The sequence below is a fragment of the Streptomyces gobitricini genome, assembly GCF_039532985.1.
In the GTDB taxonomy this organism is placed as follows: Bacteria; Actinomycetota; Actinomycetes; order Streptomycetales; family Streptomycetaceae; genus Streptomyces; species Streptomyces gobitricini.
Genome location: NZ_BAAASR010000008.1, coordinates 75221 through 121067 on the forward strand (window position 1 = coordinate 75221; position 45847 = coordinate 121067).

Annotated in this window: 40 protein-coding genes; 20 read left to right on the forward strand and 20 right to left on the reverse strand. The window is 70.5% G+C overall.

From position 1 onward, the window contains the following. The 4 genes from ABD347_RS08490 to ABD347_RS08505 form a co-directional block, all read left to right on the forward strand. A partial coding sequence (locus ABD347_RS08490) for a M24 family metallopeptidase (RefSeq protein WP_344358460.1) occupies nt 1-664 on the forward strand: 664 nt, incomplete at its 5' end. Then, complete coding sequence (locus ABD347_RS08495) at nt 664-2439, forward strand: SDR family oxidoreductase (protein WP_344358463.1); 1776 nt, start codon at nt 664-666, stop codon at nt 2437-2439. The genes ABD347_RS08490 and ABD347_RS08495, both read left to right, overlap by 1 nt. A gap of 77 nt (nt 2440-2516) precedes the next feature. Then, nucleotides 2517-3470: a MerR family transcriptional regulator gene (locus tag ABD347_RS08500; protein ID WP_344358465.1), complete on the forward strand. Its 954-nt coding sequence runs from the start codon at nt 2517-2519 to the stop codon at nt 3468-3470. Nucleotides 3471-3686: 216 nt separating this feature from the next. Continuing rightward, the gene (locus ABD347_RS08505) at nt 3687-4235 is read left to right on the forward strand and encodes an RNA 2'-phosphotransferase (protein ID WP_344358564.1); all 549 of its coding nucleotides are present in this window, start codon (nt 3687-3689) and stop codon (nt 4233-4235) included. Between the two features lie 134 nt (nt 4236-4369). Here the strand turns inward: ABD347_RS08505 and ABD347_RS08510 are convergent, their stop codons facing one another. Next, nucleotides 4370-5263 (reverse strand): LLM class flavin-dependent oxidoreductase, encoded by an 894-nt coding sequence (locus ABD347_RS08510; RefSeq protein ID WP_344358468.1) that lies wholly within the window; start codon nt 5261-5263, stop codon nt 4370-4372. Between the two features lie 95 nt (nt 5264-5358). On the opposite strand from ABD347_RS08510, the gene ABD347_RS08515 reads away from it, so the two are divergent. Then, complete coding sequence (locus tag ABD347_RS08515) at nt 5359-6216, forward strand: Cof-type HAD-IIB family hydrolase (RefSeq protein ID WP_344358470.1); 858 nt, start codon at nt 5359-5361, stop codon at nt 6214-6216. Between the two features lie 6 nt (nt 6217-6222). On the opposite strand, the gene ABD347_RS08520 is transcribed toward ABD347_RS08515, so the two are convergent. The 5 genes from ABD347_RS08520 to ABD347_RS08540 form a co-directional block, all read right to left on the reverse strand. Next, nucleotides 6223-7557, reverse strand: coding sequence for a peptidoglycan DD-metalloendopeptidase family protein (locus tag ABD347_RS08520; protein WP_344358473.1), 1335 nt, complete (start codon nt 7555-7557; stop codon nt 6223-6225). 89 nt (nt 7558-7646) lie between these two features. After that, nucleotides 7647-9401, reverse strand: coding sequence for a sensor histidine kinase (locus ABD347_RS08525; protein ID WP_425575606.1), 1755 nt, complete (start codon nt 9399-9401; stop codon nt 7647-7649). Nucleotides 9402-9415: 14 nt separating this feature from the next. Continuing rightward, nucleotides 9416-12970: a thiol reductant ABC exporter subunit CydD gene (gene cydD / locus ABD347_RS08530; RefSeq protein WP_344358475.1), complete on the reverse strand. Its 3555-nt coding sequence runs from the start codon at nt 12968-12970 to the stop codon at nt 9416-9418. Between the two features lie 22 nt (nt 12971-12992). Beyond that, a complete protein-coding gene (gene cydB, locus ABD347_RS08535; protein ID WP_344358477.1) occupies nt 12993-13994 on the reverse strand; it encodes a cytochrome d ubiquinol oxidase subunit II in 1002 nt (333 codons plus the stop codon). A gap of 16 nt (nt 13995-14010) precedes the next feature. Continuing rightward, the gene (locus tag ABD347_RS08540; RefSeq protein ID WP_344358479.1) at nt 14011-15537 is read right to left on the reverse strand and encodes a cytochrome ubiquinol oxidase subunit I; all 1527 of its coding nucleotides are present in this window, start codon (nt 15535-15537) and stop codon (nt 14011-14013) included. A gap of 198 nt (nt 15538-15735) precedes the next feature. Here ABD347_RS08540 and ABD347_RS08545 point away from each other — a divergent pair, with 198 nt between their 5' ends. Next, nucleotides 15736-16107 carry a cyclophilin-like fold protein gene (locus ABD347_RS08545; RefSeq protein WP_344358481.1) on the forward strand — a complete coding sequence of 124 codons (372 nt, stop codon included), beginning with the start codon at nt 15736-15738 and terminating at the stop codon, nt 16105-16107. Between the two features lie 508 nt (nt 16108-16615). On the opposite strand, the gene hisC is transcribed toward ABD347_RS08545, so the two are convergent. Further along, the gene (gene hisC, locus ABD347_RS08550) at nt 16616-17698 is read right to left on the reverse strand and encodes a histidinol-phosphate transaminase (protein ID WP_344358484.1); all 1083 of its coding nucleotides are present in this window, start codon (nt 17696-17698) and stop codon (nt 16616-16618) included. A gap of 453 nt (nt 17699-18151) precedes the next feature. On the opposite strand from hisC, the gene ABD347_RS08555 reads away from it, so the two are divergent. The 3 genes from ABD347_RS08555 (at nt 18152) to ABD347_RS08565 (ending at nt 21561) form a co-directional block, all read left to right on the forward strand. Beyond that, a complete protein-coding gene (locus ABD347_RS08555) occupies nt 18152-19258 on the forward strand; it encodes a LacI family DNA-binding transcriptional regulator (RefSeq protein ID WP_344358486.1) in 1107 nt (368 codons plus the stop codon). 232 nt (nt 19259-19490) lie between these two features. Further along, complete coding sequence (locus ABD347_RS08560) at nt 19491-20576, forward strand: metallophosphoesterase (RefSeq protein ID WP_344358488.1); 1086 nt, start codon at nt 19491-19493, stop codon at nt 20574-20576. Between the two features lie 160 nt (nt 20577-20736). Beyond that, a complete protein-coding gene (locus ABD347_RS08565; RefSeq protein WP_344358491.1) occupies nt 20737-21561 on the forward strand; it encodes a hypothetical protein in 825 nt (274 codons plus the stop codon). Between the two features lie 128 nt (nt 21562-21689). Here ABD347_RS08565 and thiC read toward each other — a convergent pair whose 3' ends face one another. After that, on the reverse strand, nt 21690-23471 hold the full coding sequence (gene thiC, locus ABD347_RS08570; protein WP_344358493.1) for a phosphomethylpyrimidine synthase ThiC: 1782 nt from the start codon (nt 23469-23471) through the stop codon (nt 21690-21692). A 199-nt stretch (nt 23472-23670) separates the two neighbouring features. Here thiC and ABD347_RS08575 point away from each other — a divergent pair, with 199 nt between their 5' ends. Beyond that, nucleotides 23671-25005 (forward strand): YibE/F family protein, encoded by a 1335-nt coding sequence (locus ABD347_RS08575; protein ID WP_344358495.1) that lies wholly within the window; start codon nt 23671-23673, stop codon nt 25003-25005. 132 nt (nt 25006-25137) lie between these two features. Here the strand turns inward: ABD347_RS08575 and ABD347_RS08580 are convergent, their stop codons facing one another. The 4 genes from ABD347_RS08580 to ABD347_RS08595 form a co-directional block, all read right to left on the reverse strand. Further along, nucleotides 25138-25572 (reverse strand): SsgA family sporulation/cell division regulator, encoded by a 435-nt coding sequence (locus ABD347_RS08580; protein ID WP_344358498.1) that lies wholly within the window; start codon nt 25570-25572, stop codon nt 25138-25140. Nucleotides 25573-25721: 149 nt separating this feature from the next. Continuing rightward, nucleotides 25722-26447, reverse strand: coding sequence for an IclR family transcriptional regulator (locus ABD347_RS08585; RefSeq protein ID WP_344358500.1), 726 nt, complete (start codon nt 26445-26447; stop codon nt 25722-25724). Nucleotides 26448-26745: 298 nt separating this feature from the next. After that, nucleotides 26746-26967: a DUF5326 family protein gene (locus tag ABD347_RS08590; RefSeq protein ID WP_344358502.1), complete on the reverse strand. Its 222-nt coding sequence runs from the start codon at nt 26965-26967 to the stop codon at nt 26746-26748. Between the two features lie 144 nt (nt 26968-27111). Then, nucleotides 27112-27429, reverse strand: coding sequence for a cupin domain-containing protein (locus ABD347_RS08595; RefSeq protein ID WP_344358503.1), 318 nt, complete (start codon nt 27427-27429; stop codon nt 27112-27114). 51 nt (nt 27430-27480) lie between these two features. Here ABD347_RS08595 and ABD347_RS08600 point away from each other — a divergent pair, with 51 nt between their 5' ends. The 4 genes from ABD347_RS08600 to ABD347_RS08615 all read left to right on the forward strand — a co-directional run bounded on the left by ABD347_RS08600 (nt 27481) and on the right by ABD347_RS08615 (nt 30855). Further along, the gene (locus tag ABD347_RS08600) at nt 27481-27861 is read left to right on the forward strand and encodes a phage holin family protein (protein WP_344358506.1); all 381 of its coding nucleotides are present in this window, start codon (nt 27481-27483) and stop codon (nt 27859-27861) included. Nucleotides 27862-28075: 214 nt separating this feature from the next. Continuing rightward, a complete protein-coding gene (locus tag ABD347_RS08605) occupies nt 28076-29197 on the forward strand; it encodes a cystathionine gamma-lyase (protein ID WP_344358508.1) in 1122 nt (373 codons plus the stop codon). A gap of 220 nt (nt 29198-29417) precedes the next feature. After that, nucleotides 29418-30314 carry a LysR family transcriptional regulator gene (locus ABD347_RS08610; protein WP_344358510.1) on the forward strand — a complete coding sequence of 299 codons (897 nt, stop codon included), beginning with the start codon at nt 29418-29420 and terminating at the stop codon, nt 30312-30314. A gap of 61 nt (nt 30315-30375) precedes the next feature. Further along, complete coding sequence (locus tag ABD347_RS08615) at nt 30376-30855, forward strand: NUDIX domain-containing protein (RefSeq protein ID WP_344358513.1); 480 nt, start codon at nt 30376-30378, stop codon at nt 30853-30855. Here the strand turns inward: ABD347_RS08615 and ABD347_RS30635 are convergent. Further along, the gene (locus tag ABD347_RS30635) at nt 30852-31976 is read right to left on the reverse strand and encodes a globin domain-containing protein (protein ID WP_425575607.1); all 1125 of its coding nucleotides are present in this window, start codon (nt 31974-31976) and stop codon (nt 30852-30854) included. The two genes, ABD347_RS08615 and ABD347_RS30635, sit on opposite strands and share 4 nt — an antisense overlap. Nucleotides 31977-33460: 1484 nt before the next feature. Here ABD347_RS30635 and ABD347_RS08625 point away from each other — a divergent pair. Continuing rightward, on the forward strand, nt 33461-33913 hold the full coding sequence (locus tag ABD347_RS08625; protein ID WP_344358519.1) for a GNAT family N-acetyltransferase: 453 nt from the start codon (nt 33461-33463) through the stop codon (nt 33911-33913). A gap of 61 nt (nt 33914-33974) precedes the next feature. Here the strand turns inward: ABD347_RS08625 and ABD347_RS08630 are convergent, their stop codons facing one another. Beyond that, nucleotides 33975-35351: a serine hydrolase domain-containing protein gene (locus tag ABD347_RS08630; protein WP_344358521.1), complete on the reverse strand. Its 1377-nt coding sequence runs from the start codon at nt 35349-35351 to the stop codon at nt 33975-33977. A gap of 149 nt (nt 35352-35500) precedes the next feature. Between ABD347_RS08630 and ABD347_RS08635 the strand changes: the two genes are divergently transcribed. After that, nucleotides 35501-35701, forward strand: a complete 201-nt coding sequence (locus ABD347_RS08635) for a hypothetical protein (RefSeq protein ID WP_344358524.1) — start codon at nt 35501-35503, stop codon at nt 35699-35701. A 343-nt stretch (nt 35702-36044) separates the two neighbouring features. On the opposite strand, the gene dnaB is transcribed toward ABD347_RS08635, so the two are convergent. After that, nucleotides 36045-37535: a replicative DNA helicase gene (gene dnaB / locus ABD347_RS08640; protein WP_344358527.1), complete on the reverse strand. Its 1491-nt coding sequence runs from the start codon at nt 37533-37535 to the stop codon at nt 36045-36047. 423 nt (nt 37536-37958) lie between these two features. Between dnaB and ABD347_RS08645 the strand changes: the two genes are divergently transcribed. Continuing rightward, nucleotides 37959-39296 carry an MATE family efflux transporter gene (locus ABD347_RS08645; protein ID WP_344358530.1) on the forward strand — a complete coding sequence of 446 codons (1338 nt, stop codon included), beginning with the start codon at nt 37959-37961 and terminating at the stop codon, nt 39294-39296. A gap of 155 nt (nt 39297-39451) precedes the next feature. Here ABD347_RS08645 and rplI read toward each other — a convergent pair whose 3' ends face one another. The 4 genes from rplI to rpsF form a co-directional block, all read right to left on the reverse strand. Next, on the reverse strand, nt 39452-39898 hold the full coding sequence (gene rplI, locus ABD347_RS08650; RefSeq protein ID WP_344358533.1) for a 50S ribosomal protein L9: 447 nt from the start codon (nt 39896-39898) through the stop codon (nt 39452-39454). Nucleotides 39899-39915: 17 nt separating this feature from the next. Beyond that, nucleotides 39916-40152: a 30S ribosomal protein S18 gene (gene rpsR / locus ABD347_RS08655; protein ID WP_005315025.1), complete on the reverse strand. Its 237-nt coding sequence runs from the start codon at nt 40150-40152 to the stop codon at nt 39916-39918. Between the two features lie 63 nt (nt 40153-40215). After that, on the reverse strand, nt 40216-40803 hold the full coding sequence (locus ABD347_RS08660; protein ID WP_344358536.1) for a single-stranded DNA-binding protein: 588 nt from the start codon (nt 40801-40803) through the stop codon (nt 40216-40218). 75 nt (nt 40804-40878) lie between these two features. Beyond that, entirely contained in the window at nt 40879-41169 is a 291-nt protein-coding gene (rpsF, locus tag ABD347_RS08665; protein WP_004950685.1) for a 30S ribosomal protein S6, read from the reverse strand. Nucleotides 41170-41440: 271 nt separating this feature from the next. Here rpsF and ABD347_RS08670 point away from each other — a divergent pair, with 271 nt between their 5' ends. From ABD347_RS08670 to ABD347_RS08680, 3 genes are all read left to right on the forward strand, one after another. Further along, the gene (locus ABD347_RS08670; RefSeq protein ID WP_344358538.1) at nt 41441-41755 is read left to right on the forward strand and encodes a hypothetical protein; all 315 of its coding nucleotides are present in this window, start codon (nt 41441-41443) and stop codon (nt 41753-41755) included. A 108-nt stretch (nt 41756-41863) separates the two neighbouring features. Continuing rightward, on the forward strand, nt 41864-42982 hold the full coding sequence (locus ABD347_RS08675; protein ID WP_344358540.1) for a lipid II:glycine glycyltransferase FemX: 1119 nt from the start codon (nt 41864-41866) through the stop codon (nt 42980-42982). A 62-nt stretch (nt 42983-43044) separates the two neighbouring features. After that, nucleotides 43045-44076 carry an alanine racemase gene (locus ABD347_RS08680; protein ID WP_344358541.1) on the forward strand — a complete coding sequence of 344 codons (1032 nt, stop codon included), beginning with the start codon at nt 43045-43047 and terminating at the stop codon, nt 44074-44076. A gap of 96 nt (nt 44077-44172) precedes the next feature. Here the strand turns inward: ABD347_RS08680 and ABD347_RS08685 are convergent, their stop codons facing one another. Further along, complete coding sequence (locus tag ABD347_RS08685; protein WP_344358543.1) at nt 44173-45660, reverse strand: glycosyltransferase family 87 protein; 1488 nt, start codon at nt 45658-45660, stop codon at nt 44173-44175. Between the last annotated feature and the right edge of the window lie 187 nt (nt 45661-45847).

Below are 45847 nucleotides of genomic sequence, written 5' to 3' on the forward strand. Positions count from 1 at the left end.
GTTCCATCTGCCCTTCGCCTGGTTCGGCGACCGCACGGCGTTCGTGAACTTCCGGATGCCGCTCCAGTTCTTCCCGACGAACCGGCGGCTGGAGGCGGGGATGCCGTTCATCCTCGACATGGCTCCGGTGTACAAGGGCTTCACGGCCGACATCGGGTATTCGGGCTGCCTCGGTCTCCACCCCGTGCACGACCAGCTCCTCACCGACCTGCGCGATCACCGTGACCTGATCCTGCGCGAGGTCCGCGAGCGGCGCCCGCTCCGGGAGATCTACGAGGACGTGGACCGGCTGATGGTCCGGCAGGGGTACGCCAACCGGCACCGCGCGTACCCCTTCGGCGTCATCGCCCACAAGGTCGGCCGGGTCAGGGAGCGGCGCTGGTCCCCGACGCTCTTCGGGTTCGGGACGCAGGCGTTGAAGGGGCTCGCGAGCGACGCCCTCCACGGTCACCGGGACGGCTGGTCGCCGCTGTGGTCCCCGTACCGGTTCTCCGATCATCCGCCCCGGCCCGGGCTGTGGGCGGTCGAGCCGCACATCGGGTTCAGGGGCACGGGCGCGAAGTTCGAGGAGCTGCTGGTGGTCACCGACTCCAGGGACCCCGAACAGAGCGCGTTCTGGCTGGACGACGATCTGCCGCACGTGCGGCGCTGGGAGGCGGTCTGATGGTGACGGACGTGTGGGGGGGCGCCCGGGAGCGCCGGGTCCGTACGGGCGGGGTGGAGTTGTGCGTCGCCGAACTGGGCGACGCGGACCGGCCGACGGTCGTGCTGGTGCACGGGTACCCGGACTCCAAGGAGGTGTGGTCCGAGGTCGCGGCGCGGCTCGCCGAGCACTTCCACGTGGTGCTGTACGACGTACGCGGCCACGGCCGGTCGACGGCCCCGAAGCCGCTGCGCGGCGGGTTCACGCTGGAGAAGCTGACCGACGACTTCCTGGCGGTGGTGGACACGGTCAGTCCCGGCAGGCCGGTGCACCTGGTCGGGCACGACTGGGGGTCGGTGCAGGCGTGGGAGTTCGTCACGGTCGAGCGGACCGAGGGGAGGATCGCCTCCTTCACCTCGATGTCCGGCCCGTCGCTGGACCACCTCGGGCACTGGATCAAGCAGCGCGTGAGCAGGCCCACCCCGCGCAGGGTCGGCCAGTTGCTCGGCCAGGGCGCCAGGTCCTGGTACATCTACGCGCTGCACACCCCGCTGCTGCCGGAGCTGGCCTGGCGGGGGCCGCTCGCCAAGCGGTGGCCCGGGCTGATGCGGCGGATGGAGAAGGTGCCGGACGACGGCTATCCGACCGCCTCGCTCCCGGCCGACGCGGCACACGGCGCCTGGCTCTACCGGGACAACATCCGGGCGCGGCTGCGACGCCCGCGCGCGGACGCGTACGCCCACGCGCCCGTGCAGCTGATCACGCCGACCGGTGACGCCTTCCTGTCGGAGCGGCTCTACGACGACCTGGCCACATGGGCACCGGGGCTGGTGCGCCGTACGCTGCCGGCCAAGCACTGGGTGCCACGCACGCGGCCGGACCAGCTGACCGCGTGGATCAGCGAGTTCGTCCGGGCGCACGAGGACCGGGGCGGCGAGGTGCCGGCGCCGGTCGCGACGGGCCGCCGGTACGCGGACCGGTTCGGCGGGCAGCTGGTCCTGGTCACGGGCGCCGCCAGCGGTATCGGGCGGGCCACCGCCTTCGCGTTCGCCGAGGCCGGCGCGCGGGTGGTGGCGGTGGACCGGGACGCGGAGGGCGCCGCCCGGACGGCCGCGATGGCCCGGCTGATCGGCGCGCCGGACGCCTGGGGCGAGGTGGTGGACGTCAGCGACGAGCAGGCCATGGAGAAACTCGCCGCGAAGGTCGCCACCGAGTACGGCACGGTGGACGTGCTGGTGAACAACGCCGGGACGGGTCTGTCCGGATCGTTCCTCGACACCACGAGCGACGACTGGAAGAAGGTCCTCGACGTCAACCTGTGGGGTGTCATCCACGGCTGCCGCATCTTCGGTCGGCGGATGGCCGAGCGCGGGCAGGGCGGCCACATCGTCAACATGGCTTCCGCGGCCGCGTTCCAGCCGTCCAGGATGCTGCCCGCGTACAGCACGTCCAAGGCGGCGGTACTGATGCTCAGCGAGTGCCTGCGCGCGGAGCTGGCCGGCCGGGGCATCGGGGTCACCGCCGTCTGTCCGGGCATCGTGAACACCAACATCACCACCACCGCCCGCTTCGCCGGGGTGCCGGAGGACGAGGAGAAGCGCCGGCAGAAGAAGGCCGCCCGGCTGTACGGGATGCGCAACTACCCGCCGGAGAAGGTCGCCGAAGCGATCCTGCGGGCCGTGGTGAGGAACGAGGCGGTGGTGCCGGTGACGCCGGAGGCCCGTGGCGCGCGGCTGCTGTCCCGGCTGGCGCCGGGGGCCCTGCGGGCGCTGGCCCGGCTGGACGTGAAGCTGTGACCCGGCAGCGGTCGTACCATCCCTCACGGAGCGGGCCGGGGTAGCAGGGGAGCGAGAGCGGGGAGCGAGGAGCGGGTGTGGACGAGCAGGCGGCGCGGATACCGGTGGCCGAATACCGGATCGAGGACCTGGCGCGGCACAGCGGCGCCACGGTCCGGACCATCCGCGCCTACCAGGCCCGGGGGCTGCTGCCGAAGCCGGAGCGGCGCGGCAGGTCGAACGTGTACGGCGACGCCCATCTGACCCGGCTGCGGCAGATCGCCGACCTGTTGGAGCGCGGCTACACCCTGGCGTCCATCAAGGAGCTCCTGGAGGCCTGGGACGCGGGCCGCGGTCTCGGCGGCGTCCTGGGGCTGGTCGCCGAGGTGCACGGGCCGTGGACGGACGAGGAGGCCGACCGGATCACGCGCGCGGAGCTCGCCGCCACCTTCGGCGGCACCCCGGACGAGGAGGCGGTGGAGGAGGCCCTGGAGCTCGGCGTACTGGAACGTGTGCCGGGGCGTGACGACGAGTTCCTCGTGCCGAGCCCCCAGGAACTGGCTGTCGCCGCCGAGTTGTACGCCGCGGGGGTGCCGTTGTCGGCGATCTCCGGTCACCTCAGGGAACTTCGCGGCCAGGTGGAGCACATCGCCCACCGTTTCCTGGAGTTCACCACGGAGCACGTCTTCGCCCGCTATCTCGAACACCGGCCGCCCACGGACGCGGACGCCTCGGAGGCGGCGGCCCTGGTACGGCGGCTGCGACCGCTCGCCCAGCAGACGGTGGACGCCGAACTGGCGCGCGCCATGCGGACGTCCGCCGCTCGCCACCTCCAGCACCATCTTTCGTCCGAAGGGCCGGGGGTGACCGACGACGGGTCACGTCAGGTGGCACTGCCCGCCGCGACGATCCGGTCCGTGCACAGGCTGGTTGGCCAACAGAACGCGGCCGCGTTCATCACGGCGGCGGTGGAACGGGAGCTTCAGGCACGGACATTGGATACATTGGCCTCAACGCGCCCTAATTGCGGCGAAGTAGATCAAACCCCCTGACATGGTGCGCCAGTTGTCCACAGAATCGTCAAATTGCCTGTGGATAACCCGAGTTGTTTGTGGACCAAACCTCCAAGCCGGAATTCCCGTGGCCTCGGGAGCGTGATGCCTGACACGCTGAGCGATGTGAACAGTGGCAGAGGCATGCATGACGCGGACGGGGCGGACGGCGCGGGGGAGATTGACGGCCCGGACGAGAAGAACGGGGCGGAGGTCATGGACAGCGGGCGGACCGTGAGGGTGTCGAAGTACCTCGCGAGACACCTGCGCCACCAGCCCGAGCGCATCGGACTCGTCCTGGACGCCCACGGCTGGGTGCCGATCGACGACCTGCTGCGGGCGGCCGCCGGGCACGGCGTGCGGATCACCCGCGCCGAACTGGAGCACGTGGTCGCGGTCAACGACAAACGGCGCTTCGCGATCGACGGCGACCGCATCCGCGCCAGCCAGGGCCACACCGTCGCCGTCGACCTGGACCTGCCGACCGCCGAACCGCCCACGTACCTCTACCACGGCACCGTCGCCCGCAGCCTGCCCGCGATCCGTGCCGAGGGGCTGCGCCCCATGGCCCGCCACCACGTCCATCTGTCGGCCGACCGCGAGACGGCCACCCGGGTCGGCGCCCGGCGCGGCCGGCCCGTCGTGCTGCCCGTGGACGCCGGTGCCATGCGGCGGGACGGCCATGTCTTCCACGTCAGCGCCAACGGGGTCTGGCTCACCGCCGCCGTACCGCCCGCCTACCTCCGGTTCGCCGAGCAGGGCTGAGCCGCCACCGCCACCGGACCCGGCCGGCCCGAACCGGGCCCGGGCTCCAGCCGGCTCGGATCGGCTCCGGGTCCGGCCGCTCGGGCCCTGGCCCCCGGCCCGCTCCGGCCGGCACGCGGGCCCGTCCTCGCGCCTCAGCGCAGCTGGGCGAGAGCCTCCGTCGCGATCCGCTCGAAGACCCGCTCGTCGGTGGCGAACATCGAGCCCGCGATCGGCGCGTGGACCACGATCTCCGTGAAACCCAGCTCGAAATGACGGCCCGCGAAGTCCACGAAGGCGTCGACCGACTCCAGCGGGCGGTCCGGGGTGAACCCGGTCAACAGCACCTTGTCCAGCTCGTCGCCGTCCCGCCCGGCTTCCGCGCACACCTTGCCGAGCTTCCCGAGCTGCCCCCGCAGGGCCTCGTACGAATCCGCCGGCGTACCCGTCTCGAACAGCTTCGGATCCCCGGTCGTCACCCACGCCTGCCCGTGCCGCGCGGCCAGCCTCATGCCCCGCGGTCCGGTGGCGGCGACGGCGAAGGGCATCCTCGGCCGCTGCACACACCCGGGGGTGTTGCGCGCCTCGCCCGCCGAGTAGAACGCCCCCTCGTACGTCACCGACGCCTCCGTCAGCAGCCGGTCCAGCAGCGGTACGAACTCCGCGAGGCGGTCCGCCCGCTCACGCGGGGCCCACGCCTCCTGTCCCAGCGCCGTCGCGTCGTAGCCGTTGCCGCCCGCGCCGATGCCCAGCGTGATCCGGCCACCGGAGATGTCGTCCAGCGAGACCAGCTCCTTGGCGAGCGTGACCGGATGCCGGAAGTTCGGTGAGGTCACCAGCGTGCCGAGCCGCATCCTCTCCGTGGCGGCGGCCGCCGCCGTCAGCGTCGGAATCGCGCCGAACCACGGCCCGTCCCGGAACGGCACCCGCCATGACAGGTGGTCGTAGGTGTACGCGGCGTGGAAGCCGAGCCGCTCGGCCCGCAGCCACGTGTCGCGACCGCCGTCGTGCCAGCGGCGGGTGGGGAGGATCACCGTGCTCAAACGCATGGATCGAGCCTACGTCGCCCCACCGGGAGAGCCGGCAAGGCTCAGATGTGCAGCTATCCGCACGCCCGTGCACTCCCGTACGGGAGAATGGGCGGGTGACCTCAGCGACCTCTCCCCTCCCCCGGCCCACGGCACACCGACGTCCCCGGTTGATCGCCACAGACCTCGACGGAACGCTTCTGCGCGACGACAAATCGGTCTCCCACCGGACGATCACAGCGCTCGCCGCGGCCGAGGAGGCCGGCATCGAGGTCTTCTTCGTCACCGGCCGGCCCGCCCGGTGGATGGGCGTCGTCAGCGACCATGTCCACGGTCACGGCCTGGCCATCTGCGCCAACGGCGCGGCCGTCGTCGACCTGCACTCCGGCGGCAAGCTCCTGGAGGTCCGGCCGCTGGAGCGGAGCACCGCCCTGGAGGTCGTGGCGACGCTCCGCCGCGAGGCACCCGGCACCGCCTTCGCGGCCGAACTCACCACCGGCTTCAACTACGAACCCGACTACCCGCCCTTCTGGCTCGACCCGCACGCCACCATCGCCTCCGCCGAGGAGTTCCTGCACGAGGAGGAGCCCGGCCTCGGCGCGCCCATGCTCAAGCTGCTCGCCCACCACCCGGACCTGACGCCGGACGGCTTCCTCGCCCTGGCGCGTACGGCCGCCGGAGCACACGCGAGCATCACCCGCTCCAGCCCCAGCGCGCTGCTGGAGATCAGCGGCCTGGGCGTCTCCAAGGCCAGCACCCTCGCGCTGTGCTGCGCGGAGCGCGGTATCTCCGCCGACGAGGTGGTGGCGTTCGGGGACATGCCGAACGACATCGAGATGCTGTCCTGGGCGGGTCGCTCGTACGCGATGGGCAACGCGCACCCGGACGTGGTCGCCGCCGCCTCCGGCCGGACCGTGGCCAACAACGACGACGGCGTCGCGCGCGTCATCGAGGACATCCTCGGCACGCGCTGACGCCGGTCACCGGCCCAGCCGGACCCCGTGCTCGCCCAGCCAGCGCACCGGGTCCACGGCCGATCCCATGTACGGGGTGAGCCGCACCTCGAAGTGGAGGTGCGGCCCCGTCGAGTTGCCGGTGTTGCCCGACCGCCCGATCACCTGCCCCGCGACGACCGGCTGCCCCGGGGCCACGGCGGGCGCGGCGAGGTGCGCGTACTGCGAGTGCCAGCCGCCCGCGTGCCGCACCACCACCTCGATGCCGAACGCCCCGCCGCAGGACACCGACCGCACCCGGCCCGCCCCGATCGACCGCACCGGGGTGCCGACGGCCACCGCGAAGTCCTGCCCCGTGTGCCGGTGGGCCCAGTGCGCGCCCGCCCGGTGGAATCCGGCGGACAGGACGTACTCCTCCACCGGTGCGACCCAGTCGCGGCCACCGCCGGGCCGGCCGGTGCGCCGGGCCGGCGTCCCCGCGGCACCAGCGCCCGCCGTGACACCGGCACCCACCGCCGCGCCCACCCTCCCGGACGCGCCCACACCGGCGCTCACACCCGCCCCCGCCACAACGCCCGCCCCCGAGCTCGCGCCCACACCCACGCTCACGCCCACACCCGCCGTCCCTCGGGCCCCCGCCCTCGCACCCACACCCGCCCCCGCCGTCACACGCGCCCCACCTCCACCGTCGCTCCCACCCACACCAACACCGGCACCAACACCCGCACCAGCCCCGGCACCAACACCTCCGCCCCCACCACCGCCACCGCCACCGCCAGCCGCAGCCACACCCCCGCACCGGCCCGCCGCCACCTTCCGGTCCGCCTCCGCCTGGAGCCGCCCCTGAGCCCGCTCCAGCCGCGTCTCGATGCCCCGCCGGATCGTGGCCAGCCGCTTCCGGCGGATGTCCAGCCCCTGCCACGCGGCGCGGGCCTCCGCCTCGGCCCGTGCCAGGCGCCGTTCCGCCTCCTGGGTGCGCTCCATGAGGCGGTTCACCACCCGGTCCGCCTGCCGGGCGAGCCGCTCCGCCCGCATCACCTCGTCGACGTCGTCGCCCAGGAGCAACCGCGCGGTCAGGCCCGCGGAGCCGCCGGCCCGGTACTGGGCCCGGGCGACCTCGCCCATCCGGTCGTTCAGCACGGCCAGTTCGCGCCGTTTCAGGGCCAGCTGCCGCTGGAGCCGGCCGGCGAGGGCGCGCTGCCCGGCCGCCGCCCGCCTGCCCTGCTCATACGTCTCCGTGGCCCGTGCGGCCTCGTCGTAGAGCCGCGCCACCTCCGCGGCCGCGCCACCCGGCCCGTCGGCGGCGGCAGCCGCGGGCTGGGGAAGCAGAGCGAGCAGGACGGTCAGCGCCACGAGCAACATCCTGGGATGGTGGCGCCGGGCGCCCCCGATGTCCGGCACCCCAGGGGTGTCGTACCGCCGACCGGCCCACAGTCGTTGCCCCGGGTGGCCTAGGGACGCACCCGGAAGGGTCCCTGCAGGGGCGCCTCCCACACCACCGTCGTACCGCCGCCGTCCTCGCCGATCCCCGGGCCGCACCAGCTGGATCCGCCCAGTGACTCCGCGCGCCGGGCGAGGTTGCGCAAGCCGCTGCGCCGTCCGCCCTCGGGCAGGCCCACTCCGTCGTCGGCGACGGTCAGCCGGACGCCTCGCGCACCGTCGGGGAGCGTCGCCGTGGCGTCGACGACGACATCGATCCGTCGCGCGTGGGCGTGCCGGAAGGCATTGGACAGCGCCTCGCGCACCGCCGCGATCAGATTCTTTCCCGTGAGTTCGCCGACCGCCGAGTCGACGGGGCCGGTGAAGCGGTGCGTGGGTGTGAAGCCCAGCGGCACGGCCGCCATGTTGATCTCCCGCAGGACGCGGGTGCGCAGTCCCGACGGCCCCTCGTCCGGGTCCGGTTGCAGCGCGAAGATGGCGGTGCGGATCTCCTGGATGGTGACGTCGAGTTCGTCGACGGCCCTCGCCACCCCCTCCTGGACGACAGGGGAGAGGTCCTTGCGCTGGGCGCTCTCCAGCATCATCCCGATGGCGAAGAGCCGCTGGACGACCAGGTCGTGCAGGTCGCGGGCGATCCGGTCCCGGTCCTCGTACACCGCGAGGCGCTCACGGTCGCGCTGCGCCTCCGCCATCATCAGCGCCAGTGCGGCCTGCGAGGCGAACTGGGTGGCCAGGGTGCGTTCCGTCCCGCTGAACTGACGGGCGCCGGGGGCGCGGAGCGTGGCGAGGGCTCCCAGGACGCGACCGCCGCTTCGCAGGGGCAGCATCATGCCGGGCCCGTAGCGCCGCGCCAGCGGGGTGATCAGGCGCGGGTCGGTCGCCGCGTCCGCCACGAAGACCGCCTCGCCCGCCAGCAGCCGTTCGACGGCCGGGCTCCCGGGCGGGACGACCACGCCCAGGGCGGTGGACGGGTCGTCGGCGGAGACGGCGACGATCTCCAGGCCTCCGCTGCCGTCGGCGGCCGGCAGCAGCACGATGCCGGCGCACGCGTCGGCCGGCCCCCTGGCCTGTTCCGCCACCACCGAGAGGGCCTCGTCGGCGTCGCCGCCGGACAGCAGCGCCGTGGTGACGGCCACCGAGCCGTCGATCCACCGTTCACGCCGGCGCGCCGCCTCGTAGAGGCGGGCGTTGCCGACGGCGATCCCCGCCTCGGTGGCCAGCACCCGCACCATGTGCAGGTCGTCGTCGTCGAACTCGGCCCCGCCCCGCTTCTCCGTCAGATAGAGGTTCCCGAAGACCTCGCCCTGGACGCGGATCGGTACGCCGAGGAAGCCGCGCATCGGAGGGTGGCCGGGCGGGAACCCGGCGGCCCGCGGATCCGCCGTCAGATCGGCGAGCCGCATGGCCTCGGGGTGGTGGATGAGCGTGCCGAGAAGACCGGCGTGCCCATCGGGGCGGCGGCCGGTCTCGCGCGCGGTCTCGTCGGAGATCCCGTACGTCACGAAGTCCGACAGGCCCTCGCCCTCCTCGTCGACCACGCCGATGGCGGCGTAGCGGGCGTCGGCGAGCGCGGCGGCGGTCTCGCAGATCCGGTCGAGGGTGGAGCGGAGCTCGAGTCCGGTGCCGACGGCGCGCATGGCTTCCAGCAGTTGCGGCACACGGGCGGTCAGCTCGGCCGACAGTCCGTGGAGGCCGTCGGGCGCCCGCTCGGCCGCCGCTGCCATGTCGTGCTCCTGGTGGTGCTCCGGTCGCTCGGGCGCGGTCATGCCCCCGAGCGTAATTAGTCCCATTTGTTGAGGAAAGTCGGCTCTGCGGCGCGGGAGTGCAGCAGGAGGTCCGCCGCCCGCTCGCGCTCCAGCATCCGGCGCAGCGCCCCGTCGGTGTCGGCCAGCCCGGCGTAAGTGCCCCGCTGTACGGCGCGTCCTTCCTCCAGGACGACGACTTCGTCCACCTCGTCGAGGCCGTGCAGCCGGTGGGTGATCAGCACGGTCGTACGACCCTCGGTGGCACGCAGCAGGTCGTCGGTGAGCGCGTCCGCCGTGGCGAGGTCCAGGTGCTCGGCGGGCTCGTCCAGCACGAGGACGGGGAAGTCGGCGAGGAGCGCCCGGGCGAGGGCCAGGCGCTGCCGCTGTCCGCCGGAGAGCCGTGCGCCGTGTTCGCCGACGAGGGTGTCCAGCCCCTCGGGCAGGCTGTCCACCCAGTCCAGCAGCCGGGCCCGGTCGAGCGCCGCGCGCAGGTCGTCGTCGCCGGCGCCGGTCCTGGCCAGTCGCAGGTTCTCCCGGATGGAACTGTCGAAGGTGTGCGCGTCCTGGGCGCAGAGCCCCACCAGCCGGCGCACGTCGTCGCCGTCGAGCGCGGTCGCGTCCGTCCCGCCGATCCGGTACGTCCCGTCCCGGGCGTCCAGGAACCGCAGCAACACCTGGGCGAGCGTCGTCTTGCCGGATCCCGACGCCCCCACGACGGCGACCCTCCGGCCCGGCTCCAGGCGAAGGTCGAACTCCGCGAGGGCGTCCCGGTCCTGGCCCTCGTACCGGGCGGTGAGACCGCGCAGCTCCAGCGGGAACGGGCTGTCCGGGGCGGGCAGGGGCTGGCTCGGTTCGTGTACGGGCACGGGGGCGTCGAGCACCTCGTACACCCGCTCCGCGCTCCGCCTGACGCGCTGGCGGTACTGCACGGCCAGGGGGAGACCGGTGACCGCCTCGAACGCGGCGAGCGGGGTCAGGACGACCACGGCCAGCGCCACGCCGTCGAGCCGCCCGTCCCCTACCGCCTGTACGCCCACGAGGGCGGCCGCAACCACGGTGGCCCCGGTGACCACCGCGGAGAGTCCGCCGCCCAGGGCGGTGGCGCCGGCCTGGCGGGTGGCGATCCGGGTGAGGGCGCCGTCCGCCTCGCGCACCCGGGCGACACGTCCGGCGAGGGCGCCCGCCACCGTCAGCTCGGCGCAGCCGCGCAGCAGGTCCACGATCCGGGCGGCGAGTACACCGCGCGCGGGGGAGAGCCGCTGCTCGGCGCGGCGGGCCACGGCGCCGCTCACCAGCGGTACGGCCACCCCGGCGACGAGGAGCCCGGCCGCGAGGACCGCCCCGGCCTCGGGCAGCAGCCACGCGGTGAACCCGACGGCACCCGCGCCGACCACAGCGGCGGTGCCGGCCGGCAGCAGCCACCGCAGCCAGTAGTCCTGGAGGGCGTCCACGTCGGAGACGAGCCGCGACAGCAGGTCGCCTCGGCGCACCGCGCGCAACCCGGCCGGCGCGATCCGCTCCAGCCTGCGGTAGACGGCGACCCGCAGGTCGGCCAGCATCCGCAGCACGGCGTCGTGCGACACGAGCCGCTCGGCGTACCGGAACACCGCCCGCCCGATACCGAACGCCCGGGTCGCCGTCACGGCCACCATCAGGTAGAGCACCGGCGGCTGCTCGGAGGCCCGCGAGATCAGCCACCCGGACACGGCCATGAGCCCCACGGCCGACCCTAGCGCCAGGCTGCCCAGCAACAGCGCCAGCCCGAACCGCCCGCGCAGCTCCCCGGCCGCCCCGCGTACCCGCGCCAGCACTCCACCGCCGGGCCGGGAATCCCCGGCAGCGGCAGCGGCCTCCACAGCGTCCTGACGCCCGCCCACCAGCCCGAACGCCGCGTCCAGCGCGTCCAGACCGCGTGGCGCGCCCCTCTCGCCGGTGTCCGCCCCTCCGGCAGCGCGCTCCCCCAGCGTGACGACCCGGTCGGCCACCGTCAGCAGCGCCGGACGGTGGACGACCAGGAGCACCGTCCGCCCCTCGGCGAGGCGGCGCACCGCGTCCACCACGGCGCCCTCGGTCGCGCCGTCCAGCGCCGCCGTCGGCTCGTCCAGCAGGAGCAGTGGCCGGTCGGCCAGGAACGCCCGCGCCAGGGCGAGCCGCTGGCGCTGCCCCGCCGACAGTCCCGCGCCGTCCTCACCCAGCACCGTCGCGGCGCCCGCCGGCAACGCGTCCACGAATGCGGCCGCTCCGGCGTCCCGCAACGCCCGCGCCAGGTCGGCGTCGTCGGCGTCCGGCCGGGCGAGGCGCACGTTCTCCGCGATGGTCCCCGCGAACAGGTACGGCCGCTGGGGCACCCACGCGATCCGCTCCCGCCACCGCTCCGGGTCCAGGGACCGCAGGTCGACGCCCCCGACGCGGACCGTGCCCTCACCCTCCGAGGGCTCCGCGAACCCCAGCACCACATCGAGCAGCGTCGACTTGCCGACGCCGCTCGGTCCGACCAGGGCGACCGTCTCGCCCGGCTCCACGACCAATGACGCACGGTCAAGCGACGGCTCGCCGCGCCCCGCGTGCCGCACGGTCACGTTGTCCAGCTCCAACCGTACGGAGGCCGGCACCGCCGCGCCCCCGCCCGCCCGGGCCGGCGCCTCCAGCACGGCGAAGATCTCCTCCGCCGCCGACAGCCCCTCCGCCGCCGCGTGGTACTGGGCACCGACCTGCCGCAACGGCAGGTACGCCTCGGGCGCCAGGATCAGGATCACCAGCCCCGTGTACAGATCCAGGTCCCCGTGCACCAGGCGCATGCCCACGCCGACCGCGACGAGGGCCACCGACAGCGTGGAGAGCAGTTCCAGCGCGAACGACGACAGGAAGGCGATCCGCAGCGTCCGCAGCGTCGCCTGCCGGTACTCGGACGTGATCGCCCGGATCGACTGAGCCTGCGCCTTGGCCCGGCCGAACACCTTCAGCGTCGGCAGCCCGGCGACCACGTCGAGGAAGTGGCCCGACAGCCGGGACAGCAGCTTCCACTGCCGGTCCGTCCGGGCCTGGGTGGCCCAGCCGATGAGGACCATGAAGAGGGGGATCAGCGGCAGGGTCCCGACGATGATCGCCGCCGACACCCAGTCCTCGGTGACGATCCGGGCCAGGACCGCCACCGGTACCACCACCGCCAGCCCGAGTTGCGGCAGATAGCGGGAGAAGTAGTCGTCGAGCGCGTCCACCCCTCGTGTGGCCAGCGCCACCAGCGAACCGACTCGCTGCCCGCTCAGCCACCCCGGCCCGAGCGCGGCGGCCCGTTCCAGCAGCCGGCCGCGCAGCTCCGACTTGACCGCGGCGCTCGCCCGGTGGGCGGCCAGCTCGGTCAGCCACGTGACGACGCCCCGGCCGACCGCGACCACGGCCAGCAGCACCAGCGGCTTCGCCAGGTCACCGGTGTCCAGCTCCCGCTGGAACGCGCCCACCACCACTTCGGCGATGAGCATGGCCTGGGCGACGACCAGCGCCGCCCCGATGACACCCAGGACGACCACCGCCGCCAGGAACAGACGAGTGGCCCGGGCGTAGCGGAGCAGACGCGGGTCGATCGGTTTCACGTGAAACATTCCCTACCGTGCGCTAGTGGGCTTCGGCGATGTGCTGCGTGCCGATGCGCTTGCGGAAGACCCAGTACGTCCATCCCTGGTACAGCATCACCAGCGGCGTGGCGACCGCCGCACACCAGGTCATGATCTTCAGGGTGTACGGGCTGGACGCCGAGTTCGCGACGGTCAGGCTCCAAGCCGGGTCCAGCGAGGACGGCATGACGTTCGGGAAGAGCGTCAGGAAGAGCATCGCCACAGCGGCCGCGATCGTGACGCCCGAGAGCGCGAACGACCACCCCTCACGCCCCGCCTTGATCGCGCCGACCGCCGCGACCAGCGCCACGGCGGCGACCGCCATGGCGACGAGGCTCGTACCGTCACCCCGGGACACCTGGAGCCACCCCAGGAAGCCGAGCGAGAGCACCACGGTGACCGATCCCAGCGACAGCGCCAGCTTCCGTGCCCGTGCCCGGATGTCCCCGACCGTCTTGAGCGCGGTGAAGACGGTGCCGTGGAAGGTGAACAGTGTCAGGGTCACCACTCCGCCGAGCAGCGCGAAGGGGTTGAGCAGATCGACCATCGTGCCCACGTACTCCTTGGTCGCGTCGATCCGCACGCCCCGCACGATGTTGGCGAAGGCGACACCCCAGAGGAAGGCGGGGACCAGCGACGTCCAGAAGATGGCCTGCTCCCAGTTGTGCTGCCACTTCTCCTCCGGGCGCTTGGCCCGGTACTCGAAGGCGACGCCCCGCACGATCAGGCAGACCAGGATGACCAGCAGCGGCAGGTAGAAGCCGGAGAATAGGGTGGCGTACCAGTCGGGGAAGGCGGCGAAGGTGGCTCCGGCGGCCGTGAGCAGCCACACCTCGTTGCCGTCCCAGACCGGCCCGATGGTGTTGATCAGCACCCGCTTCTCCACCCGGTTACGGGCGAGCAGCTTGGTCAGGACGCCGACGCCGAAGTCGAAGCCCTCCAGGAAGAAGTACCCGGTCCACAGGACCGCGATGACGACGAACCATATGTCGTGCAGTTCCATGCCTCAGCTCCAGTCCTCAGTACGAGAAGGCCATCGGACGGTCGACTTCACGCTCGGGGTTCTCCGGGTCCCGGTCGTGGCCGCCGATCCTGGTGGGCGGGTTGAGGTCGGACTCGGTCAGCTCGGGCGGGCCGGCCTTCACGTACTTCACGAGCAGCCGGACCTCGATCACTGCGAGCACCGCGTAGATGGCCGTGAAGACGACCATCGAGGTGATCACCTCGGCCTGGGAGACACCGGGTGAGACGGCGTCACGGGTACGCAGCACCCCGTACACCACCCAGGGCTGCCGGCCCATCTCGGTGAAGATCCAGCCCCAGGAGTTGGCGATGAGCGGGAAGGCCAGAGTCCACAGCGCGACGAGCCAGTAGAGCTTCGTCAGCTTCGGGCTGAGGGGCTTCCTGAACAGCACCACGTGGGGCACCTCGTCCTCCGCCACCCGCAGCCGTGCGGGCAGCAGGAACCGCTTCCGGGTCAGCCACAGGCCGAGCAGGCCGAGCGAGAAGGACGCCATGCCGAAGCCGATCATCCACCGGAATCCCCAGTAGGCGACGGGGATGTTGGGCCGGTAGTCGCCCGGGCCGTACTTCTCCTGGAGCGCCTTGTTGGTGTCGTTGATGCCGGGCACGTACGACTCGAAATCGCTGTGGGCGAGGAAGGAGAGCAGCCCGGGGATCTCCACCGCGACCTTGTTGTGGCCCTTGTCCACGTCGCCGACGGCGAAGACCGAGAACGGAGCCGGCTTCTCGCCCTCCCACAGCGCCTCGGCCGCGGCCATCTTCATCGGCTGCTGTTCGTACATAACCTTGCCGAGGAAGTCGCCGCTGATCGCGGTGAACATGCCACCGACCACCACGGTGACCAATCCCAGCCGGAGGGAGGTCTTCATCACCGGGATGTGCTTCTTGCGCGCCAGGTGGAAGGCGGCGATGCCGACCATGAAAGCGCCACCCGTCAGGAAGGCCGCCGACATGGTGTGGAAGACCTGCGTCAGCGCCGTGTTCTGGGTGAGTACGAGCCAGAAGTCGGTGAGCTCGGCCCGGCCGGTCTTTTCGTTGATCTTGTAACCGACCGGGTGCTGCATCCAGGAGTTGGCCGCCAGGATGAAGTACGCCGACAGAATGGTGCCGATCGACACCATCCATATGCAGGCCAGATGGATCCTCTTCGGCAGCTTGTCCCAGCCGAAGATCCACAGGCCGATGAAGGTCGACTCGAAGAAGAACGCGATCAGCGCCTCGAAGGCGAGCGGCGCTCCGAAGACGTCGCCGACGAAGCGCGAGTAGTCGGACCAGTTCATGCCGAACTGGAACTCCTGCACGATGCCGGTGACCACGCCCATCGCGATGTTGATGAGGAACAGCTTCCCCCAGAACTTCGTCGCCCTGAGGTACTTCTCCTTCTCGGTCCGCACCCATGCCGTCTGGAGACCGGCGGTGAGTGCGGCGAGGGAGATCGTCAGGGGAACGAAGAGGAAGTGGTAGACGGTGGTGATACCGAACTGCCACCTCGCCAGCGTCTCTGGCGCCAGAGCCAGGTCCACGTCAGCTTCTCCTTACGGGCTACGTCCTACGGTCCGGACGTCCTTGCGTCGCCTCGCCGATTCCGGTGGATCTTGGGAGGAACCAGGCGCGCTTGTGAATGCGTTCACAATCACAAGCTATTATGACTCACACGAAATCCGAAGCCGGAACCGGGGGCCCTCTTCCCCGAAACTTCAACATCTTGTTGAATTTCGCGCATGCAGATACGTATCTCCTGGCCCGCCGGCCAGGTCACCGCAACCCTGGACGAAACGCCCACCAGCAAGGCGCTCGCAGCGGCCCTCCCGATCACCTCCACCGCCTACACCTGGGGCGAGGAGGTGTACTTCGAGACTCCGGTCTCCCCGGCCCCTGAGGCCGACGCCCGGCAGGTGGTCGAGCCCGGCACGGTGGCCTTCTGGACCGAGGGCGACGCGCTGGCCCTCCCCTACGGCCCCACACCGATCTCCCGCGGGGACGAATGCCGGCTGGCGAGCCCCTGCAACGTCCTCGGCCGGCTCGACGGCGACCCCCGCGTCCTCGCCACGGTCCGCCCGGGCGACCCCATCCGCGTAGAGCCCGTCCGCTGATCCGAACGGCTCCGGACGGCCGAGAGGCCCGCCCGCCCGCTTCGCCGCCCACCCCGTAGACGGCCGGAGCCGGCCGTCACGCCCGCCTCACCACCAGCAGCAGACGGGCGACGGCCCGGGCGGCGCCGTGCGGGACCGGCGACCCGACCCGAGCACGTCGCCACCCGCCCCGACGAGCCGGCCCCAAGCGGCCATGCCCCACTCGACGAGTGCAGCCGCACCCCCGGCGCTCACCACCGGCCGGGCGCGCACCCCCCACCGGTGAGCACCCACAGCCCCCGGGGCGCCGGGCCCCCGGGCCCCCGGGCTGCCCAAACCGCCCCGGGCCGCCGGGCCGCCCCGGCCGCACATCACCGCCACCCGGGGCGCGGGCGTCGCCCCGGTGTCCGGACCGCGCGCCGCTGCGCCGCCGGCTCCGCACCAGCCCGGCCGCCTCTGCCCCGGGCCCCAGGCTGCCCAAGACCGCCCCGGCCCGCCCCGGCCCGCCCCGGGGCGTGGCCTCGACCGGCTAGAAGCGCTCCTTGCGGAAGGCCTCCGCCGCACGCAGGAAGATGTCGTTCGCCTCGGTCTCGCCGATGGTGACCCGCACGCCCTCCCCCGGGAACGCCCGCACGACCACGCCCGCCTGCTCGCACGCGGCAGCGAAGTCCACGGTGAGCTCGCCCAGCCGGAGCCAGACGAAGTTGGCCTGCGTTTCCGGGACCGTCCAGCCCTGGCCGACGAGCCCCTCGGAGACCCGCTGCCGCTCGCACACCAGGGAGCCCACCCGCCCCAGCAGCTCGTCCTCCGCGCGCAACGAGGCCACGGCCGCGTCCTGCGCGAGCTGGCTGACGCCGAACGGAACCGCCGTCTTGCGCAGCGCCGCGGCCACCGGCTCGTGCGCGACCGCGAAGCCGACGCGCAGTCCGGCCAGCCCGTACGCCTTGGAGAAGGTGCGCAGGACGGCGACATTGGGGCGCTCGCGGTAGATCTCCACGCCGTCCGGTACCTCGACGTCCCGGATGAACTCGCGGTACGCCTCGTCCAGCACGACCAGCACGTCGGACGGCACCCGGTCCAGGAACCTCTCCAGCTCGGCCCGGCGCACCACCGTGCCGGTCGGGTTGTTGGGGTTGCAGACGAAGATCAGCCGCGTGCGGTCGGTGATCGCGTCGGCCATCGCGTCCAGGTCGTGCACATCACCGGCGGTGAGCGGCACCTGCACCGGCGTCGCACCGCTGATCTGGGTGATGATCGGGTACGCCTCGAAGGAGCGCCAGGCGTAGATCACCTCGTCACCGGGGCCGGAGGTGGCCTGCACCAGCTGCTGCGCCACGCCCACCGAGCCCGTGCCGGTGGCCAGGTGGGACACGGGCACCCCGAAACGCTCGGCGAGCTCGTCCATCAGCCCCGTGCAGGCCATGTCCGGGTACCGGTTGAAGGCCGACGCCGCGGCCAGCGCGCTCTCCATGACCCCGGGCAGCGGCGGGTACGGGTTCTCATTGGAGGACAGCTTGTACGCGACCGGCCCCTCGGCCGCGGCGGGCTTGCCCGGCTTGTAGGTGGGGATGCCGCCCAGCACGGCGCGCAGCTTCGGGCTCGTCTCGCTCACTCTGGTCCTCCTCGACCGTACGTACCACCAATACTGCTCACCATATGAGGATTCCGCTCCGCTGCGAATGGCCGAATGCTCACCCGGTCCCTTCCCGGGGTTCCACAGCACCCCGGCAGCACCGCGCCACGACCACCGCGCACGCCGCGCGCGGCCACCGCGCACCCCGCACGCCACCAGCGCGACGCCAGGGGGGAGCGCTCCCCCGGATGTCGTGCGCCCGTGGCTCGCGCCGTGGCGCGCGTCCCCCGTAGAGGTGAGTTGAGGCCACGCCGAAACCTCCTCCCTTTGGCAGGCCCATGCACGCCGACGCCTCGCGACGGCAAGCGGAATGGCTCAACCACCTGGCTTTCCATGGCAGTTGCGGGGTGGCGCCCATGCAGAAACGTGCCTGTCAACGAGTGAATATGCGAACGGCCCAACCGCCCGCCATCGCCCTACTATCGGCTCGCCATGACAGCAGCAGGGAAGCACCAGGTGAGCCGGGCACAGACCCGGGGAAGCCGGCAAGGGCGAGCGGGCATCCGGGACGTGGCCGCCGCAGCCGGGGTCTCCATCACGACTGTCTCCGACGCGCTCAACGGCAAGGGCCGGCTCCCGGACGCCACCCGCCGCCATGTCCGCGAGGTCGCTGACCGGTTGGGCTATCGCCCGTCCGCCGCGGCCCGCACGCTCCGTACCGGCAAGTCCGGCCTCATCGGCCTGACCGTGACGACCTACGGGGATGAACCTTTCACCTTCACCGAGTTCGCGTACTTCGCCGAGATGGCCAGGGCCGCCACCTCCGCCGCGCTCGCCCGCGGCTACGCCCTGGTCATTCTCCCCGCCACCTCCCGCCATGACGTCTGGTCGAACGTCGCCCTCGACGGCACCGTCGTCATCGACCCCTCCGACCACGACCCGGTCGTCACCGAGCTGGTCCGCCAGGGGCTACCCGTCGTCTCCGACGGGCGTCCGGCCGGCACCCTCCCGGTCACCGCCTGGGTCGACAACGACCACGAGGCCGCGGTCCTCGACCTGCTCGACCACCTCGCCGCCGCCGGTGCCCGCCGGATCGGCCTGCTCACCGGCACCACGACCGACACGTACACACGCCTGTCCACCACCGCGTACCTCAGCTGGTGCGAGCGCGTCGGGCAGGACCCCGTCTACGAGGCCTACCCGGCCCATGACCCCTGCGCCGGCGCGGTCGCCGCCGACCGGCTGCTGGCCCGCCCGGACCGCCCCGACGCCGTGTACGGGCTGTTCGACCCCAACGGCACCGACCTGCTGGCGGCAGCACGGCGCTACGGGCTACGGGTACCGGACGACCTGCTGCTGGTCTGCTGCAGCGAGTCGACCGTCTACGCGGCCACCGAACCGCCCATCACCACGCTCTCCCTCAAGCCCCGCCGGATCGGTACGGCGGTGGTCCAGTTGCTCATCGACGCCATCGAGGGCATCGGCGTCGACCGGCCCGTCGAGCAGGTGATACCGACCGAGCTGATCGTCCGGACGTCCTCCCAGCGACGGCCTCCGCGGACGACCGTCAGCCCTCCCCGTTCCCCCTCCCAGGAGTGACCGACACGTGGCGCCCGCGAACGACGGGAGCCGCTCCTCGGTCAAGACCACCGGCAAACCTTCCCAATTGGGGAGGAAACGGCCCATGAATCCGGGGTGCACCCGGATTCACCACCCCTGGTGCGTCACACAGCACAAGGCTCATTCCTATGATGGGCGGACGACACCGCGGACCGCCCCGACCAGGCCGGTCCGCCAGGTGTAGGGCGTCGCGACGGTGGTGGAGGGGTCGATGACTCAGGGGGCCGGTCAAGGACCCGTGGTGCGGACGGCGACGTTGCGCGACTTCCGCGTACCGCCGTACGCCCAGGTGCCCGTACAGGCTCATGCCGCTCAGGCCTCGCACCCGGGCAACGCGTTCCCCGAGGGTGAGCTGCCCGAGGGGTACACGCCGACCGAGCGCGACCTCCCGGTGATCAATCGCGGCGACACCGTCCAGGTGTCCGCCGCCCCCGACGAGATCCCGGCCACGGCACCGGCCCCGGCACCGGAGAGCGGGCCGGGCCCCCTGTACGTGGTGGGCGACGTCCACGGGTATCTCGACGAGCTCCTCGCCGCCCTGCACCGCCAGGGCCTCATCGACGCCGAAGGGCGCTGGGCGGCGGGCAACGCCCGGCTGTGGTTCCTCGGCGACTTCACCGACCGCGGCCCTGACGGCATCGGCGTGATCGATCTCGTCATGCGGCTCTCCGCCGAGGCAGCCGCCGCCGGTGGCTACTGCAAGGCCCTGATGGGCAATCACGAGCTGCTGCTGATCGGCGCCAAGCGGTTCGCGGACACCCCCGTCAACTCCGGCGCCGGTACGGCCACCTTCCAGGCGGCCTGGCTGCTCAACGGCGGCCAGAAGAGCGACATGGACCGCCTTCAGGACGTCCACCTCCAGTGGATGTCCCGGCTGGACGCCGTAGTGGAGGAGGACGGGCACCTGCTGGTGCACTCCGACACCACGGCCTACCTGGAGTACGGCTCCACCATCGAGGACGTCAACGACACCGTCCACGAGATCCTCACCCGCAGCGACGCCGATGAGTGCTGGGACCTGTTCCGCAAGCTCACCAAGCGTTTCGCCTTCCGGGACGGGGCCGGGCCCACAGCCGTGCAGGAGCTCCTGTCGGCCTACGGTGGCGAGCGCATCGTCCACGGCCACAGCCCGATTCCGTATCTGCTGGGCGAGGTGGGGTCGGAGGACGGCGAGGACGGCGGCGGCCCGACGGTCGAAGGACCGCACGTGTACGCGGACGGACTGGCGATCGCCATGGACGGCGGTGTGACCATGGCCGGAAAGCTGCTGGTCGTACAGCTCCCGCTGCCCAACTGACGCATAACGCTGCGCAGTCGGACCAGGCGATTTCCGGAATTCCTCTGTCACCCCGCGCCGTAACGGCTCTACCATCGGTATTTCCGTAGCAGGCTCTCCTCCGTTTCTGCCCGACCGTCCGTTCTACGCGGGCAAACCGGGCCCTACGGAGCATCGGGGGATGCACATGAAAAGCGCTCCGCACCTGCTGACCGAGGACCGCGCCGAGTACGAGCGCATCCTCGACGACGCACTGCGCACCGCGCACGACCGTCCGGACCTCGCCGGGGTCGGGCAGCGGCTCAACACCGAGCAACTGCGCACCATGGCCCTGAACGCGACCGCGCTGATATCCGCGTCCGCCGCCGCGGAGTACGACCACTACGTCGTGGTGCGCGAGGAGTCGCGTTCCCCGAGTGGAGTGTCGGCGATCGGCGCCGTTCTGGCCTCGCCCGGGGACGAGCCCGACGCGGGGCCGGGCGCCGGAGTCGGTGTCATCGTCACCGTGCTCGCGCCGGTTCTGGCCGGCACGGCCGCGGCCATCTTCCTGCTGGTCGGCTATGTCCTGAAGATGCTCGACCCGGCGCCCGCCTTCGCGGATTCGCTGCTGGCGGCGGGGTGGTTCTTCGGAGCCGTCACGGCTGCCGGCATTCTGGCAGCCGCCATCGGCCTGCTGGTCACGGCGCTGCGCAACAGGTCCACCCAGGTCCCGGCTCAGGAGCCCGGAGACGAGCTGCCCGACGAGGTCGCCCGCGCCAGGGAGGCCTGGCGTCACGCCCTGCTGGAGCGGGGGATTCTGCCGTTCCTGCGGGACGCGCTGGCGGAGGCCAGTGCGGACCCCTTCTCGGAGGTGCCACCGCGCCACGTCGACCGGATCCCGAAGGTGGGGTACGACGGGCCGCGTTTCTCCAGCCCCAGCGAGGGCGGCACCGGTTCCCGCCCCACGTTCACCAGTCCCGACTTCACCAGCCCGGACTTCGGGGGCCCGGAGCACCAGCCCGACTGAAACGCCTTGTCCACGACACCGGGGCTGGCGCCTGTTTCACGTGAAACGAACAGACGTTTCACGTGAAACAGGCAGATGTTCCATCGGGGACCGCCAGCCGTCAGCTATCAGCGGTCAGCCGTCAGCTGTCAGTCCGCCAACGGCAGGTAGACCCGGTTGCCCGCCGCGGCGAACTCCGCGGACTTCTCCGCCATTCCGGCTTCGATCTCCTGCTCCTTCAGGTCTCCACCGTGCTCGCGCCGGATGTCCTGCGAGATCTTCATCGAGCAGAACTTCGGCCCGCACATGGAGCAGAAGTGCGCGGTCTTCGCCGGCTCGGCGGGCAGCGTCTCGTCGTGGAACTCCCTCGCCGTGTCGGGGTCGAGGGCCAGATTGAACTGGTCCTCCCACCGGAACTCGAACCGGGCGTCCGACAGCGCGTCGTCCCACTCCTGAGCGCCCGGGTGCCCCTTGGCGAGGTCCGCCGCATGGGCCGCGATCTTGTAGGTGATGACGCCGGTCTTCACGTCGTCCCGGTTGGGCAGGCCCAGGTGCTCCTTGGGCGTGACGTAGCAGAGCATCGCCGTACCCCACCAGGCGATCATCGCCGCGCCGATACCGGAGGTGATGTGGTCGTAGGCCGGGGCCACATCGGTGGTCAGCGGGCCGAGCGTGTAGAACGGCGCCTCCTCGCAAATCTCCTGCTGAAGGTCGATGTTCTCCTTGATCTTGTGCATCGGGACGTGTCCCGGGCCCTCGATCATGGTCTGTACGTTGTGCCGCTTGGCGATCGTGTTCAACTCGCCGAGCGTCCGCAGCTCAGCGAACTGCGCCTCGTCGTTGGCGTCCGCGATCGAGCCGGGCCGCAGGCCGTCGCCGAGCGAGTACGTCACGTCGTAGGCGGCGAGGATCTCGCAGAGCTCCTCGAAGTTCTCGTACAGGAACGACTCCTTGTGGTGCGCCAGGCACCACGCCGCCATGATGGAGCCGCCACGGGAGACGATGCCGGTCTTGCGGCGCGCGGTCAGCGGCACGTACCGCAGGAGCACGCCGGCATGGACGGTCATGTAGTCGACGCCCTGCTCGGCCTGCTCGATGACCGTGTCCTTGTAGATCTCCCAGGTCAGCTCCTCGGCCTTGCCGTCGACCTTCTCCAGGGCCTGGTAGAGCGGCACGGTACCGATCGGTACGGGCGAGTTGCGCAGGACCCATTCGCGGGTGGTGTGGATGTTGCGGCCGGTGGAGAGGTCCATGACCGTGTCGGCACCCCAGCGGGTGGCCCAGGTCATCTTGTCCACCTCCTCCTCGATGGACGAGGTGACCGCCGAGTTGCCGATGTTGGCGTTGACCTTCACCAGGAACCGCTTGCCGATGATCATCGGCTCGATTTCCGGATGGTTGACGTTGGCCGGCAGGACCGCCCGGCCGGCCGCGATCTCCTCACGCACGACCTCGGGGGAGACGTTCTCGCGGATCGCGACGTACTCCATCTCCGGCGTGATCTCGCCCCGGCGGGCGTACGCGAGCTGCGTCACCGCCTGGCCGCCGCGGCCCCGGCGGGGCTGGCGCGGGCGGCCGGGGAAGACGGCGTCGAGGTTGCGCAGCCCACCGCGCGGCGAGGTGTGCTTGATCCCGTCGTCCTCGGGGCGGACCGGGCGGCCCGCGTACTCCTCGGTGTCCCCGCGGGCGATAATCCAGTTCTCGCGCAGCGGCTCCAGGCCGCGGCGTACATCGGTCTCGATATGCGGATCGGTATACGGTCCCGACGTGTCGTACAGCGTCACGTCCTTGCCATTGGTGAGGTGCACCTTGCGGACCGGCACTCGGAGGTCGGGGCGCGAGCCCTCGACGTACCCCTTGTGCCAGCCGATGGACTTCCCAGCCTCGTCGTTCTGGTTCGAGGCAGGCGTGCGTGCGTCCTGAACGGTCATACTGACCTACTCCCTACGCCGGCATTACCCGGTAACAGGTTCGGCGGTCGACGCAGCCGTTTCCGTACTCCTCGTACGGATGTCAGCGCCCTCTCAGCCCGGTGCTCCGAGCTCCCGCGTGTGCAAAGGTGCCACCACGCTAGCGCCATCCCGGCCGCGCTGAACAGAGGGCCCCCCTCGTTCTTGCGATGATCGGTCGGTGACTTCTTCGCAGCAGCCCCCCGAACCGACCGGACAGGCACATGGTCATACCCATAGCCACGCCCACAGCCATGGCCCCGCGGCGCCCGTATCCAAGCACCTGCGCAAGGTCATCGCCGCGGTCCTGATCCCCTTCGCGACCGCGGTGCTGGTCGGCCTCGCCGTCCTGTGGCCCGGCGGCGCGCCGGAGCACGAGCGCACCGGCGTCGGCTTCGACCGGCAGACCGAGCAGGGCACGGTGGTCCGGGTCGACCGGGTGGACTGCAGGGACGTGAACGCGGCGCAGGTCCCGCCGACCGGCGACACGACCACGCCGGAGGGACGTGAGGCGGTCAACTCCCAGCAAGGGCTGTGCGCGAAGGCGACGGTCGAGGTCACCACCGGCCAGGACAAGGGCCGCAAGTTCGTCGAGATCGTGCAGCCGGACGCCCCCCGCCAGCTGAAGGAGGGCCAGGGGGTGGTGGTCGCCTATGCCCCCGACGCCCCGCGCGACCTGCAGTATTCGGTCACCGACGTGAACCGGAAGGTGCCGATGCTGCTGCTCGCCGGCGTCTTCGCACTGGCGGTGGTCGCCGTCGGCCGGATGCGTGGCGTGATGGCGCTGGTCGCGCTGGCGGTGAGCTTCGCCATCCTGACCCTGTTCATCCTGCCCGCCATTCTCCAGGGGTCGAACCCGCTGGTCGTGGCGGTGATCGGGTCGAGCGCGATCATGCTGATCGCGCTCTACAGCTGCCACGGACTGACCGCGCGAACCTCGGTGGCCGTGATCGGCACGCTGATCTCGCTGCTGTTGATCGGCCTGCTCGGCTCGCTGTTCATCGGCTGGGCCTCACTGACCGGCAACACCGACGACAACACGGGTCTGATCCATGGCCTCTATCCGAACATCGATATGTCCGGCCTGCTGCTGGCCGGTGTCATCATCGGTTCGCTCGGTGTGCTGGACGACGTGACGGTGACCCAGACGTCGGCGGTGTGGGAGCTGCACCAGGCCGACCCGAGAATGGGGCCGCGCGCCCTGTACCGCGCCGGCATCCGCATCGGCCGCGACCACATCGCCTCCGTGGTGAACACGCTGGTGCTCGCGTACGCGGGCGCGGCCCTCCCCCTGCTGCTGCTCTTCTCGATCGCGCAGAGCAGCGTGGGGACGGTCGCCAACAGCGAGCTGGTCGCGGAAGAGATCGTGCGGACTCTGGTGGGTTCGATCGGGCTGGTCGCCTCGGTGCCGGTGACCACCGCGCTGGCGGCCCTGGTCGTCTCGGCCGACCGGCCCGGGGGCGTGCCGGCGACGGCGGCACGCGGCGGCGGACGGGGCCGTCGGCGCAAGAAGTAGGCCGCCCCCCGCGCCCGGCCCGGTGAGCCGTACGGGGCCCGGGCCGGCCGGGTGAGCCGTACAGGTGCCCGGCCGGCCGGTGACGGTACGGGGCCCGGACAGGCCCCGTCGGCGTCAGCCACCCCGTAGGCGTCAGCCGGCGTTCTCCTCGGCGAGGATCCGGCCGAGCGCCTCTTCCAAGTGCTCCTCGAAGTCACCGAGCGTGCGCTCCTGGCCCAGCGGCACCAGTTTGTCGGTGCGGTCGAGGAAGGCCACCAGGGGCGGCGCGCTGGACCGGAACAGCGCACGGTCGGCACCGACCTGGAGCCGGATGCTGACGTCCGACAGATCCTCGAGGCCGGTGGGGGAGATGTGCACATCGCCGTCACCGCTCGGTCCATTGATGCCGTCCAACAGCAACTCTCTGCCGAAAGCCCAGGTCACAGGCGCGTCGCCGGGGAGATGGAACGTCATCCGGACCGCGAACGGGTCTCTCGTCTCGTACCCCAGCTCAACCGGAATCCTGAAGGACAGCTCCTCGGAGACGACGAAGCTCATCAGGACCTCGGCCTGAACCGACTCGCGCATCATGTACCCCGCAATGGAAGAAGCAGTGGTGAACAACGGCTGATGAAGATCGGTGAGGAAAGCGGCTGGAAAATCGGCCAGTAATGATCCGTACTGACCTCTTGACGTAATCGTCCTGTACGCACTACAGGATCACAAGGAGTGAGTTTTCAGATACTGATAGAGAACGCAAGCGAGTTGAAGAGCTGCCCCACCTCCCGACGCAGCCGGTCGACTGCGGGCAGCAACCGTTGCTCCTGGTGAGAGGGTAGGGAAACAGCCATGGTCGCTGCGGCGGAACCCGCCGTGATGGGGATGGCCGCACACACCGTGCCCAGCGCGTACTCCTGGCGTTCGACGAAGGGCTGCGTGCGTTCGGTGGTCCTCAGCCTCGCCAGCAGCGCCCGCCCGTCACGGACGGTGTACGGGGTGATCGGCCGGACGGGGTGGCGGTCCAGGTGGTCACGGCGGGCCGGATCGTCGAGCTGGCTCAGCAGGCACTGGCCGATCGCGTGGGCGTGACCCGTCTCGCGGAAGTCGGCCCACTCGTCGACGGCGGGGGCCGTGGGGGTGTCGGAGACCGAGATGAGCTCGATCTCACCGTCGCGGTACACCGCGAAGTACACCGGGACACCGATCGCGTCGCGCCAGTGCGCGAGCGAGCTCTCGATCTTGCTGCGACGATTCTGCAGAGCTTCGTCCCGCGCCAGCCGCCCTACCGCGTCACCGAGGACGAACACTCCTTGCACGCGACGCAGATAACCCTCGTACGTGAGCGTGCGCAGCAGGTGGTACGCGGTGGGCAGCGGCAGCCCCGCCTCACGCGCCAGCTGCTTGGCGGGGGCCCCGTCGGCATGGGAGCCCACGGCTTCCAGCAACCTCAGCGCCCGCTGCACGGAGGCGATCAGGGTGGAGGGAGGGGCAGGGGTTTGAGCAGGGGTACGGGAATGCGGTGCCGTGGCCAAAGGTCACCCCCAGGCGTTTCGCCCCGTTCAGTCGTACAAACCGCTGGCGGGGCGCCAGAAAACCCCTTGATTCCAAGGGCAGCGGAGACTGGCCACTCTAATGGCAGCCTCCGTTCGGGGTGAGGTTTCGCCGGGACCGTTCCCCCGCGCGGGCTAACGACCGGGTACTCGGCCGGGCAGGCGGACGAGGTCTTCGTACGCCTGTCTCAGCAAGGGCTCAGGGACGGCGTCACCAGTCCCCGCGGGACGACGAGGAGGACATGAACTTCCGCACGACGTAGATCAGCCCACCGACGAGCACGGCGAACACGAGCACCTTGAACAGCAGCCCGATCAGCACGCTGATGACCGTACCGATCAGACCGCCGAACACCACCAGGGCGATGACGGGTATGGCGATCCACTTGACCCACCAGGGCATCCCCGTGAGAACGTTCCGAACCGCCGCCATTGTCCCAACCTCATCTCTGGTGCCACGCTCTACCGTTGGACACCTTCGATGCTAGGTGCCGGGGGCTTGGCGCGGGCGCTCCCCAGCCCCCGCTCTCCCCTGATCCTCCCCCTAGGGAACCCCGGCCCCGCCGGGCGCCGCCGGTCAGCTCTCCGGCGGAGAGAAGACCACCATCACACGCAGGTCCTCGGTGATGTGGTGGAACTTGTGCGGCACGCCGGCCGGCACATAGACCACGCTGCCCCGTCCCACCTGTGTCGTCTCCGCCCCCACCGTGATCGACGCGCGCCCGCTGACGACGAAGTACACCTCGTCCTCCTTGTGCGGCTGCTGAGGGTCGAGCTGCCCCGCGTCGAGCGCGTACAGACCCACCGACATGTTCCGCTCTCGGAGGAACTGCAGATACGCGCCGTCGTTGGCGGCGCGTTCCGCCTCCAGCTCGTCCAGTCGGAATGCCTTCATCGCCCGTCCGCCCCTGCGCTTGGTCCGATCATGTCTGCCACGATCAGACACATGATGAATTTCCTAGTCAAGACGATCGCGAACGCGGCCGCTCTGGCCGTGGCGATCTGGTTGCTCGCCGACATCACCCTGACAGGCGACAGCACCGGCAAGAAGACGCTGTCGCTGGTCCTGGTCGCCCTGGTCTTCGGCATCGTGAACGCCCTCGTCAAGCCGGTCGTGAAGCTTCTCACGCTGCCGCTGTTCATCCTCACGCTCGGCCTGTTCACGCTGATCGTCAACGCGCTGATGCTGTTGCTCACCTCATGGCTGGCCGACGAGCTCGGCCTGAACTTCCACGTGGAGGGCTTCTGGACCGCCGTACTCGGCGGCCTGATCATTTCCGTGGTGTCGTGGGCCATGAACATGGTCCTCCCCGAGGGAAAGGACTGAAGCCGGTGCGCCCGGTGCGCCCGGTAAGTCCAGTGGGCCCGGCCCCGTCAGTCCGGTCGGTCCGGTCAGTCCGGTGCGCTCGGCGCGTTCTGTGCGTTCGGTGAGCACCGCCTGCCGCGTCTGCTTCGCCGGCACCGGCAGCAGCGAAGATGGTGGAGGCGGCGAGCGCTGGACTGCTCGCCGCCGTACGGCGGAGCTTTGAGGAGCGTGTGGCATGACGTGGGGCGACGGAACCAGGGCGGTACGGGCCGGGCTGCCCGAGCCGAAGGCGTACGAACCGACCCTCCCGGGGCCGGTGTTCGCCGCCCACTACCACCTGCCCGGCGAGCCGACCGGACCGTACACGTACGGACGGGACGAGAACCCGACCTGGACGCATCTGGAACGGGCCATCGGCGAGCTGGAGGCACCGGGCGAGCAGGGTGTCGAGACGGTCGTCTTCGCGTCCGGGATGGCCGCCATCTCCGCCGTCCTGTTCTCACAGCTCACGGCCGGCGACACGGTTGTCCTGCCGGCCGACGGATACCAGGCGCTGGCGCTGGTCCGCGAGCAGCTGTCGGCGTACGGGATCGAGGTGCGCACCGCACCGACCGGTGGTGACGCGCAGCTGTCGGTGCTGGACGGGGCACGGCTGCTGTGGATCGAGACGCCGTCGAACCCGGGGCTGGACGTCTGCGACATCCGGCGTCTGGTGGCCGCCGCCCGCGCGGAAGGCGCGCTCGTCGCGATCGACAACACGCTCGCCACACCCCTGGGGCAGCGCCCCCTGGAGCTGGGCGCTGACTTCTCCGTGGCCAGCGACACCAAGGGGCTGACCGGGCACGGAGACATCCTGCTCGGTCACGTGACCTGCCGCGATGCGTCGCTGGCCGGGTCCGTACGGCGCTGGCGCAAGATCGCCGGGGCGATTCCGGGTCCGATGGAGGCCTGGCTGGCCCACCGGTCCCTGGCCACGCTCCAGCTGCGCGTCGACCGGCAGTGCGCCACCGCGCTCGCACTCGCCGAGGCGCTCTCGGCGCGCGAGGACGTGTCAGGGCTGCGGTATCCCGGGCTGTCGGGCGACCCGTCGCACAAGGTGGCGGCCGGGCAGATGCGGCGTTTCGGTTCGGTCGTCTCCTTCGTCCTGCCCGACCGGGAGCGGGCGGAGCGCTTCCTGGGCGCGCTGCGGCTGGTGGACGACGCGACCAGCTTCGGCGGCGTGCGCTCCACGGCCGAGCGGCGCGGCCGGTGGGGCGGAGACGCCGTGCCCGAGGGGTTCATCCGCTTCTCGGTCGGGGCGGAGGACGCCGAGGACCTGGTGGCGGACGTGCTGCGCGCGCTGGATGACGCGCGCTGAGCACACACCGCGTACGACGAACGGACGGTCCGAGCCTCCCCCCTCATGGCTCGGACCGTCCGCGCTTTTCAGCGGTTGACCGCGTGAACAAGGCTAGTTGACTCTGTGTCATTGTCCAATCACGGTAGCGACAGCTCCCTATCGACTTATTTATAGTTGGACGGTCGGCCCTGAGGCACCGTCAACCGGACGTGGTCGGGGGTGGGGAGGGGGGAGGCGCATGGATCTGGCGTTGCTGCGTACGTTCGTCACGGTGCACCGGGCCGGTTCCTTCACCCGCGCGGCCGCCCTCCTGGGCCTCTCCCAACCGGCCGTGACCAGCCAGATCCGTACACTGGAACGTCAGTTGGGCCGCCCGCTCTTCCTGCGCCGAGCCCGTGGTGTCACTCCCACCACCATCGGAGACGAGCTCGCCCAGCGCGCGGCACCCCACCTGGACGCGCTCGTCGAGATCGTCGAGACCGGCCTCGACACCGAATCGGGGATACGCACCCTCCACCTGGCCGGTCCGCCCGAGTTCACCTCCGTGCGCGCCCTGCCCGCCCTCACCCGCCTGGTCGCCCAGGGGCTCGCGGTGCGCACGTCGCTGGTCTCCGCCGCCGAGGAGCTCCTGGACGGGCTGGCCGCCGGCCACCACGACCTCGCCATCACCACCGCCCGTCCCCGCGGCGGGCTGCTCACCGCGACGCCGCTCTGCGACGAGGAACACGTCCTGGTCGCCGCCCCGCGCTGGGCCGCCCGGCTGGCGCCCGGTGTCCTGCTGCGCAAGGGCGCCGTCGTGCTGGAGCAGCTGCCGGTGGTCGAGGTGCACGAGTCGCTGCCGTTCGTCGCGCGCTACTGGGCGGCCGTCTTCGAGTCGAAACCGGCTGCCGCGGCCACCGTCGTCGCGCCGGACCTGCGCGCCGTCCTGGAGTCGGCCGCCTCCGGCGCCGGGCTCGCCGTACTGCCCCGTTACCTGTGTGAGGACGCCCTGGCCGACGGCCGGCTGGTGGCCCTGCTGGACCCGCCGGTACCGCCGCTGCGCACCTATTTCATGGTCGTGCGCACCGGCACGCTGTCCCTGCCGCACATCGCGCGGGCGCACGAGTCGCTGCTGCGCGCCGCGACCGACTGGTGACAACGCGTCGGTGGCGTGTCCCGAGGGTTTCAGAAGGTGCCCCACGGGCCATTTTCAAGCCATGACCGAACGTCCAGTGGTCAAGCGCACCGCACGTGCCGTCCTGCTCGACGGCGACGATCTCATCCTGATCAAGCGGACGAAGCCCGGCATGGATCCGTACTGGCTCACACCGGGCGGCGGGGTCGAGCCCGACGACGCCACGGTGGTCGACGCACTCCACCGGGAGGTCCACGAGGAACTGGGCGCCAAGATCGTCGATGTGGTGCCGTGCTTCGTCGACACCGTCGAGCACATCGAGGACGGCGGCGTCTCGGGCGTGAAGGTGCAGCACTTCTTCGTCTGCCGGCTGGAGTCCATGGACCCCGCGCAGCGGCACGGGCCGGAGGTGGACGAACCGCTCGGCGAGTACGAGATCGTCCGGGTGCCCTTCAGCCGGGTGGGTATCGCCGCGGTGCACCTCGTCCCCCTGTCGCTGCGGCACTACCTGGACGGCAACATCGAGGGCGTGCGGGCGATGCACGCCCCCGACCTGGGCTAGTCGGCCGCCGCCACGAGCTCCTCCAGCGAGTCGTGGCGGATCCGCTCGTAGGGCATGCCGGCGCCCCGCAGCGCGTCGACCCCGCTGCGGATCATGCCGACCGGGCCCGAGAGGTAGGCGTCGTACTCGTTCCAGGGCCCGTACTCGCGCACCATCTCCGACAGCTGCGTCCTGCTGTCGATGATCGCGCGCACCTCCAGCCACGGGTGCGACTGCTGGAGCCGCAGCATGGTGTCGATGTCGTACAGGTCGTGATCGGTCCGGGCGCCGTAGAAGACCTCGACCGGACGTCGCGCACCGTGCTCGGCGACGTCCTCGACCAGTGCCTTGATGGGCGCGATACCGGTGCCTCCGCCCACGCAGAGCAGCCCGTTGTCGGTGGTGTGGTCGACGGTCATCGACCCGGCGGGCGGTCCCAGCCGCAGCACGTCGCCGGGGCGGGCGTGGTGGACCAGGGCGTTGGACACCCAGCCGGCCGGGACGGCTTTGACGTGGAAGGACAGCAGACCGTCGGAGCGAGGTGCGGAGGCGAAGGAGTAGTGCCGCCAGATCCTCGGCCACCACGGGGTCTCGAGGCTCGTGTACTGCCCGGCCAGGAAGGGGTAGGGCTGGTCGGGGCGGACCGTGACGACCGCGATGTCGGGCGTCCTCAGGTCGTGCGACACCACCTCGGCGTGCCACCAGGCCGGCGCGTGGCGTTCGTTCTCGGCAGCCGCGTCGATCATGATCTGGGAGATCGTGGTGTACGTCCGGACCCAGGCGGCTTCGGTCTCCTCGTCCCACGTCGTCGTCGCGTACCGGCTCAGCGCCCCGATGAGCGCCTCACCGACGGCCGGGTAGTGCGAGGCGTCGGTGCCGTACTTGCGGTGGCCGCGTCCGAGGTGCTGAAGGTACTCGGTGAGCACCTCGCCGTTGTCCATGTGCTCGGCCGCAGTCAGCAGCGCCTTGAGCAGCCGGTCGCGCTGGGAGTCCATCGCCGCGGGGAACAGTGCGCGCAGCTCGGGGTTGCGGGTGAAGAGAAGGGCGTAGAAGTACGAGGTGACCTTGTCCGCCACGGGCTCGATCTCGCCGAGCGTCCGCCGGACCCGTACCGCGTCGGGCGACCCGGGCTCGGCGGCCACGGCACCGGCAGGCGGGTGAGCGGCGGCTGCGGCGGGTGCCGGGCGGGCGGCTGCGGCGGGCGGGGGTGCGGCGGGCGCGGGAGCGGGAGCGGGCTCCCGGTCGGTGGTGGGCTCCCGGTGGAGGGTGGGCTCTCGGTGGAGGGTGCTGCCCCGCTCCGCCGGGTGGGCCGGTTGGGCTCTGTCCGGACGTCGGGGCCCGTCCTCATGACCGGCGAGCACGTCGTACGGGGCGGTCTTCGCGCCGGCCCCGTGGGACGCGTCGGCCGGGGCGCTCTGGGGCGCGGGGGACGGGGGACGGTCGGCGGGGCGCTCGTGCGCCGTACGCCCGGTCCCGTCGGGCCACGGCACGGTCGGCGGCGTCGGAGTCGCCGTTTCGGGCGCTCGGGACGCCGAGGCCCCCTGGGGATCGGCCGTACGCGCCGCTCCAGCGGCGCCGACCATGCGTATGGAGGTGAGCGGCCGACGCTGGCCGGCTATGCGTTCCTGGCGTCCGCCCGGGGCCTCTCCGGCGCCCGCCTCACGCTCCGCCCGCTCTTCGGCACGGGCAGCCTCGGGTTCGGCGGGCCGGTCGGTGACCGGCCTGCGCGGTGTGAACCAGCCACCCCCTCCGCCGCTGCCGCCGGAAGTGCCGTTATCGGCCGACATGGTGGTCGGAGCGTCCATACAGTGCCTCGCCTCGAACATATCTCGGTCGGTCTATGCACTTCCGTCGACCGGAAGGTGCCTCAATACGCCGCTTTCGGCTCGTATTCGCTGCCCGCCGCCGCCCACAGTAACCCTCGGCCGCGCCAATCATCGGAACGGGTGCCACTGGACCTGACGTCGACAGCGGTTGCTGTGGTCGCAGCATGGCAGGAGTTGCCGGCTCGTCAGAGGGAGAGCGGAAAGCCCGGATTTCGTCCCCAGTTTTCGTTAGGCTGCGTTACCACCGTCTCCGGTGACTAACGACTACGTCGTACCAGTTCATAGCCTTCGCGGAGATCGCCCCCCGTATAAATCTGCCTGACAAGCCCGGACAGATGGTGGTCCGCGTTGATCGGCACCACTACCGGGACTGTCACGAAGATCTCCGCGTCGGACATGGAAGCACCGTATGCAACACCCTCGTCCAGTTCCACCCCCATCTCTGCACAGAGCCGATTCGCGATCTTCACTTTCGCCGCCACGTCCAGAACGCCCTCAAGGTTGACCGCTCCGGTGTCGCCCGACGAAGAAATCAGGCGGCTCGGACCTCGGTCCCTGGCCGGTAACGCGAACTCTCCTGCCGACAGGCGCCAGGACGCGCACAAGCGCAGCCGTCGGAGCTCAACAGTCCGAGCGCTCAGCCGGAGCCGACAGAAGGCCTCCACGGCGCGGTGCGGACGAATCCGTGTTTCACGTGAAACAAGTGCCCGTCGGGCTCGGCAGCCCGTCACACGCTTCCCACCAGATGTGACTGTCCGCCTCCTCCTTCATCGCCATCGGCGACCCATTAATCTGCGGCCATGAACGATCTTGAGATCAGGCCCGCTGCCCCTGCCGACATCCCCGCGATCGTGGCCATGCTGGCGGACGACCCCTTGGGTGCGCAGCGCGAATCGCCCGACGACCTCGCTCCGTACACGGCCGCATTCGAGCGGCTGGTCGGCGACCCTCACCAGCACCTGGTTGTCGCCGTGCGCGCGGAGCGGGTCGTCGGGACGCTACAGCTCACGATCATTCCCGGGCTGTCGCGGCGCGGTGCGACCCGGTCGATCGTCGAAGGGGTCCGCGTCCGCGCCGACGAACGGGGTAGCGGCCTCGGCACGTGGCTCATCGAATGGGCAATCGCGGAGTCGCGGCGTCAGCGATGCCAAATGGTCCAGCTGACCTCCGATGCCACGCGCACCGACGCTCACCGCTTCTACGAGCGGCTCGGCTTCGAGGCCTCCCACGTAGGCTTCAAGATGTCGTTGTGATGTCTGCGGCTGCCCCGGCCGGGACGCTTCCGCAAGGCGTTTCACGTGAAACATGTCGGCATCAAATCCCCCGCCACCCGTCCTCGTCGACACCGCCCGGCACCGCGTCCGCGGACTCGTACGGCTCGCGCGTGAACACGAATGACCCGAGGTCCAGGTGGCTCACCGATCCGTCCTCTCGCCGCACTACCCGCAGGGTCTCCCCCGTGTAGTAACCGTCCAGACCGGTCCAGGTGCCGTCCTCCTCCACCCGGAAGCGCGAGGCGCGCCCCTGTCCCCGCAGGGGGCTCAGCTCCACGCCTCCGTCCTCGACAGCCCGCAGGTCGTAGGGGTACGTGCCCCAGTACCACGGTCCGGTCAGCTCCAGCAGTGCCGGATCGACCTCGGGCAGCGGCCGCCAGGGCTCAGGAATCCTTGGTTCGGCGTCGGCCACGATCCGGACGAGGTCGGCGGCGACCACACCGGGCGCCGGCCCGGAGGTGGCATTGGCCAGGACAACCGCTGTGATTCCGTCCTCCACACCCACCCACAGCCCGGCGAGGAACCCCGGCAAGGACCCGGAGTGCCCCACCAGGGTCCGTCCGCCCCGGCGAACCAACTGCAGCCCGAGCCCATAACCGCTGTCCCAGTCACCGGCCTCCGGGGGTACGGCAGGGGTACGCATCTCCCGAAGCGTCTGGACGCTCAACACCCGCTCGTCACCCTCGGCGAGGAAAAGCCCGAACCGGCTCAAGTCCGATGCGGTCGACCAGAGTTGACCCGCCGACGCCATCAGCCCCAGATCCTCGGCCGGTTCGGGAAGCATCACATCCGCCCATGGGTGCACCGCCCAGCCCCGGGCATGCGGCGTGACAGGCTGGGTCGTCGTACGGGTCAGCCCCAGGGGCTCGAGGATCTCCGCCTTCAGCGCCTGCTCCCAGGGCACTCCGCGCACCGCCTCGATCAGCGCACCCAACAGGGTGTACCCGGTGTTGGAGTAGTGATGGCGGCGGCCCGCCGGGTGCAGCAACGGCCGCTCGCCGAGCACGTCGGCGAGTTCCGGACGCAGCGATCCCGGCGTACGTTCCCACCAGGGCGCCGGCGACTCGGCGGCCAGCCCGGCGGTGTGTCCCAGAAGTTGAGCGATCGTCACCTCACCGACGCCCGTCGCGGGAAGGTGCTTCTCCAGCGGATCGTTCAGGTCGAGGAGGCCCTCGTCCCGCAGTCTCATCACCAGGACGGCCGTGAACGGCTTGGTGATGGAGCCGATCCGGTACTGCGTATCGGCGTCCGGGGCCTGCCCGTCGACGCAACTGCGCCCGCCCTCCCACATCAGCCTGCCGTCTCTGGCGACAGCGGCGACGAGCGAGGGTGTCCGGCCTTCCGTCTGCGCGGTGGCCACCCGGTGCAGCAAGGCGCGCTCGGTGCTGGGGAGAAGTGTTTCGAAGGATGACGTCATACCCCAGATGTATCCGCCGGGAAGCGGCACCGTCGACCGTATTGATCCACCACGGGCGCCGCCACCGCCCGGCCCGGCCCTGCGCCGGCAATGTAGCCGTACGACGGGTCGCGTGGTGGCCTACTGCTCCGCACACCAAGCCGACCGGCATGACCAACGTCGCAAAACTGCCCTGGTCCACGGAACGGATCACCACCGGCTGTGTCGGCGAGGAGATCTCCAGCAGGACGTCCGGTCCCACCGCGGCATCCAGCGCCCCCAGGAGCACATCCGGGTCGAACGCGATGCGCAGCGGCGGACTCCTGCAGATGGCGCGCAGCGTGGTGCTCTCTCCGCTCGGGGGCCGGTGATCACCAGCCGTTGGTCCCCCGTACGAAGAGTGAAGACCGGCCGGCCGCAGTCGCCCGCCACCGCTTCGCTTAGGTCGCTCCGTCCGGTGATGATGCGGTGCGCGGCCCGGGGCAGGCCGTCCATGACCGACCCGACCTCCCACGACTCACCCCCTGCGGGGCGACCACCCCGGCCTCGATGAGAGTCGCACCAGGCGCGTGGCCGTACGGGAGGAGCAAGGGGCGTCACTCAATGAAGTGACGCCCTTCATGGGTAATTCTCCATCCCGTGCCAGAACTGCCGCCGCCATGACATTTCGGCGGAGAAACGGAACGGAACCAGAGGACCTGCAACCAGTCGGCGTCAGGTCTGGGCCATGTCGACGAAGCGAGAGTAGTGGCCCTGGAAGGCCACGGTGATGGTCGCCGTCGGGCCGTTACGGTGCTTTGCCACGATCAGGTCCGCCTCACCCGCTCGGGGTGACTCCTTCTCGTACGCGTCCTCCCGGTGCAGCAGGATGACCATGTCCGCGTCCTGCTCGATGGAGCCGGACTCACGAAGGTCCGAGACCATCGGTTTCTTGTCCGTCCGCTGCTCGGGGCCACGGTTCAGCTGCGACAGGGCGATCACCGGAACTTCCAGCTCCTTGGCCAGCAGCTTCAGGTTTCGCGACATGTCCGACACCTCCTGCTGTCGGCTCTCGGCCCGCTTGGAGCCGCCGGACTGCATCAGCTGGAGGTAGTCGATGACGACCAGTTTGAGGTTGTTGCGCTGCTTGAGCCGACGGCACTTGGCCCGGATCTCCATCATCGACAGGTTAGGGGAGTCGTCGATGTAGAGCGGCGCCTGTGACACGTCCGGCATACGGCGGGCCAGCCGCGTCCAGTCCTCGTCCGTCATCGTGCCCGACCGCATGTGGTGCAGGGCCACGCGGGCCTCCGCCGACAGCAGGCGCATCGCGATCTCGTTGCGCCCCATCTCCAGGGAGAAAATGACGCTCGGCAGGTTGTTCTTGATCGATGCCGCGCGCGCGAAGTCCAGGGCCAGCGTCGACTTACCCATGGCGGGACGGGCGGCGATGACAATCATCTGGCCGGGGTGCAGGCCGTTCGTCAGCGAGTCGAAGTCCGTGAAGCCCGTCGGCACGCCGGTCATCTCACCGCTGCGCGAGCCGATCGCCTCGATCTCGTCGAGAGCGCCCTCCATGATGTCGCCGAGCGGCAGGTAGTCCTCGCTCGTGCGCTGCTCGGTGACCGCGTAGATCTCCGCCTGGGCCGAGTTGACGATCTCGTCGACGTCGCCGTCGGCCGCGTACCCCATCTGCGTGATCTTGGTGCCGGCCTGGACGAGCCGCCGGAGGACCGCCCGCTCGTGGACGATCTCCGCGTAGTAGGAGGCGTTCGCCGCGGTCGGCACCGACTGGACGAGGGTGTGCAGGTAGGAGGCGCCGCCCACCCGGTTGATCTCTCCGCGCTTGGTCAGCTCGGCGCCCACCGTGATGGGGTCGGCCGGCTCTCCCTTGGCGTAGAGGTCGAGGATCGCGGTGTAAACCGTCTCGTGGGCCGGCTTGTAGAAGTCATGGCCCTTGATGATCTCCACGACGTCCGCGATCGCGTCCTTGGAGAGCAGCATGCCGCCGAGCACGGACTGCTCGGCGTCGAGGTCCTGCGGCGGCACCCGCTCGAAGCCGCCGGCACCGCTGTCCCAGGGACCGCTGTCGCTTCCCCGCTCGTGCTGCTCGTCGCGCCCCATGCCGCGGCCGCGACTGTCACTCCCGCGCTGGCGAGTGACGGGCAGACGGTCACTGGGACCGGTATCGGCCCAGGGGTCGTCCAAGGGCTCGGGGATGCTCACCGGCCCACCTCCTCCCGTCCGCTCCGCGGACCTCGCCGTGCCACTCTTTCTACGGCACGACACTGACAAAGCGAGAGGCTCAACTCCGCTTCTGGCGCGTCGAGCGCCGGACCACGGTAGGCCCGCGGGCACCGTCAGCCAATCTGGTTATCCACAGGGCCTGTGGGTGAAGACCCAGATGCTGTGGAGAACCCCGCAGAACCTGTGCACGGACCGGGGGACAGCCGTGTGGACAAACTCATAGCCGTACCACCAAGACGCCATTGACCTGCGATTTCTCCATCCACCGGCTGTGGGGGAGAAAAACTTTTCCCACCGGACCAAGATCAGAACAAACGGCGCACACCAGAGCCGCCAACTCGGTGATAGGTAAGGATCACATTACCCTTGCATCTGTTACCTGTGGAAGATTAGATTGCCTGCATGACCCAGGCTCCCGTGCGATCCAAGAGCGACCGACGCCGGCATGACCGCGAGATCTTCACGCTCGCCGTCCCGGCCTTCGGAGCGCTCGTCGCGGAGCCGCTTTTCGTCATGGCTGACAGCGCCATCGTCGGCCACCTCGGCACCCCCCAGCTCGCGGGTCTCGGCATCGCGGCCGCCCTCCTGGCCACCGGGGTGAGCGTCTTCGTCTTCCTCGCGTACGCCACCACCGCTGCAGTCGCCCGTCGGGTGGGCGCCGGTGACCTGCCGTCGGCCATCCGCCAGGGTATGGACGGCATCTGGCTGGCGCTGCTCCTGGGTCTGGCCGTCATCGCCGTCATCCTCCCCACGGCACCCTGGCTGGTCGAGCTCTTCGGTGCCTCCGACACCGCAGCGACCTACGCCATCACCTATCTGCGCATCTCCAGCCTCGGCATACCGGCGATGCTGATCGTCCTCGCCGCCACCGGTGTGCTCCGCGGCCTCCAGGACACCAGGACGCCCCTGTACGTCGCCATCGCCGGCTTCACGGCCAACGCGGTGCTGAACGTGGTGCTGGTATACGGCGCCGGTCTCGGCATCGCCGGCTCCGCCTGGGGCACAGTGATCGCCCAGGTCGGTATGGCAGCGGTCTACCTCATCGTGGTCGTACGGGGAGCCCGGCTCCACGGCGCCTCCCTGCGCCCCGACGCTGCCGGTATACGGGCAAGCGCTCAGGCAGGCGCCCCGCTGCTGGTCCGTACCCTCTCACTGCGCGCGGTTTTGATGATCGCCACCGGCGTGGCCGCCCGGCTCGGTGACGCCGATGTCGCCGCCCACCAGATCATCCTCTCCCTGTGGAGTCTGATGGCCTTCGCCCTGGACGCCATCGCCGTCGCGGGACAGGCGATCATCGGGCGCTATCTGGGGGCCGGAGACGCCGATGGGGCACGGAGGGTCTGCCGACGCATGGTCGAGTGGGGCATCGCCTCCGGGCTGATGCTGGGCGCGCTGATCGTCCTGGCCCGTCCGCTCTTCATTCCTCTGTTCACCAGCGACCAGACCGTACGGGACACGCTCCTGCCGGCACTGCTCGTCGTGGCACTCTCACAACCGATCGCCGGAGTGGTCTTCGTCCTGGACGGTGTGCTGATGGGCGCCGGAGATGGGCGCTACCTGGCCGGCGCCATGGTGGTGACGCTCCTCGTCTTCGCGCCGGTCGCCCTTCTGGTGCCGGTGCTCGGTGGCGGGCTGACCGCCCTCTGGTGGGGGATGGGCCTGATGATGGCGGTCCGGATGGTGACGCTGTGGCTGCGCATGCGCTCCGGCCGGTGGGTGGTCACGGGTGCCACACGCTGATACCCGATGTCATGTTTCACGTGAAACACGACGAAAGACTCAGCGGGCAAGCAGGACGAGATGCAGGCACAGCAGAAGGACCGCACCCGGAGGTGCGGCCCTTCTGTTTGCTTCACGATCGCCGGGCGACCGCTAGCGGAGCGCTGAGCTCAGACTCAGGCGGCGACGATCTCGACGCCCAGCTTCGCGACGACCTCGGCGTGCAGACGCACGGAGACCTGGTGCGAACCAAGAGTCTTGATCGACGAGCCGAGCTCGACACGGCGCTTGTCGACCTCGGGACCACCCGCGGCCTTGATCGCCGCAGCGATGTCGGCCGGGGTCACGGAACCGAAGAGACGGCCGGCGTCGCCGGAGCGAACCGCCAGGCGCACCTTCGTGCCCTCGAGCTGAGCCTTGATCTCGTTGGCCTGCTCGATGGTCGCGATCTCGTGGATCTTACGGGCGCGGCGGATCTGCGCCACGTCCTTCTCGCCACCCTTGGTCCAGCGGATCGCGAAACCACGCGGGACCAGGTAGTTGCGAGCGTAGCCGTCCTTGACGTCGACGACGTCGCCGGCGGTGCCGAGGCCGGAGACCTCGTGCTTGAGGATGATCTTCATGTTTCGGTCACCCTCTCTTATCGCGCGGTGGACGTGTAGGGCAGCAGCGCCATCTCACGGCTGTTCTTCACGGCCGTGGCGACGTCACGCTGGTGCTGCGTGCAGTTGCCGGTAACGCGGCGGGCACGGATCTTGCCGCGGTCGGAAATGAACTTCCGCAGCATGTTCGTGTCCTTGTAGTCCACGTAAGCGGTCTTGTCCTTGCAGAATGCGCAGACCTTCTTCTTCGGCTTGCGCACAGGCGGCTTCGCCATGGTGTATCTCCTGTGTGATCAAGAAGTGGGGTACGAGCCTGACCCCTGAAGCCCTGGAAGGGCCTAGAAGGGGGGCTCGTCCGAGTAGCCGCCGCCGGAACCGCCGGAGCTTCCGCCCCAGCTGCCTCCGCCGCCTCCGCCGCCCTGCTGCTGGCCACCGGCCGGCGCGCTGGTCGCCCACGGGTCGTCGGCGGGAGCGCCGCCACCCTGCTGGCCACCACCCGGGGCACCGCCCCAGTTACCGCCGCCCTGCTGGCCGCCGCCGTAGCCGCCCTGGCCGCCGCGGCCGGTGGTCTTGGTGACCTTGGCCGTGGCGTTCTTGAGGCTGGGGCCGACTTCCTCGACGTCCAGCTCGTAGACCGTGCGCTTGACGCCCTCGCGGTCCTCGTACGACCGCTGCTTCAGCCGGCCCTGCACGACGACGCGCATGCCTCGCTGGAGCGACTCGGCGACGTTCTCCGCCGCCTGGCGCCAGACCGAGCAGGTGAGGAACAGGCTCTCGCCGTCCTTCCACTCGTTGGTCTGACGGTCGAAGGTGCGGGGGGTGGACGCGACGCGGAACTTCGCGACCGCCGCACCGGACGGGGTGAAGCGCAGCTCGGGGTCGTCGACAAGATTGCCGACGACCGTGATGACGGTCTCGCCTGCCATGGGGAACCTCTCGGCGGGATAGCTTCTGGCTGCTTGCTGCTGCTACTCGAACCCGATGACCTCTGAGCTAGATGCTCAGTGGGTCTCGGGACGGAGGACCTTGGTCCGGAGGACCGACTCGTTCAGGTTCATCTGGCGGTCGAGCTCCTTGACGACCGCAGGCTCGGCCTGCAGGTCGATGACCGAGTAGATGCCCTCGGGCTTCTTCTTGATCTCGTAAGCGAGACGACGACGGCCCCAGGTGTCGACCTTCTCGACCTTTCCGTTGCCCTCACGGACGACGGAGAGGAAGTTCTCGATCAGCGGGGAGACAGCGCGCTCCTCGAGATCGGGGTCGAGGATGACCATCACCTCGTAGTGACGCATGTGGAACCCACCTCCTTTGGACTCAGCGGCCACGGTCGTTCCGTGGCAGGAGGGTCGTGATGCGTGAGCAACGGTATCGGCCACCACTGACAATCGCCCTCATCGAGTGAGGGACCTGATCAGGACATGGACAGACACCGGTGCAGACCGTACAGAGTACCCGTACACCGGCTTCCGGTTGAAATCCGGTGGCCGGCGGACGCAATCTGTACACATCGGGTGCGTGCGGCGCTACGATGCGCCGCCTTCCGGCACAGCCAGGAGGTACCTCATGGCCCAGGCATTCCACCGTCACCCCACCTCGTCCCTGCTCGCCACGGACGGCAAGCCCCATCCGCTCCCGGACACGCTGATGGCGGTGACCCTGGTGCTGGGCGCCGTCGCCTTCATCACGGCCCAGTTCCACAGCCTCCACCTGATCAGCTCGTGGACGGGCCTGATCGGCGTCGTCACCGGCGCCTACGGCCAGTACGTCTCCGAGACGACACGTGAACGCACCCTGCTGATCATCGGCATGGGAGCCTCGGCGATCGGTTTCGGGCTCGGAATGGCGCACGGCGGCCTCTTCGGCGGAGTCCTGGGTTAGGCCCTCCCGGTGTACGGCAGTCGGGGCGCTCCTCGGTGCCAGTAGGCTTCGGCGCGAGAGCCGGAGCCCCTGAACCCATGGGGACACACCTGCCGAGGAGCGCCCCGCATGAGCCTGACCCTGAGGACCATCAGCCCAGAGCAGCATCTGGCGTACATCCAGACCCTGCCTGCGGCAAGTCACTGCCAGGTCCCCGCATGGGCTGATGTGAAGACCGAGTGGCGCTCGGAGAACCTGGGCTGGTTCGACAAGGACGGCCAGCTCGTCGGCGCTGGCCTCGTCCTGTACCGCCAGCTGCCGAAGATCAAGCGCTACCTCGCGTACCTGCCCGAGGGCCCGGTGATCAACTGGTACGCGCCCAACCTGGACGACTGGCTCCAGCCGATGCTCGCGCACCTGAAGAACCAGGGTGCCTTCTCGGTGAAGATGGGCCCGCCGGTCGTGATCCGCCGCTGGGACGCCGCCGCGATCAAGTCCGGCATCCAGGACCCGGACGTGAAGCGCCTGCGGGACGTCGAGGCCTCGCACATCGAGCCGCGTGCCTTCGAGGTGTCGGACCGGCTGCGCAAGATGGGCTGGCAGCAGGGCGAGGACGGCGGGGCCGGCTTCGGGGACGTACAGCCCCGCTATGTCTTCCAGGTGCCGCTGGCCAACCGTTCGCTCGACGACGTCCTCAAGGGCTTCAACCAGTTGTGGCGGCGCAACATCAAGAAGGCCGAGAAGGCCGGCGTCGAGGTCGTCCAGGGTGGGTACGAGGACCTCGCCGAGTGGCAGCGGCTGTACGAGATCACCGCCGTGCGCGACCGGTTCCGGCCCCGCCCCCTGTCGTACTTCCAGCGCATGTGGACCGTCCTCAACAACGAGGACCCCAACCGCATGCGGCTGTACTTCGCGCGTCACAACGGCGTGAACCTGTCGGCGGCGACCATGCTCGTGGTCGGCGGGCACGTCTGGTACTCCTACGGCGCCTCCGACAACATCGGCCGTGAGGTCCGGCCCTCGAACGCGATGCAGTGGCGGATGCTGCGTGACGCCTACGCGATGGGCGCCACCGTCTACGACCTCCGCGGCATCAGCGACTCGCTGGACGAGACGGACCACCTCTTCGGCCTGATCCAGTTCAAGGTGGGCACCGGTGGCGAGGCCGTCGAGTACATCGGCGAGTGGGACTTCCCGCTGAACAAGCTGCTCCACAAGGCGCTGGACATGTACATGTCCCGCCGCTGACGTTCCGTAGTCTCGTACACACCTCTGACACACCGCAGCCACAGAAAGGTTCCGGGCCGGCCATGGCGCTCTCCCTCTACGTCGACACCGCTCGCTGGCGGGCGCACCAGAAGTCCGTGATCGACCAGTTCCCGGGCCTGGTCCCGGTGTGCAAGGGCAACGGTTACGGCTTCGGTCACGAGCGGCTGTCCGAGGAGGCCTCCCGCTTCGGAGCCGACATGCTGGCGGTCGGCACGACCTACGAGGCGGCCCGCATCAAGGACTGGTTCGGCGGCGACCTGCTGGTCCTCACGCCGTTCCGGCGGGGCGAGGAACCGGTTCCGCTGCCGGACCGGGTGATCCGCTCGGTGTCGTCCGTGGACGGCGTCCACGCCCTCGTCGGCGCCCGGGTCGTCATCGAGTGCATGAGCTCGATGAGGCGGCACGGCATCGGCGAGCACGAGCTCGGCCTGCTGCACGCGGCCATAGAGGACGTACGCCTGGAGGGCTTCGCCCTGCACCTGCCGCTGGACCGTACGGACGGCACCGACGCCGTCGAGGAGGTCATCGGCTGGATGGACCGGCTGCGCGCGGCCCGCCTACCGCTGCACACCATGTTCGTCAGCCACCTCAGGGCCGAGGAGCAGGCCCGGCTCCAGCAGCAGTTCCCGCAGACCCGGTTCCGGGCACGGATCGGTACCCGCCTGTGGCTGGGCGACCACGAGGCGACGGAGTACCGGGGCGCGGTCCTGGACGTCACGCGCGTCACCAAGGGTGACCGCTTCGGCTACCGGCAGCAGAAGGCGGCGTCCGACGGCTGGCTGGTGGTCGTCGCCGGCGGCACGTCGCACGGGGTGGGCCTGGAGGCCCCGAAGGCGATGCACGGCGTGATGCCGCGCGCCAAGGGTGTGGCGCGGGCCGGTCTGGCCACGGTGAACCGCAACCTCTCGCCGTTCGTGTGGGCGGGCAAGCAGCGCTGGTTCGCCGAGCCGCCGCACATGCAGGTGTCGATCCTGTTCGTCCCGTCCGACGCCCAGGAGCCGAAGGTCGGTGACGAACTGGTCGCCCACCTGCGGCACACCACGACCCAGTTCGACCGCCTGGTCGAGCGGTAGGACTGCCGGGCGCGCCGGTCGGCACGGGCACCGCGGCGGTACCGCAGCGGCGCCCGGCGGCGTCCGACGGCCCGCCGGGGGCCGGCTCGGCGCCCGTCACTCCCGTACGACGCCCCACTCCACGCGCGGTCCCTGGACCGCGAGGGCGGCGTGCTGCGGCGGGTGCGCGGCCCTGCCCAGGACGAAGACGTCCTCGGCGCGGTCCAGGACGCCTCCCGACGGGTCGTCCGTCCCGTCGCGCCGTACCCCGTCCCGCTCGGGCATCAGGATGTCCCGCACCACCATGGCGCAGAGGAACAGCGTCCCGGCCAGGTGCAGGACGATCGCGAACTGGTAGCCCTCCGTCGGCAACCCCTGCTTGTTGCCGCTCGTCGTGTACGCCAGGTACATCCAGATACCGAGGAAGTACATGACCTCGCAGGCCTGCCAGACGAGGAAGTCGCGCCAGCGGGGGCGGGCCAGGGCCGCGAGGGGGATCAGCCACAGCACGTACTGCGGTGAGTAGACCTTGTTGGTCAGGATGAACGCGGCGACCACCAGGAAGGCCAGCTGGGCGAAGCGGGGGCGGCGCGGCGCGGTCAGCGTCAGGGCGGCGATCCCCAGGCAGGCCAGCGCCATCAGCAGGCTCGCGTACGTGTTGACGGCGTCCGGCGTGATGTTCGCGCCGGTGCGCTGGGTGATGATCAACCAGAAGGATCCGAAGTCGATGCCCCGGTCGTGGCTGAAGGAGTAGAACTTCTTCCAGCCCTCGGGCGCCAACAGCATCACCGGCACATTCACCGCGAGCCACGAACCGGCCGTGCCGAGCACGGCCAGCCCGAACTCCCGCCACTTCCAGGCCCGCCAGCACAACAGCAGCAGCGGCCCGAGGAGCAGGAACGGGTAGAACTTCGCGGCCGTGGCCAGGCCGAGCAGGACACCGAAGGCCAGCGCCCGGCCCCGGGACCACATCAGCATGGCGGCGGCGGTGAGCGCCAGGGCGAGCAGGTCCCAGTTGATGGTGGCGGTCAACGCGAAGGCGGGCGCCAGAGCGACCAGCAGGGCGTCCCAGGGCCGCCTGCGGTGCGTGCGGGCGACGCAGACGGCGATGACGGCCGTGCAGACCATCAGCATGCCCGCGTTGACCATCCAGTACATCTGCTCGCGGTACTGCAGATCCCCGTCGAAGGGGAGCGTCAGCCAGGAGGCGACCTGCATGAACAGGCCGGTCAGCACCGGGTACTCGAGGTACTCCATGTCGCCGCCGAGGCGGTCGAAGTACGGGATGAGTCCGTCGGCGAAACCCCGCCCGATGAACAGGTGGGGGATGTCCGAGTAGCAGGCGTGGGTGTACTGCGAGCTGGTGCCACGGAACCAGGCCCAGTTGTAGCAGGGCAGCTTCTGGACCATACCGAGCGCGAACATCCCGATCGCGACGAGGGCGATCACGCGGACGGGCGTGAGCGCGCTGCCTCCGAGCCGCGCCCAGCGGCCGATGGGTCCGCCGATCAGCTCACTGCCGGCGGCTGCGACCTCGTCCCGCCGGGTCGGGGGCACGACGGGCTGGTCCTGGTGGGCGCTCGTCGTCTTGTGTGGGCTCGGCATGGGGACATCCTGCCGTACGGCGCTGTGGGCGGGCGCGGCCTGTGGACAACGGGCTGTGGACAACGGCGAGGGCCGCCGCGTCCGGTGTACGCACGCGCTGTACGTACCGGATGCGGCGCCCCTCGGCCCGCGCGCTCGCGGGCGGCGGTGGGGAACGCCGGGCGCTAGCCCTCCGTTCCGCCGAACC

What these genes read in the sequence shown, in the direction of transcription:
- ABD347_RS08590 (WP_344358502.1), bottom strand. Translation starts at nt 26,967, where the DNA reads ATGGCGGCGGTTCGGAACGTTCTCACGGGGATGCCCTGGTGGGTCAAG.
- cydB (WP_344358477.1), bottom strand. Translation starts at nt 13,994, where the DNA reads ATGGAACTGCACGACATATGGTTCGTCGTCATCGCGGTCCTGTGGACC.
- ABD347_RS08520 (WP_344358473.1), bottom strand. Translation starts at nt 7,557, where the DNA reads ATGTTGCTCGTGGCGCTGACCGTCCTGCTCGCTCTGCTTCCCCAGCCC.
- ABD347_RS08675 (WP_344358540.1), top strand. Translation starts at nt 41,864, where the DNA reads ATGAGCCTGACCCTGAGGACCATCAGCCCAGAGCAGCATCTGGCGTAC.
- ABD347_RS08685 (WP_344358543.1), bottom strand. Translation starts at nt 45,660, where the DNA reads ATGCCGAGCCCACACAAGACGACGAGCGCCCACCAGGACCAGCCCGTC.
- ABD347_RS08660 (WP_344358536.1), bottom strand. Translation starts at nt 40,803, where the DNA reads ATGGCAGGCGAGACCGTCATCACGGTCGTCGGCAATCTTGTCGACGAC.
- ABD347_RS08635 (WP_344358524.1), top strand. Translation starts at nt 35,501, where the DNA reads ATGACCAACGTCGCAAAACTGCCCTGGTCCACGGAACGGATCACCACC.
- rpsF (WP_004950685.1), bottom strand. Translation starts at nt 41,169, where the DNA reads ATGCGTCACTACGAGGTGATGGTCATCCTCGACCCCGATCTCGAGGAG.
- ABD347_RS08625 (WP_344358519.1), top strand. Translation starts at nt 33,461, where the DNA reads ATGAACGATCTTGAGATCAGGCCCGCTGCCCCTGCCGACATCCCCGCG.
- thiC (WP_344358493.1), bottom strand. Translation starts at nt 23,471, where the DNA reads ATGACCGTTCAGGACGCACGCACGCCTGCCTCGAACCAGAACGACGAG.
- ABD347_RS08600 (WP_344358506.1), top strand. Translation starts at nt 27,481, where the DNA reads ATGATGAATTTCCTAGTCAAGACGATCGCGAACGCGGCCGCTCTGGCC.
- rplI (WP_344358533.1), bottom strand. Translation starts at nt 39,898, where the DNA reads ATGAAGATCATCCTCAAGCACGAGGTCTCCGGCCTCGGCACCGCCGGC.
- ABD347_RS08670 (WP_344358538.1), top strand. Translation starts at nt 41,441, where the DNA reads ATGGCCCAGGCATTCCACCGTCACCCCACCTCGTCCCTGCTCGCCACG.
- ABD347_RS08505 (WP_344358564.1), top strand. Translation starts at nt 3,687, where the DNA reads ATGGACAGCGGGCGGACCGTGAGGGTGTCGAAGTACCTCGCGAGACAC.
- ABD347_RS08545 (WP_344358481.1), top strand. Translation starts at nt 15,736, where the DNA reads ATGCAGATACGTATCTCCTGGCCCGCCGGCCAGGTCACCGCAACCCTG.
- ABD347_RS08525 (WP_425575606.1), bottom strand. Translation starts at nt 9,401, where the DNA reads ATGACCGCGCCCGAGCGACCGGAGCACCACCAGGAGCACGACATGGCA.
- ABD347_RS08495 (WP_344358463.1), top strand. Translation starts at nt 664, where the DNA reads ATGGTGACGGACGTGTGGGGGGGCGCCCGGGAGCGCCGGGTCCGTACG.
- ABD347_RS08610 (WP_344358510.1), top strand. Translation starts at nt 29,418, where the DNA reads ATGGATCTGGCGTTGCTGCGTACGTTCGTCACGGTGCACCGGGCCGGT.
- ABD347_RS08680 (WP_344358541.1), top strand. Translation starts at nt 43,045, where the DNA reads ATGGCGCTCTCCCTCTACGTCGACACCGCTCGCTGGCGGGCGCACCAG.
- ABD347_RS08630 (WP_344358521.1), bottom strand. Translation starts at nt 35,351, where the DNA reads ATGACGTCATCCTTCGAAACACTTCTCCCCAGCACCGAGCGCGCCTTG.
- ABD347_RS08555 (WP_344358486.1), top strand. Translation starts at nt 18,152, where the DNA reads ATGACAGCAGCAGGGAAGCACCAGGTGAGCCGGGCACAGACCCGGGGA.
- ABD347_RS08560 (WP_344358488.1), top strand. Translation starts at nt 19,491, where the DNA reads ATGACTCAGGGGGCCGGTCAAGGACCCGTGGTGCGGACGGCGACGTTG.
- ABD347_RS08595 (WP_344358503.1), bottom strand. Translation starts at nt 27,429, where the DNA reads ATGAAGGCATTCCGACTGGACGAGCTGGAGGCGGAACGCGCCGCCAAC.
- ABD347_RS08565 (WP_344358491.1), top strand. Translation starts at nt 20,737, where the DNA reads ATGCACATGAAAAGCGCTCCGCACCTGCTGACCGAGGACCGCGCCGAG.
- ABD347_RS08645 (WP_344358530.1), top strand. Translation starts at nt 37,959, where the DNA reads ATGACCCAGGCTCCCGTGCGATCCAAGAGCGACCGACGCCGGCATGAC.
- ABD347_RS08510 (WP_344358468.1), bottom strand. Translation starts at nt 5,263, where the DNA reads ATGCGTTTGAGCACGGTGATCCTCCCCACCCGCCGCTGGCACGACGGC.
- ABD347_RS08605 (WP_344358508.1), top strand. Translation starts at nt 28,076, where the DNA reads ATGACGTGGGGCGACGGAACCAGGGCGGTACGGGCCGGGCTGCCCGAG.
- rpsR (WP_005315025.1), bottom strand. Translation starts at nt 40,152, where the DNA reads ATGGCGAAGCCGCCTGTGCGCAAGCCGAAGAAGAAGGTCTGCGCATTC.
- ABD347_RS08615 (WP_344358513.1), top strand. Translation starts at nt 30,376, where the DNA reads ATGACCGAACGTCCAGTGGTCAAGCGCACCGCACGTGCCGTCCTGCTC.
- ABD347_RS08580 (WP_344358498.1), bottom strand. Translation starts at nt 25,572, where the DNA reads ATGCGCGAGTCGGTTCAGGCCGAGGTCCTGATGAGCTTCGTCGTCTCC.